The organism is Catellatospora sp. NPDC049133 (assembly GCF_040648455.1).
GTDB lineage: Bacteria > Actinomycetota > Actinomycetes > Mycobacteriales > Micromonosporaceae > Catellatospora > Catellatospora aurea.
This window is the reverse complement of the sequence record NZ_JBEZDT010000001.1, coordinates 297,044-354,235: the sequence shown is the minus strand read 5'-3', so window position 1 is coordinate 354,235 and position 57,192 is coordinate 297,044. Positions and strand designations below refer to the sequence as shown.

Genomic DNA, 57,192 nt, shown 5'->3' with positions numbered 1-57,192 from the left:
GTGACCGAGGCGATCGACGCGCTGGAACTGGCCGAGGCCACGGCGACCGGCGAGGCCGTGTACACCTCGCTGGACGCGATCAAGGCCGTCCCCGGGGCCGGGGCCGAGGGCCCGCCACCGGCCCGCATCGTGCTGCTGTCCGACGGTTACCGCACCTACGGCCGGGCGATCGAGGACGCGGCCGCCGCGGCGGTCGAGGCGAACGTGCCGGTGACCACGATCGCCTTCGGCACGGACGCCGGCATGGTGGACATCGCCGGGCAGCTGCAGCGGGTCCCGGTGGACCGGCAGGCGCTGGCGGAGCTGGCCGAGACGACCGGAGGCTTCTTCTACGAGGCGGCGTCGGCGGCCGAGCTGACCCAGGTGTACCAGGACATGGGTTCGTCGATCGGCCACAAGACGGTGCCCAAGGAGGTCTCGCAGTGGTTCGCGGCCGCGGCGCTGCTGCTGGGTCTGGGCGCGGGGGCGCTCAGCCTGCTGTGGACCTCACGCCTGCCCTGACGGCGGCTTTGCTCTGCACCCATTTGCTTGCTCTGCACCCGTCCGCGCAACCATCGTGGTGTTGCGCGGGCGGGTGCAGAGCGGAGCCGGTGGGTACGGCGCGCCGGCGGCGTCGCGGGCGCGGGCCGGTGGCGCTCAGCGGGCGCCGACCAGCACGAAGATGGCCACCACCCAGGTCGCGGCGAGGGTGAAGCCCAGCGGGGCGAGGTAACGGTTCATGACGTACTCCGGTGACTGTGTTGTGCACGCAACTACAGGGACACGCGGGTGTGAGTCATGACCAGGTCACGGCGCAGGCCTCCCAGCCGGAGGCAGAACGCACCGGCTCGGTTTCGACGGGAGGACGCGCGGGGATGCGAGAGCTCTGGCGCGGTCAGCGCACTGCGGCTCGCAGGACCCGGCCATGACTCGGAGGATCGCTATCTCGCATAGCGATCACCTCCTTAGGCCGAAATCCAGCTCGCAAACGTCGTGATCATACCGTATGGGCGATCGTGATCCGCATCAGCCGTACCGGCAGGGTTTCCGTGTCCACCCGGACGGAGCAGTCTGTGGGAATCCCACAAAGATTATAGTCGGATTTAGTCACGGCCCCGTACCAGCCGCGTTCCGCGCAGCGTCCTAGGCTCAGGCGGAACAACCTGATCGCGAAGGAGTAACCGTGTCTCGTACCGTCCTCGTCACCGGCGGCAACCGCGGTATCGGCCTGGCGATCGCGCAGGCGTTCGCCAAGCAGGGCGACCGTGTGGCGATCACCCACCGGGGCACCTTCGACCAGTCGCTGGCGCCGGAGATCCTGGGCGTCACCTGCGACGTCACCGACCCCGCGGCGGTCGACGCGGCGTTCACCACCGTGGAGAACGAGCTGGGCCCGGTCGAGGTGCTGGTCGCCAACGCCGGCATCACCGACGACACGCTGCTGATGCGCATGTCGGAGGAGCAGTTCGGCCGGGTGCTGGACACCAACCTGAGCGGCGCGTGGCGTTGTGCCCGCCGCGCCTCCACCAAGATGGTCCGCGGACGCTGGGGCCGCATGATCTTCATTTCCTCGGTGGTCGGCCTGTACGGCGGCGCGGGGCAGGTCAACTACGCGGCCAGCAAGGCCGGCCTGGTCGGCATGGCCCGCTCCATCACCCGCGAACTGGGCACCCGCAACATCACGGCGAACGTGGTGGCGCCCGGCTTCATCGAGACCGACATGACCGACAAGCTCACCGACGAGCGCAAGGCCGAGATCCGCAAGGCCATCCCGGCCGGCCGCATCGCCGCGGTCGACGAGATCGCGGGCGTGGTCACCTGGCTCGCCGGCGACACCGCCGGCTACATCTCCGGCGCGGTCATCCCCGTCGACGGCGGCCTCGGCATGGGCCACTGACCCCCCTCCCGGGGTGATCATGAACCTAAGTGCGTGTTCGGCGGCGTGTCGCCACCCTGACACCGTGCTCAACAAGATTTCGAATGAGGAGTAGACGTGCTGCTCGAAGGTAAGCGCATCCTGGTCACCGGTGTGATCACGGAGCAGTCGATCGCGTTCAACGTCGCGAAGATCGCCCAGGAGCAGGGCGCCACCGTGGTGCTGACCGGCTATGGCCGCCTGTCGCTGGTGGAGCGGATCGCCAAGCGGCTGCCCGTCACCGCGCCGGTCATCGAGCTGGACGCGACGAACCCCGAGCAGCTCGCGGCCCTGGCCGACAACGTGCGCGGGTACGTCGACGGGCTCGACGGCGTGGTCCACTCGATCGGCTTCGCGCCGTCCACCGCGCTCGGCGGCACGTTCCTGCAGACGCCGTGGGAGGACGTGGCCACCGCGGTGCACGTGTCCACGTACTCGTACAAGGCGCTGGCGATGGCCACCCTTCCGCTCATGCCGAACGGCGGGTCGATCGTCGGCCTGACCTTCGACGCCACCGTCGCCTGGCCGGTGTACGACTGGATGGGCGTGGCCAAGGCCGGCCTGGAGTCCGCCTCCCGCTACCTCGCCAACTACCTCGGCGACCAGGGCATCCGCAGCAATCTGGTGTCGGCCGGCCCGCTGCGCACCATGGCCGCCAAGTCGATCCCGGGCTTCGAGAAGTTCGAGGAGTCCTGGACCGAGCGCGCCCCGCTGGGCTGGAACCTCACCGACACCGTGCCCACCGCCAAGGCCGTCTGCGCCCTGCTGTCCGACTGGTTCCCCGCCACCACCGGCGAGATCATCCACGTCGACGGCGGCTACCACGCTCTCGGCGCGTAACCCGCGCCGGCGCGACTCTTGAGGAGTTGAGCCCCCCGACGTCACCCAGGCCGCAGCTCTTTCAGAGTTGCGGCCTGGGCCGCCTTGGCGTCGGCCCAGGCCCGGCGTGGGGCGGGGTTTGTGACGTGCGTGGGATGGCGGGTGGGTGATGTGTGGGCGGTCCGGGTGGGGTTCTAGCCTTTTACACATGTACGACGCCTTCCTGCTGTTGTCGTTCGGCGGTCCGGAACACCCCGACGAGGTGCTGCCGTTCCTGCACAACGTGACGCGGGGCCGGGGCGTGCCCCCGGAACGCCTGGCCGAGGTCGCCGAGCACTACCTGCGCTTCGGCGGGGTGTCGCCGATCAACGAGCAGTGCCGGGAGCTGGTCGCCGCGATCCGGGCCGACTTCGCGGCCAACGCGGTGGACCTGCCGGTGTACTGGGGCAACCGGAACTGGCGGCCGATGCTCGCCGACACCCTGGCGCAGATGCGCGACCACGGCATCGGCCACGCGGTGGCGCTGGCGACCAGCGCGTACGGGTCGTACTCGTCGTGCCGGCAGTACCTGCAGGACATCGCGTCGGCGCGGGCCGCGGTCGGGCCGCGCGCCCCGGTCGTGGACAAGCTGCGCCACTTCCACGACCACCCGGGCTTCGTCGAGCCGTTCGCCGACGCGGTCGCCGCGGCGCTGTCGACGCTGGACGTGACCCAGCACGCGACCACCCGGCTGGTGTTCACGGCGCACTCCATCCCGGTGTCCATGGCGGAGTCCAGCGGCCCGACCGGCGGGCGCTACGAAGCCCAGCTGCGCGAGACCGCCCGGCTGGTCGCCGAGCGGGGCGCGCCGGGCCTGTCCTGGGACCTGGTGTGGCAGAGCCGCTCGGGTGCGCCGCACATCCCGTGGCTGGAACCGGACGTCAACGACCATCTGGAGGCGCTGGCCAAGGAGGGCGTGACCCAGGTGGTGGTGAGCCCGATCGGGTTCGTCTCCGACCACCTGGAGGTGCTGTGGGACCTCGACGAGGAGGCCGCGGCGACAGCGCGCCGGCTGGGCCTGGGCTTCGCGCGGGCGGGCACCCCCGGCGCGGATCCGCGCTTCGTGGCGATGGTGCGCGACCTCGTGCTGGAGCGGATGGCGCCGCCGGGGGACCGCACCCGGGCCGCGCTCGGTAGGCTCGGGCACTGGGATGTCTGTGCGAGCAACTGCTGCCCGCCGCCGGTGCGCAGCAACAGAGAGGGAACCCGATGACCGACCGCAAGCCGATCGCCGCCTGGTTGACCGACATGGACGGCGTACTGGTCCACGAGGGTGAGCCGGTGCCGGGCGCGCCGGAGTTCATCGGCCGGCTGCGGGCCTCGGGCGTGCCTTTCCTGGTGCTCACCAACAACTCCATCTACACCCCGCGCGACCTGCACGCCCGCCTCACCCGGCTGGGCTTCGACCTGCCGGAGTCGGCGATCTGGACGTCGGCGCTGGCCACCGCCCAGTTCCTGGCCGACCAGCGGCCGGGCGGCACGGCGTACGTCATCGGCGAGGCGGGCCTGACCACGGCCCTGCACGCGGCGGGCTACATCATGACCGACTACGAGCCCGACTACGTGGTGCTGGGCGAGACCCGCAACTACAGCTTCGAGGCGATCACGACGGCGATCCGACTGATCAACAAGGGTGCCCGGTTCATCTGCACCAACCCGGACGCGACCGGACCGTCAAACGAGGGCGCGCTGCCCGCCGCGGGTTCCGTCGCCGCGCTGATCACCAAGGCCACCGGCATCGAGCCGTACTTCGTGGGCAAGCCGAACCCGATGATGATGCGCTCGGCGCTCAACAAGATCGGCGCGCACTCGGTGCAGGCCGCGATGATCGGCGACCGGATGGACACCGACGTGCTCTGCGGCCTGGAGGCCGGTCTGCACACCATCCTCGTGCTCACCGGCATCGCCACCAAGGCCGATGTGGAGCGCCACCCGTACCGCCCGTCGCGGGTCATCAACTCCGTCGCCGACCTGATCGACGAGGTCCAGCCGCTGAAGGCCGAGGCGGAGGCCGCCTAGCTCTCGAACGGGGCGTTGCAGGCGGCGACGAGGGCGGCACGGCAGGCGGCGGCGAGCGGGCGCAGGGCCTCGTCGCGCTGCTGGGCCTCGAAGCTGTTCAGCGCCCCGCCCGGGGCGGCCTGGCCGGCCAGGGTGAGCACCCGGTCCAGCACGCAGGCGCGGGCGTAGAGCCGGCGGGCACGCGGGTCGTAGCCCGGGGGCAGGTCGGTCTCGGCGTCGGGCTTGCGCAGCGCCTGGAGCGCCCCGGCCAGTTCAGGCCGCCACTGCGCCACGTCCAGGCGTACCAGCCGGGTGGTGGTCTCGGTCAGCGCCTGGCTCAGGGCGCCGTCGGCCTCGCGCACCCCCGGCAGGTGCGTGCTCGGGGCCTCCGGCAGCTCGAACGCGCGCCACAGCACGGTGGTGAAGGTGACGCCCGACCCGGACGTGTGCTGCCGTGCCTCGGGCACCAGGCCGAGCCGGCTGGCGATGACCCCCTCGCCGTTGACCAGCGCGTGGCTGGTGAACGGGCCGGGACCGGGCAGCCCGCGCGGGTCGCCGGGCGCCGGCAGCACCAGCCGGATCTCGTCGGGGTGCAGCTTGGCCAGCGCGGGCAGGGCCTCGCGCAGCTCGACCTCCTCGCGCCACTGGCCGGGCAGGTCGCGCACGTGCTGCTCCTCCTCGGCGGTCAGGTCGTCGAGGATCTCGTCGAAGGACACCAGTCCGGCGCGCCAGGCCCGGGTCCACGCGACGAAGCGGGCGGACCGGCGCGTGGTCAGGGTCACCTGCGCTGCGGGGGACATGCCGACCAGGGTACGTGCTGTTCCTGGGGTTTGTCCCGGACCGGCGCGTCATTGAGCGCGCGACGCCCGCGGGGACTAGGGTGCCGTCGCATGCGCTACAGCGATGATGTGCTCGATTCCTTCGACCGCCGCAAGCCCCGCCGGGTGACCCCCGAACGTGACGCTGAGCTGGGCATGGTCGTCGAGGATGCGGGCAGCGGGTTCTGCGGGGAGATCGTGGGTTTCGAGTACGGCGCGGTGACCCTGGAGGACCGCCACGGCCGCCGCAGGCACTTCCCACTGGACCCTGCCGCCTTCCTATTGGATGGGACGGTGGTCACGCTGCGCCGCCCGCAGGCCTCCGCCGCGCCCGCGCAGCCGCGGCGCACCGCGTCCGGTTCGGTCGCCGCCGCGCCGGGCCGCGCCCAGGTGGCCCGCGCCGGGCGGATCTGGGTCGAGGGCCTGCACGACGCCGAGCTGCTGGAACGCATCTGGGGCGACGACCTGCGCGCCGAGGCGGTCGTGGTGGAGCCGCTGCACGGCGTCGACGACCTGCCCGCCGCCGTGCGCGAGTTCGCGCCCGGCCCGGGGCGGCGGCTCGGCGTTCTGGTGGACCACCTGGTCACCGGCACCAAGGAGGCCCGGCTCGCGCGGGCCGTGGACAGCCCGCACTGCCTGATCGCCGGACACCCGTACGTGGACGTGTGGCAGGCGGTGAAGCCGTCCCGGCTGGGCATGGAGGAGTGGCCGGTGGTGCCGTACGGGCACCCGTGGAAGGAGGGCATCTGCGCCGCGCTCGGCGTCAAGGAGCCCGCGCTGTTCTGGCGGCGGCTGCTGTCGCGCGTGGACAGCTACCACGACCTGGAGACGCCCCTGGTCAACTCGGTGGAGCGCCTCATCGACTTCGTGACCGCGCCGTCGGAGTAGCCGCCGTCTCAGGGCTGCCGGGTGTGCAGGAACGTGGCGATGTCCAGCTCCACCGGGGTGCGCTCGGCGTCGCGGCGGACCCGCATCACCTCGCCGTCGTTGCTGCCGCTGTGGCAGCGCCACACGTCCGCGCCCTCCGTGGTGAACCGCCACGGGGTGCCCGGCACGGTGACCGGGGTGAAGACCAGCTCGCCCGCGTCGGCGTCGAAGCGGGCGGCGAACTCCCGGCCCATCCACCACCACGTGCCCTCCAGCTCGTGCGGCTGTCCGGCGGGTTGCGGCTGCCACGGCGCGGGGCGCTCCGGCTCGGCGTCGAGCACCTCGGTCAGCAGCTGCCGGCTCAGGTCGGCCATCCGCCGTCCGTGCAGGGTGTACGCGTTGGCGAAGGCGACCACGCCGGTCCGGCTGGGCCGGTGCGTCCACAGGTGTGCCAGGTAGCCGGGCATCGAGCCGCCGTGCCCGGCGAAGATGCGCTCGCCGCTGCGGATCAACTCCAGGCCGAGGCCGTGGCCGGTGGTCCACGCGTCCAGGTCGGTCATCACGACGGGGGCGCACATCTCGGCCAGCGTCGCCGGGGCGAGCACCGCCGGGTCCGGCTCGGCCAGGAACGCGGCCCACTTGAGCAGGTCGTCGGCGGTGGACCAGAGCTGCCCGGCGGGGGCCATGGCGCCGGCGTCGGTGCGCGGCTCCTCGTTCAGCGTGCCGTGCCAGGGGTGCACCACGTAGCCGCGGGCGAACGGCTCGACCTCGGTGTAGCTGGTGCGGGTCATGCCCAGCGGCTCCAGCAGGCGTTTGGTGACCAGCTCCGTCCAGTGCAGACCGGTCAGCCGGTGGGCGACCGCGCCGAGCAGCCCGTACGCCAGGTTGGAGTAGTGGTAGGCGCGGTGCGGCGGGTAGGCGAGCTTGTCCGGCGTCAGCGCGGCCAGGAAGGTGTCCAGGTCGGGGCCGTCGTGCCGCTCCCACCACAGGCCGTCGGGTTCGCGCTGCAGGCCGGAGATGTGCCCCAGGAGCTGGCGGATGGTGATGGCACTGCCGACCGGGGTGCCGGGCAGGTGCCGGTATAGCAGGTCGTCCAGGGCGAGCGCACCCTCGTCGCGCAGCTGCATCATCAGCACGGCGGTCAGCGTCTTGCTGATCGAGCCGATGCGGAACTGGGTGTCGCCGGTCGGCGCGGCCCCGGTCGCCGGGTCGGCGCCGGCCACGGCCAGGTGGGCCGCCCGCCCGTCGCGCACCACGGCCGCCACCAGACAGGGGGTACGCCCCTGCGCCTGCGCGCCCGCCACCAGCTCGTCGAAGCGTGCCGCGGTCTGCGTGTTCAGCGTCATTGTCACTCCACCCTGTGCGCCGGCGGCATTCGTGCGCCGCCGACTGCGCTGGACAACCTATGCGGACAACGGCGTCCGGGCCAAGGCGTTACCCCGGCTGGCTGGGCGTACCTCCTGATCTGTCCGAACGGACGAGGAGATCCACACCCCCCAACACTGGCGTGCGCGTGACACGATCAGCACGTGGAAGATTGGATGTGGTGGCTACTCCTCGCAGCGGTGGCGGTGATCGCGGAGCTCTTCACCGGCACGTTCGTGCTGCTGATGCTGGGCGCCGGCGCGCTGGTCGCCTCGCTGGTGGGTCTGGGCGGAGCACCCGGCTGGATCCAGGGCATCGTGTTCATCGGGGTGTCGGTCCTCTCGTTGGCGGTGGTGCGCCCCTGGATGAAGCACCGCTGGTTCCGGCAGGATGCCGATGCCGCCTCGATGGGACTCGCGGTCACCGAGGGCGCGGACGCGCTCGTGGTGGAGCGGGTCGACGCCGACAACGGCCTGGTCAAGATCGGCGGCGAGCTCTGGCGGGCTCGGCCGTACGACGCCACGAAGACGTATGTCCCGGGTGACCGGGTCCGGGTAGTGAAAGTGGACGGCGCGACGGCGCTGGTCTGGAGGGATTGATGGAGACTTTTATCACCGCGCTGGTGGCCATCATCGCGCTGATCGTCCTGATCACGCTGATCAAGATGGTCAAGATCGTGCCGCAGCAGCGCAACGACGTGGTCGAGCGCCTCGGCAAGTACAACCGCACGCTGACCCCCGGTCTGAACATCCTGGTGCCGTTCATCGACGCCGTGCGGACCAAGGTCGACCTGCGCGAGCAGGTGGTCAGCTTCCCGCCGCAGCCGGTGATCACGTCGGACAACCTGGTGGTGTCGATCGACACCGTGCTGTACTTCAAGGTCATCGACCCGGTGCGGGCCACCTACGAGATCGCCAACTTCCTGCAGGCGATCGAGCAGCTGACCGTCACCACCCTGCGTAACGTCATCGGCTCGATGGACCTGGAGCGCTCGCTGACCAGCCGCGAGGAGGTCAACCGGCAGCTGTCGGCGGTGCTCGACGAGAACACCGGCCGCTGGGGCGTCAAGGTGACCCGCGTCGAGATCAAGGCGATCGAGCCGCCGCCGAGCATCCGCGACTCCATGGAGAAGCAGATGCGCGCCGAGCGTGACCGCCGTGCCGCGATCCTCAACGCCGAAGGTGTCAAGCAGTCCCAGATCCTCACGGCCGAGGGTGACAAGCAGGCGGCGGTGCTGCGCGCCGACGGTGACCGGCAGGCCCGCATCCTGCAGGCCGAGGGCCAGGCCAAGGCGATCAAGCTGGTCGTCGACGCCATCCACGTGTCCTCGCCGGACAACAAGGTGATGGCCTGGCAGTACCTGCAGGCCCTCCCGCAGATCGCGGCCGGCGCGTCGAACAAGTTGTGGATCGTCCCGGTCGAGCTGACCAAGGCGCTGGACGGCATCGCGTCGACCTTCGGCGGCCTGCGCAGCGACCCGGAGGCCGCCGAGGCCGCCCGCGAGTCGGGTGCCGAGGCCGAAGCCGAGGCGCACCGCGTCGCGGCCGAGGCCGCCGCGGCCGTCAAGGAGATCGAAATCGAAACCAGCCGCCTCCCCAAGGAGTGACGGCCGCCCCCACCCCGGGCGACGATCTTGCGCGAACTGTGGGTATGACCCGGGTGAACCGGACAAACTCACAGCAGTTCGCGCAAGATCGTCAGGATCTCGGCGGTACGCGGAAGGGCCGGCAGCCGTGGCTGCCGGCCCTTCCGGGTTGACGGGTCAGCGCGGGTCGCGGCCCATGAGCAGCTTCCAGGGGACGAGGGCGGATTCGATCTGGACGCCGAGGCTCATCTTGGAGACGCCTTCCTCACGCTCCTCGAAGCGGATCGGGACCTCGGCGATGCGCAGGCCCTGGCGTACCACGCGGTGGTTCATCTCGACCTGGAAGGCGTAGCCGTTGCTCTGGACCGAGGCGACGTCGATCGCGCGCAGGGTGGCCGCGCGCCAGGCCTTGAAGCCAGCGGTGGCGTCCTTGACGCGCAGTCGCAGGATGGCGTTGACATAGAAGTTGGCCCAGGCCGACAGCGCCTTGCGGTGCCACGGCCAGTCGCTGGCGACCGCGCCGCCGGCGACGTAGCGCGAGCCCAGCACGACGGCCGCGTCGGTGTCCGCCAGCGTCTCCAGCATGGCGGGGATCGCGGTGGTCGGGTGGGACAGGTCGGCGTCCATCTGGATCACGATGTCCGCGCCCTCGTCCAGCGCCTGGGTCATGCCCGCCACGTAGGCCCGGCCGAGCCCGTCCTTGGCCGTGCGGTGCAGCACCGTGACCGGGACGGGCCCGTCGACGGCCAGCTTGTCGGCGACCTCGCCCGTGCCGTCCGGCGAGTTGTCGTCGACCACCAGCACGTGCAGGTTCGCCACCGGCAGGGCCGCCAGCAGGTCGACCAGCTTCGGCAGGTTGTCGCGCTCGTTGTACGTGGGCACGACCACGGTGATCTTCGGAGCGGTGCTCTTCATCGATACCTCAGGATTGGGGACGTCCGACCGGCTGAGCGGGTCAGGGCAGACGGCCGATGGACGGGCGGCGGTGGCCGATCCTACCTTCCGGCGGGGCCGATCGCCCCAAGCGCGGTGTCGCCGCCGGGCCGTGCCGCCCCGGACGGCAGAATCGGGACGTGGAACTGATCACCGATCCGGGCGACGAACGCATCGCGGACTACCGGGCGCTGACCGACGTCGAGCTGCGTACCCGCTGGGAGCCGCCGCACGGGCTGTTCATCGCCGAGGGAGAGCTGGTGCTGCGCCGCGCGCTGCGGGCAGGCTACCGGCCGCGCTCGTTCCTGGTCGAGGCCAAGCGCGCCGGTCAGGTCGCCGACCTCGACGGCGCGCCGGTGTACGGAGCCGAGCCGGAGGTGCTGGAGCAGGTCACCGGGTTCCACGTGCACCGGGGTGTGCTGGCGAGTTTTCACCGGCAGCCGGCGCTGGCGGCCTCGGAGGTGCTGGCCGCGGCCCGGCGCGTGGTGATCTTGGAAGACATCAACAACCACACGAACATCGGGGCGATCTTCAGGGGTGTGGCGGCGCTGGGCGTGGACGCGGTGCTGCTGTCGCCGACCTGCGCGGATCCGCTCTACCGGCGCAGCGTGCGGGTGAGCATGGGCGAGGTGTTCGCGATCCCGTACGCGAAGCTCGATCCGTGGCCGCAGGCGCTGTCGGAGGTGCGGGACGCGGGGTACACGATCCTGGCGATGACCCCGGCCGCCGACGCGGTGCCGATGCAGCAGCTCACGGATACCCAGCGGCTGCGTCCGGCGTTGCTGCTGGGGGCGGAGGGGCCGGGCCTGTCCCGGCACGCCCTGGAGGCCAGCGACGTGCGGGTGCGGCTGCCCATGCGCCGGGGCGTCGACTCCCTCAACGTCGCCGCGGCGACGGCGGTCGCCTGCTGGGAGCTCACCCGCGACGACCCGGCCTGACCGGGTCCGCAGCGGTTGCAAGATCGCCGAGCGGCCGGGTCTGCGCCGGATGGCGGGCGGTGCCTACACTGCGCGCCATGATTCTGCGAGGCGGGGCGACGCCGTGCTGACCAGGCTCGGGCGGCGTATCGGCTGGTGGGCGGTGCCGGTGGAAGTGCTAGCCCTGGTCGGGCTGATCCAGTTGTCGCTCGTGGTGCTTATCGCTCTCTTCGGCTCGGAGCCGGGCCCCTTCAGCTGGCGGATGTTCCTCTTCACCTGGATCTTCTTCGGGGCGGTCGGGACGGCATTGGCCTGGTGGGATCGGCGCCGTGCGGACCCGGCGGACGAGCCGGCGTGGCGTGCTCGGGCACCGCGCCGGCTGCCGGTGGCCATCGTGGTCGCCGACGTGTGGTGGTCGGCGACCGTCATCGCATCGAGCATGTCGGTGTATCAGGGCGGCCTGGGGCTGTGGTACTGCGCTCTGCTGAACGTGCTGGGGGTGTTCCCGCTGGTGCTGCTGCGTCATCTGGCCGACCGCCACGAGCGGGCGGAGACCGCCGCGTCGTGACCGGCTGGTCGGCGCGGCGCGGCGGCCTGGTTAGGCTGAACGCACCATAGGGCTGTCGAGGTCGGGGAATGGCCAGCTGTTGCAGACGTGCCGGGCGTGACGCCGTGGCGGGACCGCGGTGACCGCGGTGTTCCCGACGGTGCGTGAGGTGATCGCGCTCGACCCCGTGCGGATCGGCGCGCCGCGCCTGGTCGCGGGGGAGTCGGGGCTCGACCGGCCGGTGCGCTGGGTGCACTCGGCGGAGGTGCCCGACATCGCGACCCTGCTGCGCGGCGGCGAGCTGGTGCTCACCACCGGCATCGGCCTGCCCGCCGACGACGCGGGCGTGCGCGCGTTCGTCAACGACCTGGCCGAGGTCGGCGTGTCCGGGCTGATCGTGGAGCTGGGGCGGCGGTACACGGCGAGCGTGCCCCGGGTGATGGCGGCCGCCGCGCAGAAGGCCGGCCTGCCGCTCGTCGAGCTGCGCCGGCCGACCCCGTTCGTGCAGATCACCGAGGCGGTGCACGCGCTGATCGTGGACGCCCAGCTGGCTGAGCTGCGCGCCACCGAGCAGATTCACCAGCGTTTCACCGAGCTGAGCGTGGACGGCGCGGAGCCGGCCGAGGTGGTGCACCAGGCGGCGCAGCTCGCCGGCTGCCCTGTGGTGCTGGAGAACCTGGCCAGGCAGGTGCTGGCCTACGACGCGGCCGGAGACCGCGCGGAGATGCTCCTGGACGGCTGGGAGCAGCATTCCCGCCGGATCAAGGCGCAGCCGTCTGGCAGCGGCCGGACCGGCTACGACCCGGACACGGGCTGGCTGGTGACCCCGGTCGGCGCGCGCGGCCAGGACTGGGGTCGGCTACTGCTGCGCTGGCCCGCCTCGGGCACCGCGCGGGGTTTCGCGATCTCGGGCGACCGGGCGCCCGCCGACACCGCTCCGGGTGCCGCTGAGCGCGCGGCAGGTGCGGGCAAGGCCAGGCACCCGCAGGCGGGGCCCGCGACGGCCGCCGACCGGCCGGGGCTGGACCGGGACGGGGCATGGGAGGAGCCTGACGCGGGCCTGGCCGCGCCGTCGGCCACGCCGCCTACCCGGCTCACGATCCTGCTGGAGCGGGCCGCGTCGACCCTGGCGCTGGGCCGGCTCATCCGGCGGGACGCCGAGGGGCTGGAGCGGCAGCTGCACGGCACCCTGCTGTCGGCGCTGCTGGACCACAGCCTGCCGGTGTCGGAGGTGGCGCTGCGGGCCGCCGCGCTGGGCATCCAGCTGGAGCGCCGCCGCCTGGTCGGGGTGGTGGTGCGGCACCGGGACGAGTCGCTGGCGGCGGGCACCGAGGCGGGCCAGGCCGCGCTGCGCGACCTGGCCGACGCCGTTTCGCAGGCGCTGCGCGAGGCCAAGCAGACCGGTCTGACCAGCGCCGTCGACGACCGGGCGGTGGGCGCGCTGCTGGCGGTACGCGGGGAGGAGGAGCCCGCGCTGGAGTCCTTCGCCGCCGCGCTGCGCCGGGGTCGGGCCGGCACCTTGCTGATCGCGGCCGGCTCGGGCGTGGACAGCCTGCGCGAGGCCCGGCGCTCGCTGGTGGAGGCGCGGCAGGTCGCCGAGGCCGCCCGGCACGACCCGGCCGGCCCGGACGTGCACCGGCTGCCCAACGTGGGCCTGCCGGGGCTGCTGCACCTGCTGCGGGACGAGCCGCGGCTGCAGACGTTCGTGGAGCGCCAGCTCGGGGCGCTGCTGGCGTACGACGCCGAGCATCCGAGGGACGCGCTCCTGCCCACGCTGCGGGTGTTCCTGGAGCAGGGGCGCAACAAGTCGATCGCCGCTAGCGCGGCGCACCTGTCCCGGCCCGCTTTCTACGAGCGGCTGGCCCGGATCGAGCGCATTCTGGGAGTGGACCTGGACTCGGTGCAGGTGTGCCTGTCGCTGCACGTGGCGCTGCTGGCGAGGGACGTGTTGCGGGGCTGACGCGAAACCTTCGATTCTTCGGTGAGAAGCGCGGCGCGTACCCCTCCGGCTTGACGATGTGTCAGGTGGACACGGCGGCGGCTGGCACGATGTAGCTTGCCCGGGGCTCCCGGAGCTGGGAGCGTCCAGGGTGATCCGAACCACAGCCGTCACCGCCCGCCGAAGGACGTGTTAGCCCATGAGCACCGACGAACTGCTCAACCGCCACCGCGCCGTCATGCCCAACTGGATCAATCCGCTGTACGCCGACCCGATCGAGCTGGTCTCCGGCTCCGGCTGCCGGGTCACCGACGCGTCGGGGCGCACGTACCTTGATTTCTTCGGCGGCGTGCTCACCACGATGATCGGGTACGACATCCCGGAGGTCTCCGACGCGGTGCGCCGGCAGCTCGACAAGGGCATCGCGCACTCCTCGACGCTGTACCTGATCCGCAAGCAGGTCGAGCTGGCCGAGAAGATCGCCAAGGTGTCGGGCATCCCGAACCCGAAGGTGTTCCTGGCAAACTCCGGCACCGAGGCCAACGACACGGCCCTGCTGCTGGCCACCCAGTACCGGCGCAGCAACCAGATCCTCGCGGTGCGCAACAGCTACCACGGCCGCAGCTTCGCGGCGCTCGCCGTCACGGGCCAGCGCAGCTGGTCGGCGACCTCGCTGTCCCCGGTGAACGTCAGCTACCTGCACTCCGGCGACCGGCTGCGCGGCGTGTTCGCGGGCCTGTCCGACGCCGAGTACATCGAGCGCTCCGTGGCCGATCTGCGCGAGGTGCTGGCCACCACGACCGCGGGCGACGTGGCGTGCCTGATCGCCGAGCCGATCCAGGGCGTCGGCGGCTTCGTCGCGCCGCCCGACGGCTACTTCAAGGCGGTCAAGGAGGTGCTCGACGAGCACGGCATCCTGTGGGTCTCCGACGAGGTGCAGACCGGCTGGGGCCGCACCGGCGAGCACTTCTGGGGCTACCAGGCCCACGACGCGGTGCCGGACATGCTGACCTTCGCCAAGGGCATCGGCAACGGTTTCACCCTGGGCGGTGTGGTGGCCCGAGGCGAGATCATGGACTGCTTGAACGCGGTCTCGTTCAACACGTTCGGCGGCAACCCGATCAGCGCCTCGGCGGGCCAGGCGGTGCTCGACTACGTGCTCTCCCACGACCTGCAGTCCAACGCGGCCCGGGTGGGCGAGGTGCTGCACGCGGGCGTACGCGGGCTGAACTCCCCGATCGTGGCGGAGGTGCGCGGCAAGGGCCTGATGCTGGCGTTCGAGCTGGTCCGGCCCGGCACCCTGGACCCGGCGCCCGAGCTGGCGCTGCGGGTGCTGGAGGAGACCAAGGCCAACGGGCTGCTGGTCGGCAAGGGCGGCCTCTACGGCAACGTGATCCGCATGGGCCCGCCGCTGACCCTGACCGAGGCCGAGGCCAAGGAGGGCTTGGACATCCTGGCCGCCGCTCTGGCGGCAGCACATCGACAGGCGGTAGCAGCATGACTGGATATATCACCCATTTCGTCGACGGCAAGCCGTGGGAGCACGGCGCGACCCGCCAGGGCGAGGTGTACGACCCGGCGACCGGCGCGGTGGCCGCGATGGTCGACTTCGCGTCGGCGGCCGAGGTCGGCGCGGTGGTCGGCGTGGCCGACCGGGCGGCGCGGGCCTGGCGGGACGCGTCATTGGCCAAGAGGACCGCGGTGCTGTTCGCGTTCCGGCAGCTCATCCACGAGCGGCGGGACGAGCTGGCGGCGGCGATCACGGCCGAGCACGGCAAGGTGCTCTCCGACGCGGCGGGGGAGGTGCAGCGCGGCCTGGAGGTGGTCGAGTTCGCCTGCGGAATCCCGTCGGCGCAGCGCGGCTCGTTCAGCGAGAACGTCTCGACGGAGGTGGACTCGTACTCGATCCGGCAGCCGCTGGGCGTGGTCGCGGTGATCACGCCGTTCAACTTCCCGGCGATGGTGCCGCTGTGGTTCGCGCCGATCGCGATCGCCTGCGGCAACGCGGTGGTGCTCAAGCCGAGCGAGAAGGACCCGAGCGCGTCGGTGCTGCTGGCGTCGTGGTTCGCCGAGGCGGGCCTGCCCGACGGAGTCTTCAACGTGGTGCACGGCGACAAGGAGGCCGTGGACGCGCTGCTGACCCACCCGCAGGTGAAGGCGGTGTCGTTCGTCGGCTCGACGCCGATCGCGCGGTACGTGTACGAGACGGGCACCGCGCACGGCAAGCGGGTGCAGGCGCTGGGCGGGGCGAAGAACCACATGGTGGTGCTGCCCGACGCCGACCTCGACCTGGCCGCCGACGCGGCGGTCAACGCGGGCTTCGGCTCGGCGGGCGAGCGCTGCATGGCGATCTCGGTCGTGGTCGCGGTCGACCCGGTCGGCGACGAGCTGGTCGGCAAGATCTCCGAGCGGGTGGCGGGCATCCGCACCGGCGACGGCCGCCGGGGCTGCGACATGGGCCCGCTGGTGACGAAGGTGCACCGGGACAAGGTCGCCTCGTACGTCGACGCGGGCGAGCGGGCCGGCGCGAAGCTGGTCGTGGACGGCCGGACCGTCCGGCCGGACGCGGACGGGTCCGGGTTCTTCCTCGGCCCGACGCTGTTCGACCAGGTCACACCGCAGATGTCGATCTACACGGACGAGATCTTCGGGCCGGTGCTCAGCGTGGTCCGGGTCGGCTCGTACGACGAGGCGCTGGCGCTGGTCAACGGCAACCCGTACGGCAACGGCACGGCGATCTTCACCAACGACGGCGGGGCCGCCCGGCGCTTCCAGCACGAGGTGGAGGTCGGCATGATCGGCGTGAACGTGCCGATCCCGGTGCCGATGGCGTACTACTCCTTCGGCGGCTGGAAGGCCTCGCTGTTCGGCGACACCCACGCGCACGGCGCGGAGGGCGTGCACTTCTTCACCCGGGGCAAGGTGGTCACCAGCCGCTGGCTCGACCCGCGCCACGGCGGGATCAACCTGGGCTTCCCGACTCAGCACTGACCCTCGACCGGACCCCGTCCATGCGGCTTGAGCTGCATGGACGGGGTTTCGTCTTTGTGAGAGGATCGCCGCGCACTGCTCTGATCTTGCTGCTCAGGCACATGATCGGAGCTTCTGTCATGTCCGCGCGGGGGAGTTGGTGAAAACTTTCACCGCCGCGGGTAGGGGATCATGCGGGTTCGTGAACAGGCGGTCACCTGGTCATGAACGCCTGGGGGCGAATTATGGGGGTTCTGTAGAAAGTCTGCGTAACGTTTCTGCGGCGACATCTTGCCTAGTGACGACGGCGGCCGTAAGAATCCTTCAGAACACGGCCGAAACTTGTAGGGAAATACCAGACCGTCTCTGGCAAGGAGTGGGAATGGCACAGTCCGACCTGACCCGGCGTACGGTGCTGCGGCGTGCTGCCGCGGCGGGCGTCCTCGCCGGTCCGGCCGCGGGGCTGCTCAGCAGCTGCGCGCTCGGCGACGACACCTCCGGCGACACGTCCGGCAAATACGAGGGCACCAAGAGCGACAAGAACCCGCTGGGCGTGAAGGAAGACGCCCCGCTCGACGTCGTCATCTTCAACGGCGGCTTCGGCGAGGACTACGCCAAGGCGCACGAGGCGATGTACAAGGAGACCTACCCCAAGGCCGAGGTCAAGCACTCGGCCGTGGTGGAGATCAACAAGGAGCTGCAGCCGCGCTTCGTCGACGGCACCCCGCCGGACTTCGTGAACAACTCCGGCGCGGGCCAGATCGACCTCGGCGGCCTGGTCGCCCAGGGCGCGCTCGCCGACCTCACCCCGCTGCTGGACGCGCCGAGCCTGGACGTGCCCGGCAAGAAGGTGCGCGAGACCCTGCTGCCCGGCACGGTCGAGAGCGGCAGCTTCGACGGCAAGACGTACGTCCTGAACTACGCGTACACCGTCTACGGCATCTGGTACTCCAGCAAGCTCTTCACCGAGAAGGGCTGGGAGTACGCCAAGACCTGGGACGAGCACATCGCCCTGTGCAAGAAGATCAAGGCCGCCGGCATCGCGCCGTGGACCTACCAGGGCAAGCACCCGCGCTACATGTCCTGGCCGGTGATCTCCACGGCGATCAAGTTCGGCGGGCCGCAGGTCGCCATGGCGATCGACAACCTGGAGCCGGGCGCGTGGACCTCCGACGCGATGAAGGCCGCCGCCGAGGCGTGGCACCAGATCGTCAAGGACAAGTACATCCTCGAAGGCTCCCCGGGCCTGGACCACAAGCAGTCCCAGACCGAGTGGTGCAAGGGCAACGCCGCGTTCATCTCCTGCGGTTCCTGGCTGGAGAGCGAGCAGAAGGCGGTCACCCCCGAGGGCTTCAACATGGCCGTCGCCCCGACCCCGAGCCTCGGCTCGGGTGACAAGCTGCCGTTCGCCGCCATCCGCGGCACCGCCGGCGAGCCGTTCGTGGTGCCCGCCAAGGCGAAGAACGAGCGCGGCGGCATGGAGCTCATGCGGCACATGCTGTCGATGAAGGGCGCGAAGGACTTCACGGGCAAGGTGTCCAGCCTGTCCGTGGTGGCCGGCGCGGCCGAGGGGGCCACCCTGCCGTACGGCCTGACCACCGCGGTCAAGGCGCTGGCCGACTCGGGCAGCAACGGCTTCAACTGGGTCTACAACGTGTACTACCGCAAGCTGGAGCGCGAGCTGGTCGACGCGGCGTGCGGCGAGTTCTTCTCCGGGCGCACCACGCCCGCGGAGTTCCTCGCGGCCTGCCAGAAGGGCGCGGACCTGATCGCGGCCGACACCACCTTCAAGAAGTACAAGCGCAGCGCCTGACGCGCTGACCCCGGCGCCCGCCACGCCTGATGTGGCGGGCGCCGGTCCGCACTCGACGAGGAGGGCACGACGTGAGACACGGGAAGTATCCGCTGCTGGCAGCGTTCCTTTTGCCGCCGTTGGCGCTGTACGGCTACTTCGTGGTGTCCCCGTACGCCCAGTCGTTCCTGATCGCGATGACGAACTGGCAGGGGCTGTCGCCGGCGTACGAGTTCGTCGGCTTCGACAACTTCAAGCGCATGATGGGCGACGAGTACGTCTGGAACGCCCTGCTCAACAACCTGTGGCTGCTGGTGCTGCTGCCGCTGCTGACCATCGCGCTCGGCCTGTTCCTGGCGACCATGCTCAACGTGGGCGGCCGGGGCGGGCGCAGCACGGTCACCGGCGTGCGCGGCTCGGGGCTCTACAAGGTCATCTACTTCGCGCCGCAGATGCTGTCGGTGTCGATCGTCGGCGTGCTCTGGGCCGAGGTCTACAACCCGCGCAGCGGCCTGGTCAACTCCGCGCTGCGCGCCGTCGGCCTGGACGGGCTGGCCAAGGTCTGGCTCGGCGACCCCGCGTACGCCTTCTGGGCCGTGCTCGCGGTCATGGTCTGGGCCAACGTCGGCTTCTACGTGGTGCTGTTCGGCGCGGCCATGCAGTCCGTGCCGCGCGACATCTACGAGGCCGCGGCCCTGGACGGGTCGAGCCGGCTCAACACCCTGGTGCGGATCACCATTCCGCTGCTCTGGGACACCATCCAGGTCGCCTGGGTCTACCTGGCCATCCTGGCCTTGGACGGCTTCGCGCTGATCCACGTGATGACCCGCGGCGGCCCGAACTTCTCCACCGACGTGGTCGGCCTGCGGCTCTACACCGAGGCGTTCGGCGACTACAAGTGGGGCTACGCGTCGGCCATCGGCGTCGTGATGTTCTTCGTGACCCTCAGTGTCACCGTGCTGTCCCTGCGCCTGACCCGCCGCGAGAGGATCGAGCTTTCATGAGCGAGCAGACGATGGATGCCCCGGTTGTCGAACGCGGCCTGAAGGCCGCCGAGGCGGACCGCCCGGTCAAGACCGTCACCGGGGAGCCCGGACGGGGCCGCAAGGCCGTCGACGGCACGCTCAACGTGTTCTCGCACGCCTTCCTGGTGCTGTGGGGCCTGCTGACGGCGCTGCCGCTGCTGTGGGTGGTGCTCAGCTCGTTCAAGGACGACGCCGAGATCCTCGGCGACCCGTGGGGGCTGCCCAGCGCGCTGCGCTTCGACAACTTCGCCCGCGCCTGGACGCACGGCCACATCGGGCAGTACTTCGTCAACACCGGCATCGTGCTGGTCGGTTCGCTGACGCTGACCATGCTGCTCGGCGCGACCGCCGCGTACGCCCTGGCCCGCTACAAGTTCCTGGGCAGCCGGCTGGTGTACTTCGTCTTCGTCGGCGGCATGATGTTCCCCGTCGTGCTGGCCTTCGTGCCGCTGTTCAAGATCGTCGGCGGGGTCGGGCTGCGCGACACCCTGCCCGGCCTGATGCTGATCTACACGGCGTACTCGCTGCCGTTCACGGTCTTCTTCCTCACCGCGTTCTTCCGCACCCTGCCCGACGCGGTCGCCGAGGCGGCCTACATCGACGGGTGCGGGCCGTTCCGGACCTTCTTCCGGGTCATGCTGCCGATGGCCAAACCCGGCCTGATCAGCGTCGGCATCTTCAACTTCCTCGGCCACTGGAACCAGTACCTGCTGCCGGTCGTCCTGATCACCTCGGACGAGAAGCAGGTGCTCGCCCAGGGCCTGGCCAACCTCGCCATCAGCGAGGGCTACCGCGGCGACTACTCCCGGCTGTTCGCCGGCCTCACCCTGGCGATGCTGCCGGTGCTGGTGGTGTACGCGGTCTTCCAGCGCCAGGTGCAGTCGGGCCTGACCGCCGGCCAGATGAAGTAAGTGAGTCCTAGCACAGCCGCGCCATAGGGGACGCCCGTACGGGCCACGACCAGCGTGAATCCATCTGCGGACCGAGGGCGGGGGTGACCCCGCCCTCTACCGTCGAAGACAGCCGCGGCGAACACGCCGCACCGCTCTTCGGGGAGTTGACCAAGATGGCCTCAACGGCTCGGCGGCTGTACCGGCCGCGCCACGGACGCTGGATCGCGGGTGTCTGCGCCGGACTGGCGCAACGCTTCAACCTGCCGGCCTGGCTGGTCCGACTGCTGTTCCTGCTGTCGTGCCTGCTGCCGGGACCCCAGTTCATCGTCTACATCGCCATGTGGGTGATCGTTCCCGAGGAGTGAGCGCGGGGCGTCCGTAGATCAACGAGGGCGGTGCCGGGGGCCTCCGGCACGGCCCTCGTGCCGTGTCAGGCGTCGGCTTCGGACGCGCCGAGCGCGCGTACCGCGTCCAGGGTGTCGGCCTCGGCCGCGCTCTTGTCCTCGCGGTAGCCCAGCACGCGCGCGAAGCGCAGGGTCACCCCGCCCGGGTAGCGGGTGCTCCGCTGCACCCCGTCGAACGCGATCTCCACGACCAGCTCCGGGCGCACCGTGACCTGGAAGTCGTTGCGCTCGACCGCCAGCCCCAGCAGCCGCTCGGTCTGCCAGGCCAGCATCGCGTCGGTCAGGCCCTTGAACGTCTTGCCCAGCATCACGAAGCCGCCCTGCGGATCCCGGGCCCCGAGGTGCAGGTTGGACAGCCAGCCGCGCCGCCGCCCGTTGCCCCACTCGGCGGCGAGGATCACCAAATCGAGCGTGTGCCGCGGCTTCACCTTCACCCAGCCCGCGCCGCGCCGCCCCACCTCGTACGCCGCCTGCGCCGCCTTCACCACCACCCCTTCGTGCCCGGCCGCCAGCGCCGACGCGAACGCCTGCTGCGCCTGCTCGGGGGTCTCGGCGAGGGTGCGTTCCACCCGCATCGCGGCGGGCAGCATCGCGTCGAGCGCGGCCCAGCGCGCCGTGCCCGGCTCGTCGATCCAGTCCGTGCCGTCCAGGTGCAGCAGATCGAAGAAGTACGAGGTCAGTGCGCCGGACGCGCGCTGCGCCGCCCGGCCGGACGTCTCCTGGAACGGGCGCGGCCGCCCGCGCTCGTCGACCGCGATCGCCTCGCCGTCCAGCACGACCGAGCGCACCGGCAGCGCGCGCACCGCGGCCACGATCTCGGGCACCCGTGCGGTGATGTCGTCCAGGCTGCGGCTGAACACGGCGACCTCGGCACCGTCGCGGTGCGCCTGGATGCGGATGCCGTCCAGCTTCGCGTCCACGGCCGCCGGGACGCCGGTCGCCACCAGGGCCTGCTCCGGGTCGGGCGCGGACTGCGCCAGCATCGGGGCGAGCGCGGTGCCGACCGACAGCCGGAGCGCCGACAGCCCCGCCTCGCCCTCGGTCAGCGCCGTCGCGGCCACCGCCTTCAGGTCCCCGGACAGCAGCAGCGCGCGGCGAACCACCGCCGCGGGCACCCCCGCGGCCAGCGCGACGGCGTCTGCCAGTAGCCCGGCCTGCGCGCCCTGGCGCAGCTCGCCGCCGATGAGCGCGGTCAGCAGGCGCTGCTCGTCGGCGGTGGCCGCGCCGAACAGCGCCCCGACCGCCGTGCGTCGCCGGGCCTGCGAACCCTGGCCGCTGATCAGGCCCATCGACTCCAGCGCCGCGTCGACGGCGCGCACGTCGAGGGTCGCCGACTCGGCGGGCGGGGGCAGGTCGCGCAGCCCGGCCCAGCCCACGCCGATCTGCCGCTGCCGCAGCTCACCGCTCAGGTAGGCGGCCCCGGCCGCGATCTCGACCGGGTCGCCGCCCGCGGCCAGCTCCCGCAACGCGGCGGCCAGTAGTTCGACCTTCGCCTTGCGGCCCGAGGTGGCGGTCACGGCGGCCGACGTCGCGGCGATCCCGGCGAACAGCATGTACCCATCCTGGCAGGCCACCCCGACACGGAGGGGTCAGAAGATCTCCAAGGCGTGGGGGGCGCGGGTCCAGGTGAAGGCCGGGGCGGTGGTGGCGACGCCGCCGGGGCGCAGCTCCTCGACGCGGCCGGCGGCGGCCAGCGAGCCGAGGCTGTTGCCGCCGAGGTAGACGGCGGCCAGGGTGGACGTGTCCAGGCGCAGGTCGGCGGCGTCGGTGGTCGGCTCGCAGGTGGCGTGGTCAGGGCCGCCGCGCAGCCGGAACACGCCGCCGCAGCCGGGCAGCAGCTCGTCGACGACCTCCAGCACCACGTCGACCTCGGCGGCGTACCGGCGGCCGCCCAGTGCGGCGGGCACGTCGAGCAGGCGGGCCCACAAGCCGTCGCCCATGCCCATGCCCAGCCGGCGCACGTCGTTGACGAGGTACTGCAGGGGCTCGTCGATCGCGCCGAGCCACATTCCCACGGTGCGGGTCAGGTCGACGTTGAGCAGGAAGTCCCAGAGCATGGTGTACGCCGCCGGGGTCGCCGCGACCGTCTCCATGACGCCGACCTCGCCGTTCGGCCCGCTGTCGTTCCAGTTGGACCGGAAGCGGTAGAGGGCGTACCCGACCGGGGTGTCGCCGTCGAAGCAGACGACGGCCTGCAGCGGGCCGGCCCCGCCCCGGTGCCAGGCCTGGTCGGCGAGGCGGTAGTCCCACCAGCGGTCGTCGCGGCTCGCGAAGCCGGGACGTGACGGGCGCACCCGCTCGTAGACCTCGGCGACCTGGGCGCGGTGCACGGCGGCGGGTGCGGCCCGCAGGCGCAGCCCGTCCAGGCGGGACTTGTCGAACCGGGAGCCGTCGATGCGCACCTCGCGGCGGTCGATCTCGAACCTGAGGCGGCGGCTGGCCAGGCCGTAGCCGTACCGGCCGTAGATGCCCGCCTCGCTGGCCCAGAGCAGCGCCAGGGCCTCGCCGCGGTCGCGGATCTCGCGGAGCTGGCGGGTGAGCATCGCCGAGGCCAGGCCGCGGCGGCGGTGCGTGCCGGCCACGGCGACGACGGTGACGAACCCGGCCGCCAGCACGCCGCCGGGCACGGTCAGGTCCCGGGTGAACGTGCCGACGTGGCCGACGACCTGGTCGCCGTCCACGGCCAGGACGGACCGGTCGGGCTCGAACAGGGCCCGTTCCTCGGCCCACTCCCGCCCTTCCGTGTCATTGAGGAAGGCGCGCTGGACCAGTTGGTTGACCTCGTCGTAGTCGCCCTCGACGCCGGTTCGGAATGTCACCATGGGAGGTTCATAACCCGCGGCCGCGTCCGCGGCAACCGTATTCACCGGCGTGGCGTCGCGGGGCGGTCAGCCCGCTCGGCCGGCCCACCAGGCCTCGACGTCGGCGGCCAGTGAGCCGTCCCGGTCGGCCCGCTCGGTGAGCGCCTCCAGCCAGCGTCCGACCAGCTCGGAGACCTGGTGCAGGTCCTCGGGGCGCACCTGCGGGTGCTCGGCGAAGTACGCCAGCAGGCCCTGGGTCTCGGGGCGGCCGGCGTCGCATCGCGGACAGAGCCCGACGGTGCGGGTGCGGCTGGAGCGGGGCAGCGGCACCTGGGCGGTCAGGTACAGCGCCTCGGCGCAGCTGCCGCAGCGGGTGCCGCCGGCGGCCCGGACCTTCACGTCCGTCATCGCGACGCCTCGGGAGCTAACTGGCAGACCTGCACCGGTGCAGGTTACCGGGCGCGGCCGCCCGCGCCCCGCCAGCCCCACGCCGTCCCGCGTCCGCGCCGCCCGCGTACACCCGTCCGAGCCGCGCGCCGCGCCCATGATCGCTCGACTTGCCCGGCACCTGTGCGTATCTTGACGCGCCTTTCGCCCGCCTGCCTGGCAAGTCGGACGATCATGCGGCGCGGCGCGCGGCCCGGTCTGGTGTACGCGGGCGGGTCGGTCAGGCCGGGACGAGCAGGCGGGTGTGCAGGGCGACCGGGTCGGGGGCGGTGGGCAGGGCGGCGAGCCAGGCGGCTGCCGCGGCGGCGTCGCCGGCCGGGCGCAGTGCCGTGTCCGGCCAGCTCACGGCGATCGCGGCGGCCAGTTCGGCGGCGAGCGGGGTGTCGTTGGTGAGCAGACCGCCGCCGCGTACCAGGACGGTCGTCTCGCCGGGGGCGCGCACCATGGCCACGGTGTCGGCCAGGTGGGCCGCGCCGCGCTGGACGACGTCCACGGCGGCCGGGTCGTCGGCGTCGTAGTAGCTCAGCACCATGGGGGCGAGCCGGGCCAGCGCGATCGGGGACTCGGCCACGACGGCCTGGACCAGGTCGGCGGCGGTGTCGCGGCGGCGGGGCGCGATGGTGTCGGTGCCGAGCAGCTCGGTCAGCACACCCGCGGCCAGCGCGCCCAGCGGGCGTTCCTTGTCCAGGTCGCGCAGGGCGCCGCGGACGGCCTCGCGGCCCAGCCAGTAGCCCGAGCCCAGGTCGCCGAGCAGCCAGCCGTGGCCGTCGGCGACGTGGTCGAGCCGGTGGCCGCGGACCCGGGCGGCGATCGCGCCGGTGCCGGCGACGATGACGGTGCCGTCGGGGTCGGGGGTGCCCGCGGCGTACGCCGCCAGCACGTCGCTGACCAGCTGGGGTTCGCAGCGCAGGCCCAGACCGGTCCAGGCCTGGTCGAACGCGGCCCGCAGCGCGGGGGAGGCGCCGAGCTTGGTGTACCCGGCCATGCCGAGCACCGCCCCGGCGACGGACTCGGGCGCGGTGTCGCCGAGCGCGGCGCGGATGGCGCCGGTCAGCTCGGTCAGCGCGGCGGCCCCGTGGGTGGTGGGGTTGCCGCCGCCGGCCCGGCCGAAGCCGAGCCGCTGCCCGTCGGGCGTGGCCAGCACGGCCCTGGTGCTCGTCCCGCCGACGTCGAGCCCTAATACCAGCTTGTCCGACATGTCACCTCTTACCTCGTCCAAACGGTCAACGCTGGTCTGGCCTATGCGGCATTCATGCTCCCCAAAGTGGCCGCCCGGAGCAAGGCCGAGGCAGCATCGCCAGGTAACAGCTTTAAAAAGTTTGCCCGTGGACTTGACAAGAGGGGGTCGTCAGTAAGAACTTTTACCACTAACAGTTAACTTCCTTTCGGTTAACTGTTCGGGACCCGGTCAGTAGGAGAAGTCAGTGGTGGAGCGCGTGGAACCGGTCGCGGCGGCACAGTCCGCCCCGCTGGAGATCCCGCACGCCCGGCTCGGCCTGGACCGGCCGGACAGTGTGCTGGTACGCGTACGAGCGCAGCTGCCCGAGTTCACCGGAGCCCTGCAGCGCGTCGCCGAGCAGGTGCTGACCGACCCCGCGGGCGCCGCCCGCGCCACCATCGTCGAGCTGGCCGAGCGCTCGGGCACCTCGCCCGCCTCGATCACCCGCTTCTGCCGCGCGCTGGGCTTCGAGGGCTACGCCGATCTGCGCCTGGCCATCGCCGGCGAGACCGGCCGCGCCGCCCGCTCCGCGGGCTGGGCCGAGGACATCGGCCGGGCCATCGAGCCGGGCGACCCGCTGGAGCGCGTACTCGCGCAGATCATGGCGGCCGACACCCAGGCCATGCGCGACACCGCCGCGATGCTCGACCTCGCCGAGGTCGAGCGGGCCGCGGCCGCGATCTCCTCGGCCAACCGCGTCGACATCTACGGCGCGTCCGGCTCCGCCCTGGTCGGCGCGGAGATGCAGTTCTCGCTGCACCGCATCGGCATCGCCGCGTGGACCTGGCCGGACGTGCACAACGGCCTGGCCAGCGCAGCGCTGCTGCGCGAGGGCGACGTCGCGCTGGGCATCTCGCACACCGGGCAGACCCGCGAGACCGTGGAGATGCTGGCCGAGGCCGGCTCGCACGGCGCGGTCACCATCGCGCTGACCGGCTTCCCGCGCTCGCCGCTGGCCGAGCTTGCCGACATCGTGCTGCTCACCGCGAGCCAGGCCACCTCGTTCCGCCCGGACGCGCTGTCGGCGCGCCACCCGCAGCTGGTGGTGCTCGACCTGCTCTACATCGCGGTCGCCCAGCGCACCCACGACCGCTCCCACGCCGCGTTCCAGCGCACCGCCCGCGCGGTGGACGCGCACCGTTTCAGCAACGGCCAGAGCAAGGAGGGCGAGCTGTGACCGCCCCCGCCTGCGCCGTGCTGCCACTGACCGTGCTCGACCCGATCGAGCACTGGGCCGACACCACATCGAGCAATGACGCTCGGTGTGGTGCCGCACTGATCCCCGGTGCGGCCGGGTCCGCCGCGGAAGCGGGTTCGCCCGTGACCGCGACCGCTACAGGCACCGCCTCACCACACCCTCGAGTCACTATCTCAGCGACCCGAATCTGAGGAGACAATGATGTCCAACCACACCGACAGCCCGTCGGAGCTGAGCCGTCGCAGCGTGCTGCGCCGGACTGCGGCCGTCGGCCTGCTGGCCACCCCCGCCGCCGGTCTGCTCTCCGCCTGCGTCGGCGGCGGCACCGACGAGCCCAACGCCTCGGCGACCGGCGACAAGAGCGCCGAGAACCCCCTGGGTGTCGCGACCGAGACCCCGGTCGAGGTTGTGATCTTCGATGGCGGTCTGGGCACCAAGTACGCCACGGACGTGCACATCCCGTCGTACAAGGCGAAGTTCCCGAAGTCGGAGGTGAAGTACTCCTCGACGCAGGAGGTCTCCACCACCCTGCAGCCGCGCTTCGCGAGCAACACCCCGCCGGACATGGTGAACAACGCCGGCTCGAAGCTGATGGACCAGGGCAAGCTCGTCGAGGCCGGCCAGGTCGCCGACCTGAGCGACCTGTTCGCCGCCCCCTCGCTGGACATCACCGGCAAGACCGTCGGTGAGACCCTGATCCCGGGCACCATCGAGCAGGGCACCTTCAACGGCAAGCCGTACGTGCTGAACTACGCCTACACCGTGTTCGGCCTGTGGTACTCCGGCAAGCTGTTCAAGGACAACGGCTGGACCGCGCCGACCACCTGGGCCGACTTCACCGCGCTGCTGGAGAAGATGAAGGCCAAGGGCATCACCCCGTACTCGTACGCGGGCGCCAACGCGGCCTACTACCAGTACCTGGTCATCCTGACCACCGCCGCCAAGATCGGCGGCGCGGACGTGCTCAAGGCGATCGACAACCTCGAGCCGAACGCGTGGAAGAACGACGCCGTCAAGCAGGCCGCCACCCTGTGGGGCGAGATCGGCGCCAAGTACGGCAACAAGGCGCACCTGGGCCTGAAGCACACCGAGGTTCAGCTGCAGCAGAACCAGTACAAGGTGGGCTTCTACCCGTCGGGTTCCTGGCTGGAGAACGAGCAGTCCAAGGACACCCCGGCCGGCTTCGACTACCAGGTCGCCGCCATCCCGGCCGCGACCGCGTCGGACAAGCTCCCGGCCACGGGCCTCTACGCCGCCGCGGGCGAGATGTACTTCGTCGCCAGCAAGGGCAAGAACGTCCAGGGTGGCAAGGAGTACCTGCGCCACATGCTGTCCAAGGCCGGCGCGAAGGGCTTCACCGAGCTCACCAAGTCGCTGACCGTCGTCACCGGCGCGGCCGAGGGCCTGACCCTCTCGCCCGGTCTGACCTCGGCCAACGCGGCGCTGACCGCGGCCGGTGCGGCCAACTTCAGCTTCCGCTGGGACGCCTGGTACAAGAACCTGGACGACGAGTGCCGCGCCGCCACCAACGAGCTGATGTTCCAGGGTGGCACCGCCGACAAGTTCTGCGACCGTATGCAGGCTGCGGCTGACAAGACCGAGAAGAAGTTCTCCCGCTAATCCCCCCGAAGCCGGAGTAGTTGATCATGCGGCAAGGTAAATACCCGTTCGTCATCGGGTTCCTGATCGCCCCACTCGCCCTGTACGGCATGTTCGTCCTGCGCCCGATCGCCGCGGCGGTCCAGGTGTCCATGACGAACTGGAGCGGTCTGTCCCCGGATTTCGATTTCGTCGGCCTGGAGAACTTCCAGAAGCTCCTCGACGACGACAAGGTATGGCTGGCGGCGAAGCACCACGTCTTCCTGTTGGTCACCTTGCCGGTGATCACGATCGCCCTCGCCCTGTTCTTCGCGTTCCTGTTGAACATGGGCGGGGGCACCCGCGGCGGCGTCATGACCGGGGTCTGGGGGTCGAAGTTCTACCGCGTGGTGTTCTTCCTCCCCCAGGTCCTGGCCGTGGTCATCGTCGGCGTCATCTTCGGCCGGGTGTACGCCCCCGACGGCAGCGGCATCCTGAACCGCTTCCTCGAACTGTTCGGCATCGACGCGGTGCAGTTCATGGCCGAGTACGGCCTCTGGTCGATCCTCGGCGTGCTGGTCTGGCAGGCGGTCGGCTTCTACGTGGTGCTGTTCGCCGCGGGCATGTCCAGCATCCCGGCTGAGATCTACGAGGCTGCCGTGATGGACGGCGCGAGCCGGGTCACCATCTTCTTCCGGGTCACCATCCCGCTGCTGATGGAGACCGTGAAGGTCGCCTGGGTTTACCTGGGCATCCTGGCCATGGACGCGTTCGCCCTGGTGATGGTGCTCTCCATCGACGAGGGCGGCCCGGACGGGGCCACCACCGTGCTGCCGGTGCAGATCTACAAGTCGGGCATCCGGGAGTCGGACTACGGCTACGCGTCGGCGCTCGGCGTGGCGCTGGCCGTCTTCACCATCATCTTCGCGGTGCTGTCCCTGCGGGGCGGCAAGCGCAACGCGGTCGAGCACTGAGCGGGGTCTGTCGTGGCAAACAAGTCTGAGAAGCGCTCCAGCGCCGGCGTCCTGAACAAGCTTTCCCACGTCGCGCTGGCCGTCTGGGCGATCCTGATCATCTACCCGCTGATCTTCACGTTCCTGGCCGCGTTCAAGTCCAACACCGAGATCTTCATCGGCAACCCGTTCGCGCTGCCGAGCCACTGGGACTTCAACTCGTTCGCCCGCGCCTGGACCGAGGCGAAGGTCGGCACGTACTTCCTGAACAGCCTGTTCGTGGTGTCGGTCTCGACCTTCGGCACCATGGTGCTGGGCGCGATGGCCGCGTACGTGCTGGCCCGCTACGAGTTCATCGGGAACCGGTTCATCTACTTCCTGTTCATCGCGGGCCTGGCCTTCCCGGTCTACCTGGCGCTCACCCCGCTCTACATCGTGGTGCAGGAGCTGGGCCTGCTCGGCACGCACACCGGCCTGATCCTGGTGTACATCGCCTACTCACTGCCCTTCACCGTCTTCTTCCTGGCCGCGTTCTTCAAGACCCTCCCGAACGCGGTCGCCGAAGCGGCGATGATCGACGGCGCCTCACACACGAAGCTGTTCTTCCGGGTCATGATGCCCATGGCCAAGCCAGGCCTGATCAGCATCACGATCTTCAACATCATCGGCCAGTGGAACCAGTACGTCCTGCCGGTCTCCCTGCTCCCCGGCGGTGCCGAGGGCCAGGAGAAGTGGCTGCTCACCCAGGGCATCGCCAACATCTCCACGGCGGCGGGCTACCAGGCCGACTGGCCCGCCCTCTTCGCCGCCCTCTCCATCGCGATCATCCCCATGATCATCGTCTACACCATCTTCCAGCGCCAGATCCAATCCGGCCTCACCGCCGGCGCCGTGAAGTAACCCCACCCCACCCCTTCGCTCCAAGATCGCGACGATCTTGCGCGAGTGGCCCCTGATGCGTCCGTCATAGGCGTGTCGTGGGGGTCACCCACGCAAGATCGTCGCTTTTCAGTATGGGCGGGCGACGGTGCAGTAGGCGTAGAGGTGGGTTTGGGGTTGGGCGTCCACGGTGGGGAGGGCGGGTTCCCAGAGGTCGGTGACCAGGTCTTCGACGGTGAAACCGTGGCGGTTGAGGAGATGTTTCAGGTCTTCGCGGGGGTAGGCGGTGAGGGGGACCCGGGTGCCGAGGAAGTCGCGCATGAGGTGGTCGGAGTCGCCTTCGACCATGCCGACGGCGAAGTAGCCCGTGTGGTCGAGGACGTGGTGGATGTCCTCCAGGGCCTTGTCAATGTCGGCGCGGGAGAGCATGAGCAGGGAGAAGAAGGCGACGACGGCGTCGAAGCGCTGCTGGGTGGGGTGCAGGCCGTCGAGGTCGAAGAGGTCGCGTTCGACGAAGATCGCCTCGGGGACGGTGTGGCGGGCGAGTTCGAGCATGACCGGGGAGGTGTCGATGCCGACGACGTGGCAGCCGCCGTCGATGAGTTGGCGGGCGGTGGGGGTGCCTGAGCCGCAGCCGACGTCCAGGACGAGCGGGTGTTCGCGGTCGGCGAGGCGGTCGAGCAGCCAGCGGCCTGCGGCGAGCTGGCCGGGGCGGTCCGCGAAGGCTTCGCTGTAGGTCGCGCCGATCCGGTCGAACACGGGCTCCGATGCGGTCATATGTCCTATATATCTGCGCTGAGCCGTGGCCGGGGCCGAATCTCCGGTCCCGGGGCGCTGAAGGCCTTCCGCCCGCCGCGCAGCCCGGTCTGCCGGGCTGCCCCGCCCGCCGCGCTGTCCCGCCGCCGGGCTGCGCCGCAAGCCCGTGTTGACCAGCATGCCGGGCTGTGCGCCGCAACCCGCGCCGCTTCGCTCGGTGGGTCCGCCGGGACCGGGCGTGGGCTGTGACGGGGCCATGATCGCTGTTTCCGGTCATGATCTGCGGTCGGACGCCAGATCATGACCGGAAACAGCGATCTTCACGGTGCGGCCGGGGCTGCGTCGGCGAGGCGCGATGGGAAGGGCACCTTCCACAACCCATGGCGATGTGAAGGTGCCCTTCCTTCGCTCGGGATGTCGGGTGGGGGCAGCAGAATGGCGGCGTGGCGGTGATCGCGGTGGTGGCGGACGGCGGCGGCGGAGGGCTGCTGCGGTCGCTGGACGCCGCGGGGGAGCCGGTCGGGGCCGTCGAGGCGGTGGGTGATCTGGCCGCGGCCGTCGCCGACCGGGAGCGGGTGAGCGGGCCGCGGTGGCTGTGGGGGTCGACGGAGCAGGTGTACGGGCCGCTGCTGGAGGCGGGGGTCCGGGTCCGGCGGTGCCATGACGTCGAGCTGGCCGAGACGCTGCTGCTGGGGTACGCGGGGCGGTACGGCGAGCCGCGGTCGGCGGCGGCGGCGTACGCGCGGCTGGTCGGGGCGCCGGTGCCCGCCGATCAGGCGGCCCGCCCGGCCCAGCCGCCCGGGGATCTGCAGGGCACCCTGTTCGGGGACGCGCCTGCCCCGGTGGCCGTGCCGAACGGCGTGGACCCGCTGGACGCGCTGGCGGCGGTGTACCGCGACCAGCTCGCCCGGATCGCGGCCGTCGAGCACTCGGCGCGGATGCGGCTGCTCGTGGCGGCCGAGTCGGCGAGCGCGCTGATCGCGGTCGAGATGGGGCACGTCGGTCTGCCCTGGCAGGCCCGTGCCCACGACGAGATCCTGGTCGGGCTGCTGGGGGAGCCGTCGCCGGTGGGCGGGCCGCCGCGGCGGCTGGCCGAGCTGTCGGGGCGGATCGCCGAACTGCTGAACGCCCCCGGCCTGCACCCGGACTCGCCCGCCGAGCTGCGCAAGGCGCTGCGCCGGGCCGGGATCGAGGTGCCGAACACCCGGTCCTGGGTGCTGAAGGCGGTCGACCACCCGGTCATCGAGGTGCTGCTGGAGTACAAGGAGCTCTACCGGATCTGGACCGCGCACGGCTGGAGCTGGCGGGAGCAGTGGGTGCGGGAGGGGCGTTTCCGGCCCGCGTACGTGCCGGGCGGGGTGGTCACCGGGCGCTGGGCGACCCGGGGCGGGGGAGCGCTGCAGATCCCCAAGGCGGTGCGCGGCGCGGCCCGCGCCGAACCCGGCCGGCGGCTGGTCGTCGCCGACGCGGGGCAGCTGGAGCCGCGCATCCTCGCCGCGGTGTCCGGTGACGCCGGACTGGCCCGTGCCGCGGCCGCCGGGGACCTCTACGCCGTGCTGGCCGCCGAGGCGTTCAAGGGCGACCGCGCCGCCGCGAAGCTGGCCCTGCTGGGCGCGATGTACGGGCAGACCGGCGGTGCCGCCGCGCCCGCGATCGCGGCGTTGCGCAGCAGCTACCCGAAGGCCTGGGCGTACGTCGAGGCGGCCGCGCGCACCGGCGAGACCGGCGGCCTGGTGCGTTCCTGGCTGGGCCGCACCTGCCCGCCGTCGTCGCTGGAGTCGTCGTGGGCCGACGAGGGCGCGTCGGGCCGCTCGCGGGGCCGCTTCACCCGCAACTTCGTCATCCAGGCCACCGCCGCGGAGTGGGCCGCGTCGCTGCTGGCCACGTTGCGCGCCCGGCTCTGGGACACCCAGGCCGAGCTGGTCTTCTTCCAGCACGACGAGGTCATCGTGCACTGCCTGGAGGGGGAGGCCGACCTGGTCGTGGCCGCGCTGGAGGCCGGTGCCAAAGCGACGGGCGAGCTGCTGTTCGGCAGCTCGCCCGTGCGGTTCCCGCTCACCGTCGCCGTGGTCGATTCCTACGGCGACGCGAAGTGAGGTTCAGATCTCGATGTCGAAGCGCTTGAGCAGCGCGGGGGCCAGCAGGCCGGCACCGGCGACCAGCGAGACCACCGTGAAGACGGTGCGCAGCACGGTGGTCTCCACCTTGCTGCCGGCCTCGATCGCGAAGGTGTCCGGCAGGCCGATCATGCGCCACATGCGCCGACCGGTCGGGATCGGCCACAGGATCGGCACCCCGGCCCGGGTCACGATGTCGCCCATCAGGTGCACGATGCAGCCGACCCCCACCGCCAGGCCGATCATCGGGTACCCGCGGTTCTCGCTGGGCAGGAAGTTGAACGCGAAGTAGGCCGCGGCTCCCGAGGTGATCGTCACGATGACCCAGCCGGCCCGGTCGGCCCACTTGTCGAACAGGCCGCGCAGCGCGAAGCCGAACATGAAGAACAGGATGCCGATCACGGCCCACCGGCCGTACCGGGTGCACAGCCAGATCGAGCCGAAGCCCATCAGCGCCGCGAACGGCAGCGTGTGGGTCAGCGTGCGGTGGCCGTTGTGGCGGTCGGGATCTTTGCTCAACTTGGTGGCCGTGTACACGCCGACCGAGATCTTCTCGATGACCTCGGCGACGAACAGCGAGGCCACGCCGAAGCTGCGGGAGACGGTCGAGCCGCCCTGGCCCTTGGTCACCTTGCCGGACATGTCCAGATCGGGCAGCAGCGCCCCACCCGCGCACACCGCGGCGCCGACGGCGATCGTGGTGGCCGACTGGGGGTAGTCGAAGAACTGCGCGGCCACCCAGGACCCGGCCAGCCACGTGGCCGCGCCGGACAGCGCGTGCTGTGGACCCATCATGATTACTGTTCCTCCCCTGACCACCACAACGTCGCGTTGCGATCAACGCGCGCACACTGTGTCAAACTATGGCGTCCGGATGCAATCGGCTGGACCTCCATAGCAGACGGTGGCGGCGAGGTCACGCAGGGCGGCGTGGCGTGCCGTATGTCTGCCTGGCGGATACGCCCAGCTCATCGCGCAGCGCGTTCTCGGTCAGCGGGTACGGATGAAACGGGTCCAGCCGTTCGGGTGTTGTCGGATCCCCGTCATCGTCGATCGGCAGGCCGACGGCCGCCCGTTCCCGGTCGGGCACCGGCACCCAGCCAGAGCCGTTCCACATCACGTCATCGCGCGAGCCCGCCCCGGTGCGCTGGCGGCCGGCCACGTCGTCCCAGACGTGCGCCAGCTCGTGATACAGCACCACGACCGGCGGCGCGTCGCCGGGCAGCCCCTGGAAACCCGGCTCGTATCCGATGACGTGCCGGTCGGTGTCGCCGGGCACGACGCCCGCGAAGCCGTTGGCCGTGCCGAACGGCAGCTCCCTGACCTCCAGGGTGTCCGGCCCGTCGCCGGGCAGCCAGCCGTCGCCGGCCGCCAGGGCCGTGTCCAGCTCGGCCAGCATGCGACGGCCGGTCGGTGAGGCGCGCAGCAGGTCCAGATCGGATTCGATCCGCTCGGCGAACTCGGGCGTTCCGATGGCCGTGATCCCGCCGCCGGGCGTCACCTGTGGCGCGACGTGCGAGAACTCGGCGTCGCCCGCCGGGTCGGCCAGGTCGCGGTAGGCGCGGTCTACCCCGGCCGCGCCGTCGAGCCGGTCCCCGCCCTCGCCGCCGACCAGCACGTCATCGCCGTCGCCGCCGGTGACCAGGTCGTCGCCGCGCCCGGCGGACAGGTGGTCCCGGCCCGTGCCGCCGCGCAGCGTGTCGTCGCCGCTCAGGCCGTACACGGTGTCGTCGCCGCGCCCGCCGTCGGCCGTGTCGGCTCCCGCCCCGGCGTCGAGGTAGTCCCGGCCGTCGCCGCCCAGCAGCAGGTCGTCGCCGTCACGGCCGAGCAGGGTGTCCGCGCCGCCCGCGCCGTGCAGCAGGTCCCCGCCGTCGACGAGGTCGTCGCCCGCCCCGGCGAGCACCGTCACCACCGCCGCGACCGCGGGCTCGACCCGCACCCGGTCGTCTCCGGCACCGGTGCGCAGCACCAGCCGCCCGTCCGGCACCGCGGCCACCGTCACGCCGCCGACCAGCACCAGCGGCTGCCCGAAGGCATCGACGGTGACCACGACATCGTCGTCGTTCGCGCCGGTGTTCACCAGCGTCACCCCGTCGGCGCGCACCACGACCGCCTCCGACGGCTCCGGCGTCGGCTGCGCGGCGACGGGCGGGAACATCGTGGCCAGCCGTTGCCAGCCCGCCGTGGCGGCGGCCAGCGCGGTTTCGGCCTGCCGGGTCGCTGACGTCAGGTCCCCGCGCAGCTCGGCTGCCTCGCCCGCGGCCGCGTGGACCCGAGCGGCGTGCGCCGGCCCGCTCGCGAAGAACACGACCCGGCCCTCCTCGCCCCGGCACGGCACCGCGGCCGCGACCCGGGCCAGTGACTCGTCCAGGTGCCGCTGTACCGACGACAGCCGCCCGGCCAGCGCCTCCAGCGCGGTGGCCGACCCCAGGGCCAGCTCAGCCGCGAGCGTGGCTCCGGTGACCAGACGCCTGCGGCGCTCCTCGAACGCCGCCGCGTCGGCGCCGGTCCATCCGGCTCTGGCGGCCGTGGCTTCAGCGAGCCCGTCGGCGGTCTGCCCGGCCGCGCGGGCGCAGGAGCGCCAGCCCATCGCGGCGGCCAGCAGCGGCGTCTCCTGCACGGGCAGCGACCACAGCGGCGGTAGGGCCATGACCAGCACCGCCGGCGCTTCCGCCGACGCGTCCGGCTTCACCGGCCACCCCACCGCAGTGCCGGATCTGCGTTCTCCGCCGGCACCACCACGGTGTGCGGCCGCGGCAGGGCCCGCTGTTCGCCCACCCGCCTGATCAGCGCGCGGGCCGGGGCGGGACGCGGCGCACGGCCCGCACCTCGCGGGCAGGCTCCGCGCCCGGCGAACCCGGGACATCGTCCCTGGCGCGACGGCGCGTGGCGGGTCACCAGATGCCCCTCAGGTGGGCGGGTTCGCGCAGGCGGTCGAGGTTTGCGGCGGACTGCTCCTCGGCGCGCCGGTGGGTGGCCGCGACGAGCAGCAGCCGGTCGGCGTCCGTGAGCAGGCCGTCGGCGAGCGCCGTGAGCGCGTCGGCCGCCGCCCGCACCGTGGCCAGATGGGCCGTCGCGACCGCGAAGTCCATTCCGGACGGACGTTCCGGCGGCGGCGTTTGCGTCCGGTGCAGGGCCGTGGCCAGGGATTCCAGGTCCGCCGCGAGCCGCAGGGTCCGCGCGGGATCACTCGTCAGCTGTGTCACGCCATCGAGAGTGGCAGCGCGTGAGGGGCGGCACAACGCCCCTCACGCGATCTGTGGATAACTCTGCCTCAGGCGACCCCGGCCGGGGTGAAGATGCCGGTCACCAGCTCGGTGAGCAGCTCAGGACCGTGCTCGGTGAGCACCGACTCGGGGTGGAACTGCACCCCGGCGAAGCCCGGCCCGCGCAGCGCGTGCACGAATCCGGTGCCGTCCTCGATGGACAGTTGCAGGTCGCCGTACGCCGTCGGCAGGGTGGCGGCCGGGGCGACCGCGGTGAAGGTGGAGTAGAAGCCCACCCGGCGGGTCACCCCGAACAGGTCGATGTCGCACGGCAGGCCCTGGTAGGGCACGTCGCGGCGGTGCATCGGCAGGCCGAGGCGGCGGCTGAGCACCTGGTGGCCCAGGCACACGCCGAGCAGCGGCGCGCGGCGGGACAGCCGCTCCTCCACGACCCGGCCCAGCGTCGCCACGCGCGGGTCGCTGTCGTCGGCCGGGTCGCCGGGGCCCGGCCCGGCCACCACCAGGTCGTACGCGCTGAGCCCGCCCAGGGCCGTGGTGGGCTGGACGGTGACCCGCATCCCCAGCGAGCGCAGCACGTGCCCGAGCATGCCGGTGAAGGTGTCCTCCGCGTCGACGATCAGCGCGGTGCGGCCCACCAGCGGCCCGGTCACCGGCTCGGGGGCGCGTTCGGCCAGCCAGAACCGGGACAGCCGCTCGTTGCGGGCCAGCAGCGTGGCGCGTACCGCCGGGTCGGCGGCCAGGTCCTTGATGTCGGCGTCGGAGTGCACGGCCGGCGCGGTGCGCAGGCCGAGCGCGGTGAGCACGCCGCCCGCCTTGGCGTGGGTCTCGGCGACCTCGCCGTCCGGGGTGGAGTCGCGCACCAGCGTCGCTCCCGCCTTGACGGCGATGGTCCCGTCGGCGGCGATGTCGGCGCAGCGGAACAGGATCGGCGCGTCCAGGGTCTGCTTGCCGTCGGCGTCGCGGCCGAGCAGCGCCAGCACCCCGGCGTAGTAGGCGCGGCCGGTGGTCTCGTAGCGGGCGATGACGCGGGCGGCGTTCTCGATCGGGCTGCCGGTCAGCGTCGGGGCGAACATCGTCTCCCGCAGCACGTCGCGCACGTCCAGGTCGGTGCGGCCGGCCAGCAGGTACTCGGTGTGGGTGAGGTGCGTCATGTGCTTGAGGTAGGGCCCGAGCACCTGGCCGCCCCGCTGGGCGACCACGGCCATCATCTTGAGCTCCTCGTCGAGCACCATGGACAGCTCGTTGATCTCCTTGCGGTCGCTGAGGAAGTTCAGCAGCGTCTCGCGTCCGTCCAGGCCGGGCGCGAGGTCGCGGTGGCGCAGCGTGCCGGAGATCGGGTTCATCATCACCAGGCCGTCGTCGACGCTGACGTGCCGTTCCGGTGACGCGCCGACCAGCGTGCGGCCCTGCTCGCCGGGGATGTGCACCAGGAACGACCAGTACACGCCGCGTTCGCCGGAGATCAGGCGGCGCAGCGCACCCCCGGCGAGCAGCCGCGGGTCGGCGTCGGTGCGGGCGCGGGCGGTGCGGTGGATGACGAAGTTCGACCCGGCTCCGTGGCCGATCTCGTCGCGCAGCACCGCGGCGACCAGTTCCCGGTAGGCGGCGTCGTCGATGTCGAAGCCGAGGTCGGTGACGTCCGGCACGGTGTCCGGCAGCGCGGCGAGGGCCTCGTCGAGCGGGATGCGGTCGTACGACTCGACGGTCAGGCAGGCCAGCGGGGTGCCGTCGTCGATGCGGTCGAAGCCGCGTTCGGCGAGCTGCCGGTAGGGCACCAGGGCGAGGGTGCGCGGACCGGCCTCGTCGCCGTCCGCGTGCTCGGGCAGGGGGATGTCGGCCAGCCGTGCCACGGTGGACAGCGGACCTCGCAGCACCTCGAGGTGCTCGGAACCTTCGCGTCGGAGCAGCGCGAACGGGCCCGGGTCGGGCGCGCCGAGCAGATCGTGGAGCAGGTTCATCGATGGTCTCCCGGTTCGGGTGGCCGTGCGCCGGGCGACCGATAAAGCAAAGGCCGCCTCGTCGAGGCGGCCGCGGTGTGGGTTTGCCTACCCGCGTGTGTCGATGGCCGCCGGTCGGGCGCGCCACCACAGGTTGCGGTTGGAAGTCATGGCGGTAACCGTACCGGCGTCGCGCGCGACTGTCCAGAAGCCCCACCGGCCCGGGTGTCACATTCGCGCTCACCTATCCACTTTTCATTGTGTGACGGGTAACATACCGCGAGTCACCAATGGTGGCGGTGGTTCAGCCGAGGCAGGGGAGGGGCCGGTGGCGGACGACACGCGCGGGCGGCGGGTGGGATCCCGTCTCGCGACCGCCGTCACCCTTCCGCCGGTCGCCTTCGCGGTGCTGGCCTGCGTGCTGCTGGGCTGGGCCGTCGCCGACGCCCTGGCGCTGCGGGAGTCGGCGGCGCTCGGGATCGACGGGGCCGCGCACGCCGCGGACGTCGCCTGGGTGTGGGTGGCCGTGATCGCGATCGGCTCGGCACTGACCATGGCCGTGCTGGTCCGCGTCGTCCTCGCCGCGCGCCGGGACCTGCTGGCCGCCGCCGAGGCGCTGCGCCACGACGCGCAGGCCCTGGCCGACGACGTTCCGGCCACCTTCGAGCGGTTGCGGACCGGCGACGGCGAACCCGCCGCCGAGGAGCCGGCCGCGCCTGCGGGCGGCACCGCCTCCGGGATCGAGGAGTTCGCCGCGATCGGCGGAGCGCTGGCGGCGGTCCGCGGCAGCGTCGTCGCGCTCGCGCTGCGGCAGGCCCGCTCGCGGCGAACCGTCAACGGGATCTTCACGAACCTGGCCCGGCGCTCGCAGATCCTGGTGGAGCGGCAGTTGCGCCTGCTCGACGAGATGGAGCGCGACGAGCGCGACCCCGACCGGCTGGCGGCGCTGTTCAAACTGGACCACCTGGCCGCCCGGCTGCGCCGCAACGACGAGAACCTGCTGGTGCTCGCCGGGGCCGAGCCGCGCCGGCGGTGGCGCGAGGGCGTGCCGCTCGCGGCGCTGGTGCTGGCCGCGCTCTCCGAGATCGAGCAGTACGAGCGGGTCCGCGCCGACGTCGACGACTCGCTGCACATCGCCGGGCACGCCGCCGCCGACATCGGCCACCTGATCGCCGAGCTGCTGGACAACGCCGCCGCCTTCTCCGCCCCGCACACGGCGGTGCGGGTGAGCGCGCAGGCCCGGCCGGACGGGGCCCTGGTGGAGGTCGTCGACGAGGGCATCGGCCTCAGCGAGCGGGCGCTGGCCGAGGCGAACGCGTTGCTGGCCGTGCCCGCCGAGGTCGACGTGGCGGTCAGCGAGCGGATGGGCCTGGTGGTGGTGAGCCATCTCGCGGCCCGGCACGGGGTGCGGGTGGGCCTGTCGCTGTGCCCGGGTGGCGGCGTGCGCGCGGCCGTCGAGCTGCCGACCGCACTGCTCGCCGAGCCCGCGGCCTCGCCGGAGCCGCCCGCCGCGGCACCGCAGCGCCCGGCCCCCGTTGAAGCGCCGCGCGTTCCGCAGCGCCGGCGCGAGCCCGACCCGGCGGCCACGGCCGCCACGCTGACCCGGCTGTACGAGGGAGTACGGCGAGGCCAGGCCGGAGACGGCGCGGCGGCGCCACCGGACGACATCAAGGGGGAGCCATGACCACTGCGACGCTCAGCAAACCGGCCCAGGATCTCAACTGGCTGGTCGCCGGATTCGCCGACCGCGTGCCGGGGGCCCGCCACGCCGTCGTCGCGTCCTCGGACGGACTGGTGGTCGCGGTCTCCGCGGACCTCGACCGGGCCACCGCCGACCAGCTGGCCGCGGTCACCTCCGGGCTGATCGGCATCGCCGGGTGCGTGGCGCAGCTGTCCGACGGCGACGAGGTGCGCCAGACGGTCATCGAGATGGGGCGGGGCTACTACCTCACCATGGCGATCCGGGACGGCTCGGTGCTGGCGGTGGTCGCCGACGGCGACGCCGACCTGGGCGTGGTCGGCTTCGAGATGGCGCGGCTGGCCAAGCAGACCGGGGAGATCCTCACCCCGGCGCTGCGGGCCGAACTGCAGCGCGCGCTGCCCCGCTGAGCCGGGACGGGCCGCCCGCCTCAGCTGTTGCGCTTGGCGAGCTCTTCCAGCTCGTCGAGCAGCTTCTGCACCGGTTCGTACGCCTCCTTGGCGTCGTCCTCGGCGTCGGCGGCCCAGCCCTCGACCTTCTTCTGCAGGTTCTCGGCCCGCTTGCGCGCCTCTGCCCAGTCGCCCTGGAGCATCTTCGTGGAGATGTTCTTGAGTCCGTTCGTCAGCTCCGTCCGCTGCTTCGGGGTGATCACCTCGGTGTCGCGCAGCTTCTGCACGGCGTCGTTGAGGTCCGACAGCAGCTGCACCGCCTGGAACGGGCCGCCCCGCTCCGGGGTCGGGCTGGGCTTGGGGGCCGCCGTGGTCCGGGCGGGCCGGTTCGGCGACCTGGTCGGGGTGGCGGTCGCGTCGAGCGGCTCGCGCAGCGCCGACATGATCATGAGTACGCCGCTGACCAGGATGATCGCCATCACCAGCATCACGGCGAGCAGCGGTTTGCGGCTGCGCTTGACCCGGACCGGGGGCGTGGGCCGGGCCTTCGGCGCAGCCTGCACCCGGGTCGCCGGAGCGGGCACCCGGGCCGCGCCGGCGATCGCGCCGCCGGTGGGCGCGAGCAGCGTCGGGCTGGGCCCGGCGACGGCCGTCGGGGCGGACCCGGTCGTCGGGGCGGACGCGGTCGGCGCCGACAGGCCACCCAGGGCGTGGGCCAGGTCTGCGGCGCGCGGGCGGCGTGCGGGGGAGGGATCCACGGCGGCGGCGATCAGCGCGGTGATCGCCGCAGGCACCCCGGGCAGGGCGGGCAGCGGCCGGGGACGGGCGTGCTCGGCCTCGAACTGCTCCCAGGACTCGATACCGTTGCGGCGGCGGCCGGTCACCATCTCGATGAGCAGGACCCCGAGGGCGTACACGTCGGCGGCCGGGTCGGCGGCCTTCTGGCGCAGCCGCTCCGGGGCCGCGTACGCGGGGGTGCCGATGACCAGCACGCCGGTCGCGTCGGGCAGGCCGGTCATCGCCGCGATGCCGAAGTCGAGCACCTTCGCGCCGGTCGCGGTGATCATGATGTTGCCCGGCTTGACGTCGCGGTGCACCACGTCCCGGGCGTGCGCGGCGGCCAGCGCCCCGGCGACCTGTGCGCCGATCGTGGCTGCCCGCGCCCAGCCCAGCGGCCCGCGGGCCATCAGCTCGGCCAGCGACTCGCCGGTGAGCAGCTCCATGACCAGATACGGCTCGACGTGGCCGTCGGGGAAGGTGACCTCGCCGAAGTCGTGCACGGCGGTGATGTGCGGGTGGGTGAGCTGCGCCGCCGAGCGGGCCTCGCGCAGCGCTCCGGCGCGCAGGGCCGGGTCGGCGGCGGTCGGGCCGGCGAGCACCTTCACCGCCACCGGGCGGCCCAGCACGAGGTCGTGGGCCTGCCAGACCTCCGCCATGCCGCCGCTGCCGATGCGGCGGTCGAGCAGGTAGCGGTCGTGCAGCTTCAGACCGGGGGTGAAGGCGGACATGGTGGACAACCGTACCGTGTCTCAGCCACCGGTGACACCGAACGCAGGGCACCGTGAGTTCCGTCGCCCGCGACTACTATTCCTGCCTATGTCTGACTCCCCCGGACCTGGGCTCGTCCCGGTGCGCCGCCGCCCCGCGGACGCGCCAGGCGACACGGCTCTCCCTGCCGACGATCTGACCGATTCGCCTGTTTCGCTACCGGATGAGGCGGACGCGGTGGAGCCGTCGGGCCGCCGGGCGGCCTGGCTGCGGTGGCGGCCCTCGGTGGTCACCGGGTTCACGACCTGGGCCGCCGGGCTGCTGGCGTACTTCCTGGTCACCGCCGTGGCCTGGCTGCCGACCGAGGGGCTGGAGAGCAAGGCCGGGCCGGTCCCGTCGACGTTCGGTCAGCTGCTCCAGTCGTGGAACCACTGGGACACCGTCTGGTACGTGATCATCGCGGACTCCGGGTACGAGGCGGACTCGCGCAGCACCGCGTTCTTCCCGCTGTTCCCGATGGCGATGCGGGCGGCGAACCCGCTGCTGCCGGGCGGCGCGTTCGAGGCGGGCATCATCGTCAGCGCGCTGGCCTGCCTGGTCGCGCTGATCCTGGTGCACCGGCTGGCCACCGAGATGATCGGGGCCGCCGACGCCCGGCGCACCACGGTCTACCTGCTCGCCTTCCCGACCGCGTTCTACCTGGTGGCCGCGTACAACGAGTCGCTGTTCGTGGCGCTGGCGCTGGCGTCGCTGTACAACATGCGCCGCGGGCGCTGGTGGTGGGCGGCGATGTTCGCCGGGTACGCCAGCGCCACCCGGATGGCGGGCGTCATGCTCGGCGCGGCGTTCGTCTACGAGTATCTGCGCCAGCGTGGCTTCTCGTTCCGGTCGCAGCGGCGTTACGGGCGGATCCTGCCGTGGCCGGTCGGCTTCGGGCTCGATCGCAACGCCTTGGCCGTGCTCCTCATCCCGGCGGGGTTGGGCGCGTACATGCTGTACTGCCGGCAGACCTTCGGCAACGCGCTGCAGTTCCTGGACGCGCAGAAGGCCTGGTTCCGGGAGGGGTTCACCCCGCCGTGGACCGTCATCGGCGACGTCGTCGCGCTGATCAGCAGCAGCGACTCGATCTACCACCCCGACGCGGTCCGCAACATCGTCAACCTGACCACGGCCCTGGCCGTGCTCGTGCTGCTGGTGCTGGCCCTGGTCGGCCCGTGGAAGCTCGGCGCGGACCACGCGTACCTGGTGGTCTTCGGGGCGATCATCATCCTGATGCCGCTGTCGAACCCCATCCACATGCACTACCCGCTCAGCTCGACCTGGCGCTACGCGCTGGAGTGCACGGTGGCCTTCATGGTGCTGGCCAGGATGGGCCGCAACGTACATTTCGACCGCGTGTACACCACCGTGATGTTGGCACTGCAAGGTGCGATGGTCATCGTCTTCGTCCAGAACAACTTCGTTGCTTAGGTTCCGGTGGGACGGGGTTGTGGGGGTGCGGGAGGCGGTTGAACCGGGCTGTAGGGTCCAGCCGTGATCGAATCGGTGGATCTTGTCATTTTCGACTGCGACGGCGTGCTGGTGGACTCCGAGACCATCGCCATCCGGGTGGCGTCGCAGATGCTGGCCGAACTGGGCTGGCCGCTGACCGACGACGAGATCCTGGAGCACTTCGTGGGCCGCTCGGCGGCCTCGATGGTGCCGGTGATCGAGCAGAAGCTGGGTCGGCCGCTGCCGCAGTGGCCGGAGATGTTCGTCGCCCGCCAGCTCGCCGCGCACGAGGCGGGCCTGGTGCCGGTGCCCGGCATCGTCGAGGCCCTCAACGCGATCACGCTGCCGACCTGCGTGGCCTCCAGCGGCCGGCACGACAAGATGCGCAACACGCTCGGCATCACCGGCCTCTACGAGCGCTTCGAGGGCCGCATCTTCTCGGCCACCGAGGTCGCCAACGGCAAGCCCGCGCCCGACCTGTTCCTGCACGCCGCGGCGCGCATGGGCGCGGACCCGGCGCGCTGCGTGGTCGTCGAGGACAGCCGCCCCGGCGTGCAGGCCGCGCGGGCGGCGGGCATGCGGGTGCTGGCGTACGCCGGGGGAGTGACGCCGGCCGATTGGCTCATCGGTCCGGGCACCGTGGTGTTCCACGACATGCGCAAGCTTCCCGACCTGCTCAGGGTCCGGTAGTCGCGCTCACCGTCACCGCACCGCCCGCCCAGGCCGCCGCGCTCAGCCCGAAGGTGCTCGTGGTCGGCATGGACGGGCTGAACTGGGCCAAGGTCGTCGACGCCAACGCGCCGACGCTCGACGCGCTGGCCGCCGGCGGCACGCTCGGCGAGAGCCTGCTCTACTGCAATCCGGTGGCGAACTCGTCCAGCGGGCCCGGCTGGTCCACCATCGCCACCGGCGTCATGCCCGACAAGCACGGCGTCAAGGACAACACCTTCAGTGGCAAGCAGTACGGCACGTACCGTTCCTATGGACTGTGCATGTGTTGTTCATGCGCAGTCGCGTGCTCCGGACGGTGTTGGGCACGCTGGTCGCCCGCTTTCGCGGCGGTGTGCGGCGGCGCGCATCGTGTGCGCGGTCCGGGTACACCGGGGCGGGGTCCCTCACGCCCTAAGGGACCGGGTGAGGCCTGGGCGCTCCGATGCCCGCGACGATCGCTCTGGTCGTCGCGGGGCGGTGGCGTCCGTCGCCTGATCCGGTGTCCGAGGGCGCGTCTGGCTATCGCGATGGCGGCGCCATCGTGACGGGTCGGTTTGCGGTGGGGCGATGTCATCGGCTTCTGCCAGTGCTGCGCCCCCCATTTCGAGGTGTAGGCCGGGTCGACAGGCACGACCGCCAGCCCCAGGGCTGCGGCCATCGACAGTAGGCGGGCTTTGAGCCGGCCGGTGGGGATTCCGGAGATCAGTTGCCGGAACCGTTTGCGGCGGCCGTGCTTCTCCCGGGTCTTCTGCTCGGTGAAGTCGAGGTTCTCCACCGCGATCGCGGTCACCCCGGCGCGTTTGGCGTAGTGCAGCAGCCCGGTGATGGCGTGGCGGAGTTGAGCGTCGCGGTGGGCGGCGTCACCGGACAGGTCGTAGCCGAACCGGCGCGGGTCACCGACAGGGTTGCCGTGGACGTCCAGGAGCCACGCGGCCAGGTGGTCGTCGTTCATGTCGACCCCGACCATCCCCGCCGCTTGCGCCGCCTCCAGCGGGATCACCTGGACCGTGGGTTGCTGCCAGGACGCGGTCAGATACCAGCGGCCACGGTCGGGGTCGTGGTGGATGCGGTACGCCACGGCCAGATCGGCTTCGACACGGTCGCGCCAGGCCTGCCCGCGGTGGGCGAACCCGACTCGGCTGGTCAGGGTGTAGCGGCCGTGGGCGGTGTTGGCCAAGTGCGCCAGCGGCACCGGCAGCTTGATGCTGACCTGGCCGTCGGGCGTGACCCGGACCGTCTCGTTGCCGTACCGTTTGCCGGTCTCCCCGTCGGCGGACAGGAACCACCGCGCAGCCTGCCACCGCTGCTGCCACTGGGCCTCGGTGATCCCAGCCTGGTCGAGGTGGTGGCGGGTGTTGGCCAACCGCCACCACCTCGCACCACCCGCACCCGACCGTCCTGCCAGTCCCGCATCGCCGCGGCGTGCCGATCCCGAAGCACGCCCAGACGGCGGCGCTTGCCGAACCACTCTGCACGAGAGCGGTACCCGCCCGGAGCACGCCGGGTGCCGGGCTGGCCGATCGGCTGGGCAAGGCGGTAGGCCAGCATCGCGATCCCGGCCTCCAGGCCACGGATATGCGCGTCCAGACTACGCCGGGACAGTGCCCACTGATCGTGGCTGACCCGGGTGATCGAACCAGCCCACCGCGACGACGACACAACGGTCAGCGATCGTTTCCGCTCCGCCCACCGGCCGGCGTCGTGACCGAGACCGTCGCGGCAACGGGCCTTCAGATCCCCCGACGCCAGCCCACCCAGATGCCGCCCGACCAGAACCAACACCCGCTCATCGGCTGGCGTGAGGTGTTTGAGCCGGTCACGGACCGACACACCCGAAGGCCCCGCCGCCACGAACGGTGCGGCAACCGCACGCAACACCCGCCCCCGCCCGCTCAACCCCGACCACCGCCAGCAGCCGACACGGGACCGCCCTGCGCGAACAGCGCCCACAGCTGGCTCGGGCCACAACGACCCGACCGCATCGCTCCAGAGCAGCTATCCACATCAGACATGGTGATGATCCTAGGCTCCGTGTACGACACTTCCGCACGAGGTGAACCCGTGCGGCGATGCCGCCCGGTGGGGTCAACGAGTGGCGCGGCTGGTCATTTGCCGACGAGGAGTTTGGGGCCGCACCCAGTCGAGCCGGAACCGCGCGTAAGCCAGTCAAGCGCTGCCACACCGACGCTCGGGCCAGGGCTGAGACGCCGACCGTCACCGTGCCCGCCTCCGCCACTACAACGCGAGCAACAACTGGTACTGGGTGATCGACGACCTGCGGGTCAGCTGACCGTCGCGGCGTCCCGGTCCGGCGGTGCGGTCGCCGGTCCGGGACGCCGCCGTGCACGTGTCCCAAGGTCGATTGAGTCGTTCCTCCTGGCAGGCGCCGCACGGGGGCGGCGTCTCGCGGGGTGCCCGACGCTCCGCCGCAGCTTCGTGAACGCCGCGCGGGGGCGGCGGAGGGTGTACGACATGGTCGACCGCAGGCGGATTCTTCAGGCGACGGCGGCCGCGGGTGCCGCCACGGTGCTCTCCCAGCGTGCCGGCTGGGCCTGGGCGGTGGGACAGGGCCGGGCGGGCACGCTCGACCCGGCGAAGATCCGCAAGTACGTGACGCCGCTGGCGGTGCCGTCGGTGATGCCGCCGGCACACCGCGAGGAGGGCGGGGTGGCCCGCTACCTGATCGGGGTGCGCCAGTTCCGGCAGCAGATCCTGCCGTCGAACCTGCCGCAGACCACAGTCTGGGGCTACGGCGACGTGTCGAAGCCGCGCAGCTTCCGCAGCCCGTCGGACACCATCGAGGCCCGGGTGGACCGGCCGGTGCGGGTGACCTGGGTCAACGACCTGGTCGACTCCTACGGCGACTTCCGCCCGCACCTGCTGCCGGTGGACCCGACGCTGCACTGGGCGAACCCGCCGGGCGGCGACGCCGGACGCGACACCCGGCCCACGTTCACCTCGACGCCGGGGCCGTACCGGGGGCCGGTGCCGATCGTCACCCACCTGCACGGCGGCCACTCCCACGAGGAGAGCGACGGCTACCCGGAGGCGTGGTACCTGCCGAAGGCGCGCAACATCCCGGCCGGGTACGCGACCGTCGGCACGTTCTACGACGAGTTCGGGGAGGAGTTCGAGCGGCGCTACGGGGCGGCGGCCTGGAAGCCGGGCACGGCGACCTTCCAGTACACCAACGACCAGCGCGCCTCGACCCTGTGGTACCACGACCACACGCTCGGCGTGACCCGCGTCAACGTGTACGCCGGACTCGCGGGCTTCTACCTGTTGCGCGGCGGCAAGGGTGATCTGCCCAAGGGAGTGCTGCCCGGCCCGGCGCCGCAGCTCGGCGACAAGCCCGGCACGCGTTACTACGAGATCCCGGTGGTGGTGCAGGACCGCTCGTTCAACGCCGACGGCTCGCTGTTCTACCCGGCCAGCCGCGCGTTCGCCGACGACGCGGGCCCGTACATCCCGGAGGGGCCGTTCCCGCCGATCTGGAACCCGGAGTTCTTCGCCAACACCATCATGGTCAACGGCAACACCTGGCCGGAGCTGGAGGTCGAGCCGCGCCGCTACCGGCTGCGCTTCCTCAACGGCTGCAACGGCCGCGTGCTGATCATGAAGGTGACCACGGACCCGCTCGCGCCGCGCCCGGCCCCGGTCGCCCTGCCGATCTGGCAGATCGGCAACGACGGCGGTTTCCTGCCCAAGCCGGCCAAGCTCCAGCAGCTGCTGATGGGCCCGGCCGAGCGCGCCGACGTCATCCTCGACTTCACCGGCCAGCGTGCGGGCACCGAGTTCTACCTCATCAACGAAGGGCCGGACGAGCCCTACAACGGCACCTTCAACCCGTCCGACCCGGCCACCACCGGCCAGGTCATGCGCTTCACCGTCGGGCGGCTCACCGGCAAGGACCGCAGCACCCCGCCCGAGGACCTCGACCTGCCCTGGATCAAGCCGATCGGCCGGGCCGACAACACCCGGCAGCTGTCGCTGGACGAGGAACTGGGCCACGACCAGTCCATCGAGCTGATGCTCGGCACGGTCGGCCCCGACGGCCACGCCATGCCGATGCACTGGGACCACCCGATCACCGAGGACCCGAAGCTCAACGCCACCGAGATCTGGGAGCTGCACAACTTCAGCCAGGACGCCCACCCGATCCACCTGCACCTGGTGCAGTTCGAGATCCTCGGCCGGGGCGTGGACGGCAAGCAGCCGCCGGAGCCGGGCGAGCGCGGCACCAAGGACACCGTGATCGCGCTGCCCGGCGAGATCACCCGGATCAAGGCCACGTTCGACCTGGCCGGCCAGTACGTGTGGCACTGCCACCTGCTGGAGCACGAGGACAACGAGATGATGCGGCCCTACCGGGTCGGCTGAGCGGGTTTGCCGGGGCGGTGCGTGTTCGCGCCGCCCCGAGGCGGGTCACAGCCAGCCGGAGCGGCGGAAGGCGCGGTACATCGCGGACGCGACGACGAACATCAGCGCGAGCACGATCACGTAGCCGTACTTCCAGTGCAGTTCGGGCATGTAGTCGAAGTTCATGCCGTAGATGCCGGCGATCGCGGTCTGCGCGGCCGCGATGGCGGCCCAGGCGGCGATCTTGCGCATGTCGTTGTTCTGGTCGACGGACAGCTGCGCCAGGCGCGCCTGCAGGATCGAGTTGAGCAGGTCGTCGTAGGTGACGATGCGCTCCACCGTCCGCAGCAGATGGTCGTTGACGTCGCGGAAGTAGCGCCGGATCTCCTTGGGCAGCCCTTCCTTGTCGTCGATCAGTGCCGCCAGCGGGTGCTGCAGCGGGGCGACCGCCCGCTTGAACTCCATCAGCTCCCGCTTGAGCTGGTAGATCTGCGCCGCCCGGTTCTGCGACTGGGGCGCGAAGACGTGGTCCTCCAGCTCGTCGATGTCGTTCTCGAACGCCACCGCGACCTCGAGGTACGAGTCGACCATGCGGTCGGCCACGGCGTGCGCCACCGCCCACGGGCCCTGCGCCATACGATCCGGACGCCGCTCCAGGTCGGCGCGCACCGGCCCGAGCGGCCCCGCGGGACCGTGCCGCACCGTGATCACGTAGCCGTCGCCGATGAACAGCACGACCGAGCCGGTCTCCACCACCTCGCAGGTCTCGGTCAGCGTCGAGTGCTCCACGTACCGGGTGGTGCGCATCACGAACAGGGTCACGTCCGCGAAGTGCTCGATCTTGGGGCGCTGGCGGCGCGTGGTCGCCGCCTCCACCGCCAGCTCGTCCAGGCCGAACCGCTTGGCGATGGGGGCGAAGTCGGCCTCGCTCGGCTCGTGCAGGCCCAGCCAGAGGAAGGAGCCGGGGGTCTGCCGCACGGTCGCCAGACCGTCGTAGTCGCACGCACCCGGTCGGCGACGGCCGTCCACGTACACCGCGCAGTCGATGACGGAGCCGCGCGCCGCGTCGTCATCGTCGTCGGCGATGCCGGCTGGGCCGGTCGGGCGGATCCGGGAGGCGGCCTTGCGCAGCGGCGCGGTCCATGCCCAGGCGACGCCTGCCTGCTGCTCGTCGCTCACGGTCACCTCCGGTCCGGTCCTCGTGGCGATCTTAGTCGGCTACAGCCGGAGGAACGGTTCCGCGTAGGTGAACACTCCCCGCACCGCCGGGTCGTACCCGGTCAGCGGCCGGGCCTGGAAGTGCACGCCCCACTCGGCCTCGGGGGCGAGCACGCCGAACTGCTCGGCCTGCCGGAAGCCGAACCGGCTGTAGTAGCCGGGATCGCCGAGCAGCGCCACCAGCGGCTCGCCGAGGGCGTCGGCCGCGCCCAGCACCGCGTGCATCAGCGCGCTGCCGACCCCGGACCGCTGGTGGCCGGGCCGCACGCTGAGCGGGCCCAGGCCCAGGGCCGGGGTGTCGCCGACGCGGCCCCGGGTGCACACCACGTGCCCGACGACCTCGCCGTCGACCTCGGCGACCAGCGACAGTTGGGGCAGCCAGCCGGCGTCGGCGCGCAGCTGGTCGACCAGCCCCGGCTCGGGGGCCGGGCCGGGCGCGTACAACGGCCCGAACGCGGCCTCGGTGACCGAGCGGATGGCGTCGACGTCGGCGGGTGTCTCGCGGCGGATCAGCACGCCGCTCATGGTGCCGTATGCGACGGCGGCGCGCCGGCGGGCCCGTCGACCTCGGCGCTGCCGCGCACCTGGAGCTTGCGCCGGGCCCGCTCGTAGAACGTGGTCAGCCCGAGCCGCACCACCCGGGCGGCGTCGGCGATCGCGGTGATCGCCAGCCGGTCGCCCGCCTCCACGTGGCCGTCGACGCGGCCGTCGACCTCCACCGCGAGCCGGCCGCTGTTCTCCAGCACCTGCAGCGCGAGCGCCTCGTCGGCGGAGAGCACCAGCGCGCGGTTGAAGCTGGAGTGCGCCGCGGCGGCCGTCACCAGCACGGCGCGCACGGTGGGGGAGACGATCGGGCCGCCGCTGGAGAAGGCGTACGCCGTCGAGCCGGTGGGCGTGGCCACGATGACCGCGTCGGCGGCATAGCGTACGAACGCGTGCCCCTCGACGGTGATGGCGACCCCGGCCAGGCCGTCACCGGGGATGCGGCACAGCGCGATGTCGTTGAACGCGGTGACCTCGTGGCCGCCGGGCAGCGTGGTGCGCACCGCCAGCCGTGACTCCACCGAGTAGTGCTGGTTGTCGATCGCGGACAGCGCCGCGGGCAGCCCGTCCACGTCGATCTCCGGCAGGAAGCCGAGCCGGCCGAGGTTGACCCCGAGCACGGGCGTGGTCCGGCCCGCGCCCAGCCGCATGGTGCGCAGCATGGTGCCGTCGCCGCCCAGGCTCACCAGCAGGCTGGACCGCTCCGCCAGCTCCCGCGGGTCGACGGCGACCGCGCCGCAGAAGATCCGGTCCACCTCGTCGGGCAGCCCGAGCACGGTGACGTCGCGGCGGCGGGCCCACGCCATGATGGTGTCGATCGCGGGCACGGAGTCACGCTGCGGATGCAGCACCAGACCCACCGTGTGTACGAGGCCCACGCAGCCACTCTACGGTCCAACCCGCGCTCCCCAGGCCACATCGCCTCGCGCCGCCCCGCCTCGATCGCGACGATCTTGCGCGAACTGTTGCCGGTTCGCCCGAAAGCTGCGTGTCGTACCCACCGCTCAAGCAAGATCGTCGCGATCAAGGGCGGCTGACCGGGTCAGGGGTTGCGGGGTTGCAGCCGGCGGGTCGGTTCGGCGGTGGTCGGGTCCTCCGGCCACGGGTGGCGCGGGTAGCGGCCGCGCAGCTCGGCGCGGACCTGGGGGTAGCCGTTGCGCCAGAAGGAGACCAGGTCGCCGGTCACCGCGGCGGGGCGGCCGGCGGGGGACAGCAGGTGCAGCACGACGGGCACGCGGCCACCGGCCAGCCGGGGGGTCTGCGTCCAGCCGAACGCCTCCTGCACCTTCACCGCCAGCACCGGCGCGGCGGGGTCGGTGTAGTCGATGCGGATCCGGGATCCGCTGGGCACCTCCAGGCGTTCCGGGGCGAGCTGGTCGAGCTGCGCCGCCTGCGCCCAGGGCAGCAGGGTGCGCAGCGCGGCGGCGACGTCGACGCGCTGCAGGTCGTCGCGGCGGCGAGCGGTGTGCAGCGCCCCGCCCAGCCACTGGCCGGCGTCGGCCAGCAGGGACGCGTCGTCGACCGCGGGCCACGGCTCGCCGAGCGCGTGCGCCAGGAACGCCAGCCGCTCGCGCAACGCGGTCGCCTCCGGGGTCCAGCGCAGCAGCCGCAGACCCTCCCGGCGCAGGCCCTCGGCCAGCGCCTGCGCCACGAGTTCCCGGTCGGGCCGGTCGAGCGGGCGCTCCGCCAGCACGATCGCGCCCAGCCTGGTCACCTGCCGGGCCACCACGTCCCCGTCGGACCAGGCGATCTCCTCGCCCGTGACCAGCAGCGGGGCAGCGGCCTGGCGTGCGGTCGCCTCGTCGGTCGCGGCGGCCAGCCGGATCCGGGCCGAGCTGCTGCCCGGCTGCCGGTCCGCGGCGGCCACCGCCAGCCAGGGCACCCCGGTCAGCGGCGAGCCCGGCGGCAGCTCGGCGGCGGTGCCTCCGGCCATCAGATAAGCCCGGCTGCCCGCACCCCGGACCCGCGCGACCCGTTCCGGGAAGGCCAGCCCGACCACCAGCGCACCGGCCAGGTCGTCGGTCAGACGTGCGGTGCCTGTCCGCTGAGACTCGCCCGCCCGGCCCGACTCGGCGGCGCGGCCTGAGACTCCGGCCCGTCCGGAATCCGCTGCCCGGCTACGGGCTCCGCGGGACGCGGCGACAGGGTCGGCGGAGACGCTGTCGCCGCCGCGCAGGCTGCCGGTCAGGCGGCGGACCTCGGTGCGCCAGGCGGCGCTCGCGGCCGCGTCGGCACCGTCGCGCAGTCGCCGCCAGGCGGCGGCCAGGTCGTCGGTGCTGATCGGGGTGTCCGCGCCGAGGAGGGCGACGACCTCGGCGGCGCGGTGCGGGCCGAGTTCGGCGGCGGCGTCGAGCAGCGCGCGGGCCAGGCGCGGGTGCGCGCCGACGCCCGCGATCGCCCGGCCGCGCGCGGTGACGCGGCCGTCACCGTCGAGCGCGCCGAGCGCGGTCAGCGTCTCGCGGGCGACCGTCGCGGCGGCCGCGGGCGGCTGGTCGAGCAGGGCCAGGCCCGCGCCGTCCGCACTGGACCAGCAGGCCAGTTGCAGCACGAACGAGGTCAGGTCGGCCGTGGGCGATCTCGGGGTCGGGGTGCTCGGGCAGCCGCTCGTGCTCGGCCTGCGACCAGCACCGGTAGACGACACCGGGCCCCTCGCGCCCGGCCCGCCCGGCCCGCTGGTGTGCCGAGGCCCGCGAGGCCCGGACCGTGACCAGCGAACCCAGCCCGCGGCCCAGGTCGGTACGCGGCACCCGGGCCAGGCCCGCGTCGACGACCACGCGCACCCCCGGCACGGTCAGGCTGCTCTCGGCGACCGCGGTCGCCAGCACCACGCGGCGGCGGGGTCCCGGCCGCAGCGCGGCGTCCTGGGTGCCCGCGGCCTGGCGGCCGTGCAGGGTGAGCAGGTCCACCTCGGCGCGCAGGCCGGCCAGCCGCCCGGCGACGCCGTCGATCTCGCCCGCGCCGGGCAGGAACACCAGCAGGTCGCCGTCGGCCCCGCGCAGGGCTTCCCGGATCACGGCCGCGACGTGGTCGAGCAGGCGCGGGTCGACGCGCAGCCCGTAGGGCGCGTCCACCGGGCCGGTCGGCGGACGCCAGCGGACCTCGATCGGGTGCGGCGTGCCCGAGGCGGTGACCACCGGGGTGCCCGTGCCCAGCGCCGTGGCCAGGCGTTCGGCCTGCGCGGTCGCCGAAGCGGCCACCAACCGCAGGTCGGGGCGCAGCGCGGCGCGCACGTCGGTGGTGAAGGCCAGCGCCAGATCGGAGTCGAGCTGGCGCTCGTGCACCTCGTCGAGCAGGATCGCGCCGACCCCGGCCAGCTCCGGGTCGTGCTGCAGCCGCTGCACCAGCAGGCCGGTGGTGACGACCTCGACCCTGGTCGCGGCGCTGGTGCGGCTGTCGCCGCGGACGCTGTACCCGACGGGCCCGCCCAGCGGCGTGCCGGTCAGTTCGGCCATCCGGCGGGCGGCGGCGCGGGCGGCGACCCGGCGCGGCTCGGCGACGACCACCCGGCCGGTGACCGCGCCCGCCATCGCCAGCGGCGCGAGCGTGGTCTTGCCCGATCCCGGCGGCGCGACCAGCACCGCCGCGCCGTTCCCGGACAGGGCCGCCAGTAGCGTGGGCAGCGCCTCCCGTACGGGCAGGTCGGTTTCGGCCGCGTCAGACAACACCCGCCCAGTCTGCCGGACGGCCCGGCCGGGAAAGCCCGGCGGTGCCGCAACCTGGCGCGGGCCCGGCCCGTGTTCCAGAGGTGACAGTGTCAGATTTCGAGGCGTTCTACCGCGGCACCGCCCCGCGGCTGATGCGCTTCGCGTACGGCCTCACGGGTGGCCTGGCCGAGGCGCAGGACTTCACCCAGGAGGCGTACGCCCGTGCCTGGCAGCGCTGGGCGTCCCTGCAGCGCTACGACAACCCCGAGGCGTGGCTGCGGCTGGTGGTGACCCGGCTGGCCACCGACTGGTGGCGGCGGCTGACCGTGCGGCGCTCCACCGGCCTGCCCGACCCCCCGAACGTGCCGCCCCCCGACGAGGAGCTGATGACCGTCGTCGCGGCCCTCAAGACGCTGCCCATCGACCAGCGCCGGGTGCTGGCGATGCACTACCTGCTCGACCAGCCCGTGGCGGAGATAGCCGTGGAGCTGTCGGTGCCGGTCAACACCGTCAAGTCCTGGCTCGCCCGCGGGCGGGCCGGGCTCGCCACCGCCCTGGGGGAGCGCAGCCATGTCAACTGAGCTGGAACGCTTCTACGCGAGGCTGGCCGACCGGGTGGACGCGGTGCCGCCACCGGAGCTGTCCGCGGTGCGCGCCCGAGCGGCCCAGCGCCGCCGCCGCTCCTTCGGCGGCCTGCTCGCCGCCGGGGCCGCCGTGGTCGCCGCGCTGTTCGGCGCGCAGGCCGTGCTGGCTCCGGCCGCCACGCCGGTGCGCCCGGTGCTGCCCGCGCTGCCCGCCGCGACGGACTTCGTCCCGTTCGACGGCTCCGCCGCGCCGGTCATCCGATTCACGGGGCCGGTGCGCTTCGGCATGACCTCGACCGCAGGCGAGCGCTCGTACGCGATGTGGATGGCCGAGGACGGCACGGAGTGGGTCGGCGCGGTCGACCTGACCACGGGCAAGGCGCTGTGGCCCGCGCTGTCGCTGGGCAAGTTCGGCGACACCAACGGCTTCGAGGTGTCCGCCGGGGCGATCCTGCTGCTCACCGAGCAGGGCTTCGACAACCCGCTGATCAAGGACGGCAGTGACACGATCATCGCGGTCGACCCGGCCACCGGGAAGATCATGTGGACGCTGCCGTACTCCTTCAACGACACCGACCGGGTCCTCTACGACGACACGCTCGTGATCACCTGGGTCCAGCGCGGCGTGACCGAGGCGCTCGACCTGCGTACCGGCAAGGCGCGGTGGACGGTCACCGACCGGGTGGCCCAGTCGGGCACCAACGCCATGCGCACCCTGGCCGAGTCTTACGTCGTCGGCGGCCTCACCGCACGGGTGCCCGCGGACCGGCGCGTGGTCCTGCACCTGGCCGACGGGCGGGTGCAGGTGCGTGACGTGGTCAGCGGCAAGGTCGAGCGGGAACTCGCCGCGCCGGTGCTGTCGGCCGGACCGGACCTGCTGCGCCAGGAGACGGTGGTCGACGGGACGCTGTACCAGTTCGCCGGGGCCAAGGTCGGCACGCTGCGACTCGACGGGTCCGCCGCCGCGAGCGAGGCCACCCTCCAGGCGACACTGGCCGGGTCCTGGCCGTCGCCGTGCGCCGCCGGCGGCGTGTTCTGCGCCGTCACCGACGACACCGGTGACAGCGCCAAGCTGACGGCCGTCGACGCGCACTCGGGCGCGACGGTCTGGCAGCGCGACCTCAAGGGCATGGTGCGCGGGGTGCTCCCGTCGGGGGTGGGGCTGCTCGCCATGGGGGAGCCGTCGGCGGTGCTCGCGGTCGACGGAACTCCACTGGCCGAGCTGGACGGCTCGGCGATGTGGATCGAGCCGGGCAACCTGCTGGTCATCGGCCAGTCGGGAGTCTCCGGCCATCAACTGGCCACCGGCGACGACGTCGCCCTCGGGCAGCTGGCCGTCACCGGCTACTGCTCGGCGAACGCGACCATGCTGACCTGCCCGACCAAGGACGGGATCGGCGTCTACCGGTACGCCCGCTGATACGGCGCTGCGCCCCTGTCCGGACAGGACAGGGGCGCAGCATCGGGCCTGATCAGGGGCGGATGAACGCGATCATCGGCGTGGTGGTCGCGACCTGCAGCATCAGCGCCGCCGTGACCACGGCGAACGGCCACACCCGGGGCGAGCGGGCGCACACCCAGGCCACCGGGATCATCAGGAACACCGCGAGGAAGATCCAGAGCCGGGTGGTCTCGCCGCGGTTGATGCCGACCAGGTCGAGGAAGGCCAGCACGGCCAGCCCGGACAGGGTCAGCGCGGCGATCGGGCGGGCCACGCCGCGGCGCACCGCGTCCCAGGCGGCGTACCCGACCAGCACGGCCGCCGCGATCCCGGCGCAGAGCGCGAAGTCGCCGAGGTTGCGCACCACCCAGACGTCGTACGGCCGATGCGCGCGCTCGTTGAAGTCGGTGGCGTCGGCCAGCACCTCGGCCAGGTTGACGAACAGGTCGTAGCCGAACAGCAGTTTCGTGCCGAGGTACGCCCCGGCGAAGGCGGCCAGCGTCAGCGATACCAGCTTGAGCAGGGCCACCCAGTCCAGCCGCCGCCGGTGGAGCGCCAGGGCGGCCAGCGCGGCGAAGGTCAGCCCCATCACCAGCGGCAGCGGTTCGAAGAAGAACACCAGGTAGAGCGAGCTGCCCAGCGCCACCGCCCAGGCCCAGTGCGTGTGGCGCAGGTAGCGCGTGAACAGCCACAGCGACAACAGGATCGGCACCGGGGAGACGGCGTTGAGGATGGGCAGGAAGTACAGCCGGCCCGGCACCAGCAGGCACAGGATCAGCGCGAACAGCGCGACGCGGCGGTCGTCGAGCACTTCGCGCACCAGCAGGTACACCAGCAGCGCGGCCAGGCTGGACACCGCGGTGATGGCGATGCCGAGCGCGGCCGGGTTGGTGGTGAGCGTGCCGAGCAGATGGTAGAGCAGCGTCTTGCCGGGCATGTTCGAGCGGGCGTGCTGCGGCAGCGCGTGCACGATCTCCTCGAAGCGCGTCAGGTACTCGTACGCGGTGAAGCGCAGCGACGGCGTGTAGAACGAGTTCGCCCGGTCGCTGGCGACGACCGCGCCCAGCGACACCTCGTCGGCGGCGCGCACGACCAGTTGCAGCGGCACGGCGGCGGCCAGCCACATGCCCACGACCAGCCGCTCCCGGCGCTGTCCGAGCCGGTGGGTCAGCCACAGCAGCGCCAGCACCGCGGCCAGGCCGCCCGCGAACGGCAGCAGCATCTCCCAGGAGAACCAGCCGACGTACCGGTAACGCCAGGCTCCCGCCCGCGAGCCCGCGGGCAGTATTCGCATCGCGGCCAGCACCGCGGCGGCGACGGTCAGCCCCGCCCCGGCGAGCACGGCGATCGCGACCGGGCGCGGCGTCCGGCCCGCGACGGGAACCGGCCCGGGTGCCGGCACGGCCGGGCGGGTCCGTTCGGCGGTGAGCAGCGAGCCGTCGTGCACGATCGATCCCTTCGGCGGCGGTCAGGTGTCCCGGCCCGGAGCACGCGGGGGTCGGCGGTCCGGGTCAATCATCAAGAACGGTCCTTCCGCGAGCGGGATACGGCGGCGTACGCCCCACGGTCAGTGCGTGCGGCCCGGCGGTCCCGCCGTCCGGTGCGCGGATCGATCGCGGGTTAGGGTGTTCGGCGGAGATGGTCGGCGACCCCGGAGGCATGGATGAGCGCGGTACGCGAGGCATACCTGCGGGCCGCCGCGTCGGCC

At 72.3% G+C, this 57,192-nt stretch carries 48 protein-coding genes and 2 pseudogenes (2 of these 50 only partly in view); 31 read left to right on the top strand and 19 right to left on the bottom strand.

Annotated features, from left to right (window positions below):
- The 5 genes from AB0B35_RS01625 to AB0B35_RS01605 all read left to right on the top strand — a co-directional run.
- Positions 1 to 501 carry the 3' portion of a VWA domain-containing protein gene (locus tag AB0B35_RS01625; protein ID WP_361039400.1) on the top strand. 459 nt of this gene lie to the left of the window's left edge, so only the last 501 of its 960 coding nucleotides appear in the window; its start codon lies off the left edge, out of view; its stop codon occupies positions 499 to 501.
- 661 nt (positions 502 to 1,162) lie between these two features.
- A complete protein-coding gene (gene fabG / locus AB0B35_RS01620) occupies positions 1,163 to 1,876 on the top strand; it encodes a 3-oxoacyl-ACP reductase FabG (protein WP_120315934.1) in 714 nt (237 codons plus the stop codon).
- Between the two features lie 96 nt (positions 1,877 to 1,972).
- The gene (gene fabI, locus AB0B35_RS01615; protein WP_360529048.1) at positions 1,973 to 2,734 is read left to right on the top strand and encodes an enoyl-ACP reductase FabI; all 762 of its coding nucleotides are present in this window, start codon (positions 1,973 to 1,975) and stop codon (positions 2,732 to 2,734) included.
- 187 nt (positions 2,735 to 2,921) lie between these two features.
- Positions 2,922 to 3,965 (top strand): ferrochelatase, encoded by a 1,044-nt coding sequence (locus tag AB0B35_RS01610; protein WP_361039397.1) that lies wholly within the window; start codon positions 2,922 to 2,924, stop codon positions 3,963 to 3,965.
- Positions 3,962 to 4,771 (top strand): HAD-IIA family hydrolase, encoded by an 810-nt coding sequence (locus AB0B35_RS01605; protein ID WP_361039394.1) that lies wholly within the window; start codon positions 3,962 to 3,964, stop codon positions 4,769 to 4,771. Before AB0B35_RS01610 ends, AB0B35_RS01605 begins: the two co-directional genes overlap by 4 nt.
- On the opposite strand, the gene AB0B35_RS01600 is transcribed toward AB0B35_RS01605, so the two are convergent.
- Positions 4,768 to 5,550, bottom strand: a complete 783-nt coding sequence (locus tag AB0B35_RS01600; protein ID WP_361039391.1) for a hypothetical protein — start codon at positions 5,548 to 5,550, stop codon at positions 4,768 to 4,770. The genes AB0B35_RS01605 and AB0B35_RS01600 overlap by 4 nt on opposite strands.
- Before the next feature lie 90 nt (positions 5,551 to 5,640).
- On the opposite strand from AB0B35_RS01600, the gene AB0B35_RS01595 reads away from it, so the two are divergent.
- Positions 5,641 to 6,456 carry a DUF3097 domain-containing protein gene (locus tag AB0B35_RS01595; protein WP_361039389.1) on the top strand — a complete coding sequence of 272 codons (816 nt, stop codon included), beginning with the start codon at positions 5,641 to 5,643 and terminating at the stop codon, positions 6,454 to 6,456.
- 8 nt (positions 6,457 to 6,464) lie between these two features.
- Here the strand turns inward: AB0B35_RS01595 and AB0B35_RS01590 are convergent, their stop codons facing one another.
- Positions 6,465 to 7,781 carry a serine hydrolase domain-containing protein gene (locus AB0B35_RS01590; protein WP_361039387.1) on the bottom strand — a complete coding sequence of 439 codons (1,317 nt, stop codon included), beginning with the start codon at positions 7,779 to 7,781 and terminating at the stop codon, positions 6,465 to 6,467.
- Positions 7,782 to 7,964: 183 nt separating this feature from the next.
- Here AB0B35_RS01590 and AB0B35_RS01585 point away from each other — a divergent pair, with 183 nt between their 5' ends.
- Together AB0B35_RS01585 and AB0B35_RS01580 are read left to right on the top strand one after the other, a co-directional pair.
- Positions 7,965 to 8,399: an NfeD family protein gene (locus tag AB0B35_RS01585; RefSeq protein ID WP_239167619.1), complete on the top strand. Its 435-nt coding sequence runs from the start codon at positions 7,965 to 7,967 to the stop codon at positions 8,397 to 8,399.
- Complete coding sequence (locus tag AB0B35_RS01580) at positions 8,399 to 9,406, top strand: SPFH domain-containing protein (RefSeq protein WP_361039384.1); 1,008 nt, start codon at positions 8,399 to 8,401, stop codon at positions 9,404 to 9,406. Before AB0B35_RS01585 ends, AB0B35_RS01580 begins: the two co-directional genes overlap by 1 nt.
- A 156-nt stretch (positions 9,407 to 9,562) precedes the next feature.
- Here AB0B35_RS01580 and AB0B35_RS01575 read toward each other — a convergent pair whose 3' ends face one another.
- The gene (locus tag AB0B35_RS01575) at positions 9,563 to 10,300 is read right to left on the bottom strand and encodes a polyprenol monophosphomannose synthase (protein ID WP_361039381.1); all 738 of its coding nucleotides are present in this window, start codon (positions 10,298 to 10,300) and stop codon (positions 9,563 to 9,565) included.
- A gap of 158 nt (positions 10,301 to 10,458) precedes the next feature.
- Between AB0B35_RS01575 and AB0B35_RS01570 the strand changes: the two genes are divergently transcribed.
- From AB0B35_RS01570 to AB0B35_RS01530, 9 genes are all read left to right on the top strand, one after another.
- Positions 10,459 to 11,256 carry an RNA methyltransferase gene (locus tag AB0B35_RS01570; protein WP_360529021.1) on the top strand — a complete coding sequence of 266 codons (798 nt, stop codon included), beginning with the start codon at positions 10,459 to 10,461 and terminating at the stop codon, positions 11,254 to 11,256.
- Positions 11,257 to 11,359: 103 nt separating this feature from the next.
- Positions 11,360 to 11,803 carry a hypothetical protein gene (locus AB0B35_RS01565; RefSeq protein WP_361039378.1) on the top strand — a complete coding sequence of 148 codons (444 nt, stop codon included), beginning with the start codon at positions 11,360 to 11,362 and terminating at the stop codon, positions 11,801 to 11,803.
- A gap of 118 nt (positions 11,804 to 11,921) precedes the next feature.
- The gene (locus AB0B35_RS01560; protein WP_361039375.1) at positions 11,922 to 13,742 is read left to right on the top strand and encodes a PucR family transcriptional regulator ligand-binding domain-containing protein; all 1,821 of its coding nucleotides are present in this window, start codon (positions 11,922 to 11,924) and stop codon (positions 13,740 to 13,742) included.
- Between the two features lie 178 nt (positions 13,743 to 13,920).
- A complete protein-coding gene (locus tag AB0B35_RS01555) occupies positions 13,921 to 15,222 on the top strand; it encodes an aspartate aminotransferase family protein (protein ID WP_361039372.1) in 1,302 nt (433 codons plus the stop codon).
- A complete protein-coding gene (locus AB0B35_RS01550; protein ID WP_361039369.1) occupies positions 15,219 to 16,712 on the top strand; it encodes a CoA-acylating methylmalonate-semialdehyde dehydrogenase in 1,494 nt (497 codons plus the stop codon). Before AB0B35_RS01555 ends, AB0B35_RS01550 begins: the two co-directional genes overlap by 4 nt.
- A 361-nt stretch (positions 16,713 to 17,073) precedes the next feature.
- Positions 17,074 to 18,504, top strand: a complete 1,431-nt coding sequence (ngcE, locus tag AB0B35_RS01545; protein ID WP_360529009.1) for an N-acetylglucosamine/diacetylchitobiose ABC transporter substrate-binding protein — start codon at positions 17,074 to 17,076, stop codon at positions 18,502 to 18,504.
- Positions 18,505 to 18,575: 71 nt separating this feature from the next.
- Positions 18,576 to 19,487 carry a sugar ABC transporter permease gene (locus AB0B35_RS01540; protein WP_361039366.1) on the top strand — a complete coding sequence of 304 codons (912 nt, stop codon included), beginning with the start codon at positions 18,576 to 18,578 and terminating at the stop codon, positions 19,485 to 19,487.
- Positions 19,484 to 20,419 carry a carbohydrate ABC transporter permease gene (locus tag AB0B35_RS01535; RefSeq protein ID WP_361039364.1) on the top strand — a complete coding sequence of 312 codons (936 nt, stop codon included), beginning with the start codon at positions 19,484 to 19,486 and terminating at the stop codon, positions 20,417 to 20,419. The genes AB0B35_RS01540 and AB0B35_RS01535 overlap by 4 nt, the downstream gene beginning before the upstream one ends.
- Before the next feature lie 155 nt (positions 20,420 to 20,574).
- Entirely contained in the window at positions 20,575 to 20,766 is a 192-nt protein-coding gene (locus AB0B35_RS01530) for a PspC domain-containing protein (protein ID WP_360529000.1), read from the top strand.
- A 65-nt stretch (positions 20,767 to 20,831) separates the two neighbouring features.
- Here AB0B35_RS01530 and AB0B35_RS01525 read toward each other — a convergent pair whose 3' ends face one another.
- The 4 genes from AB0B35_RS01525 to AB0B35_RS01510 all read right to left on the bottom strand — a co-directional run bounded on the left by AB0B35_RS01525 (position 20,832) and on the right by AB0B35_RS01510 (position 25,251).
- Complete coding sequence (locus AB0B35_RS01525; protein WP_361039360.1) at positions 20,832 to 22,358, bottom strand: ATP-dependent DNA ligase; 1,527 nt, start codon at positions 22,356 to 22,358, stop codon at positions 20,832 to 20,834.
- 36 nt (positions 22,359 to 22,394) lie between these two features.
- Positions 22,395 to 23,627, bottom strand: coding sequence for a GNAT family N-acetyltransferase (locus AB0B35_RS01520; RefSeq protein WP_361039357.1), 1,233 nt, complete (start codon positions 23,625 to 23,627; stop codon positions 22,395 to 22,397).
- A 66-nt stretch (positions 23,628 to 23,693) separates the two neighbouring features.
- The gene (locus AB0B35_RS01515) at positions 23,694 to 24,014 is read right to left on the bottom strand and encodes a DUF6300 family protein (RefSeq protein ID WP_360535859.1); all 321 of its coding nucleotides are present in this window, start codon (positions 24,012 to 24,014) and stop codon (positions 23,694 to 23,696) included.
- Positions 24,015 to 24,273: 259 nt separating this feature from the next.
- On the bottom strand, positions 24,274 to 25,251 hold the full coding sequence (locus AB0B35_RS01510) for a BadF/BadG/BcrA/BcrD ATPase family protein (protein ID WP_361039354.1): 978 nt from the start codon (positions 25,249 to 25,251) through the stop codon (positions 24,274 to 24,276).
- 271 nt (positions 25,252 to 25,522) lie between these two features.
- Between AB0B35_RS01510 and AB0B35_RS01505 the strand changes: the two genes are divergently transcribed.
- The 4 genes from AB0B35_RS01505 to AB0B35_RS01490 all read left to right on the top strand — a co-directional run bounded on the left by AB0B35_RS01505 (position 25,523) and on the right by AB0B35_RS01490 (position 29,901).
- Positions 25,523 to 26,449 carry a MurR/RpiR family transcriptional regulator gene (locus AB0B35_RS01505; protein WP_239167626.1) on the top strand — a complete coding sequence of 309 codons (927 nt, stop codon included), beginning with the start codon at positions 25,523 to 25,525 and terminating at the stop codon, positions 26,447 to 26,449.
- A gap of 222 nt (positions 26,450 to 26,671) precedes the next feature.
- The gene (ngcE, locus tag AB0B35_RS01500; RefSeq protein ID WP_360535863.1) at positions 26,672 to 28,090 is read left to right on the top strand and encodes an N-acetylglucosamine/diacetylchitobiose ABC transporter substrate-binding protein; all 1,419 of its coding nucleotides are present in this window, start codon (positions 26,672 to 26,674) and stop codon (positions 28,088 to 28,090) included.
- Positions 28,091 to 28,116: 26 nt separating this feature from the next.
- Complete coding sequence (locus AB0B35_RS01495) at positions 28,117 to 29,022, top strand: sugar ABC transporter permease (protein ID WP_361039351.1); 906 nt, start codon at positions 28,117 to 28,119, stop codon at positions 29,020 to 29,022.
- 12 nt (positions 29,023 to 29,034) lie between these two features.
- Entirely contained in the window at positions 29,035 to 29,901 is an 867-nt protein-coding gene (locus tag AB0B35_RS01490) for a carbohydrate ABC transporter permease (protein ID WP_361039348.1), read from the top strand.
- Positions 29,902 to 30,009: 108 nt separating this feature from the next.
- Here AB0B35_RS01490 and AB0B35_RS01485 read toward each other — a convergent pair whose 3' ends face one another.
- Positions 30,010 to 30,657: a class I SAM-dependent methyltransferase gene (locus AB0B35_RS01485; protein ID WP_361039346.1), complete on the bottom strand. Its 648-nt coding sequence runs from the start codon at positions 30,655 to 30,657 to the stop codon at positions 30,010 to 30,012.
- A gap of 422 nt (positions 30,658 to 31,079) precedes the next feature.
- On the opposite strand from AB0B35_RS01485, the gene AB0B35_RS01480 reads away from it, so the two are divergent.
- A complete protein-coding gene (locus AB0B35_RS01480; protein WP_361039343.1) occupies positions 31,080 to 32,732 on the top strand; it encodes a bifunctional 3'-5' exonuclease/DNA polymerase in 1,653 nt (550 codons plus the stop codon).
- Positions 32,733 to 32,735: 3 nt separating this feature from the next.
- Here the strand turns inward: AB0B35_RS01480 and AB0B35_RS01475 are convergent, their stop codons facing one another.
- The 4 genes from AB0B35_RS01475 to AB0B35_RS01460 all read right to left on the bottom strand — a co-directional run bounded on the left by AB0B35_RS01475 (position 32,736) and on the right by AB0B35_RS01460 (position 37,938).
- The gene (locus AB0B35_RS01475) at positions 32,736 to 33,548 is read right to left on the bottom strand and encodes a metal-dependent hydrolase (RefSeq protein WP_203694519.1); all 813 of its coding nucleotides are present in this window, start codon (positions 33,546 to 33,548) and stop codon (positions 32,736 to 32,738) included.
- 121 nt (positions 33,549 to 33,669) lie between these two features.
- Positions 33,670 to 35,445 carry a M91 family zinc metallopeptidase gene (locus AB0B35_RS01470; protein ID WP_361039340.1) on the bottom strand — a complete coding sequence of 592 codons (1,776 nt, stop codon included), beginning with the start codon at positions 35,443 to 35,445 and terminating at the stop codon, positions 33,670 to 33,672.
- Positions 35,446 to 35,647: 202 nt separating this feature from the next.
- The gene (locus AB0B35_RS01465) at positions 35,648 to 35,959 is read right to left on the bottom strand and encodes a hypothetical protein (RefSeq protein WP_361039338.1); all 312 of its coding nucleotides are present in this window, start codon (positions 35,957 to 35,959) and stop codon (positions 35,648 to 35,650) included.
- Between the two features lie 68 nt (positions 35,960 to 36,027).
- Complete coding sequence (locus tag AB0B35_RS01460) at positions 36,028 to 37,938, bottom strand: anthranilate synthase family protein (RefSeq protein WP_361039335.1); 1,911 nt, start codon at positions 37,936 to 37,938, stop codon at positions 36,028 to 36,030.
- Between the two features lie 307 nt (positions 37,939 to 38,245).
- On the opposite strand from AB0B35_RS01460, the gene AB0B35_RS01455 reads away from it, so the two are divergent.
- Together AB0B35_RS01455 and AB0B35_RS01450 are read left to right on the top strand one after the other, a co-directional pair.
- The gene (locus AB0B35_RS01455) at positions 38,246 to 39,601 is read left to right on the top strand and encodes an ATP-binding protein (protein ID WP_361039333.1); all 1,356 of its coding nucleotides are present in this window, start codon (positions 38,246 to 38,248) and stop codon (positions 39,599 to 39,601) included.
- Positions 39,598 to 40,026, top strand: a complete 429-nt coding sequence (locus AB0B35_RS01450; RefSeq protein ID WP_203694514.1) for a roadblock/LC7 domain-containing protein — start codon at positions 39,598 to 39,600, stop codon at positions 40,024 to 40,026. Before AB0B35_RS01455 ends, AB0B35_RS01450 begins: the two co-directional genes overlap by 4 nt.
- Positions 40,027 to 40,046: 20 nt before the next feature.
- On the opposite strand, the gene AB0B35_RS01445 is transcribed toward AB0B35_RS01450, so the two are convergent.
- Entirely contained in the window at positions 40,047 to 41,513 is a 1,467-nt protein-coding gene (locus AB0B35_RS01445; RefSeq protein WP_361039330.1) for a protein kinase, read from the bottom strand.
- An 88-nt stretch (positions 41,514 to 41,601) separates the two neighbouring features.
- Here AB0B35_RS01445 and AB0B35_RS01440 point away from each other — a divergent pair, with 88 nt between their 5' ends.
- The 3 genes and pseudogenes from AB0B35_RS01440 to AB0B35_RS01430 all read left to right on the top strand — a co-directional run.
- Positions 41,602 to 42,963 (top strand): mannosyltransferase family protein, encoded by a 1,362-nt coding sequence (locus tag AB0B35_RS01440; RefSeq protein ID WP_361039327.1) that lies wholly within the window; start codon positions 41,602 to 41,604, stop codon positions 42,961 to 42,963.
- Positions 42,964 to 43,026: 63 nt separating this feature from the next.
- Positions 43,027 to 43,674 (top strand): HAD family hydrolase, encoded by a 648-nt coding sequence (locus AB0B35_RS01435; protein ID WP_361039325.1) that lies wholly within the window; start codon positions 43,027 to 43,029, stop codon positions 43,672 to 43,674.
- Positions 43,675 to 43,727: 53 nt separating this feature from the next.
- Positions 43,728 to 43,952, top strand: a pseudogene (locus AB0B35_RS01430) (alkaline phosphatase family protein); the annotation flags it as partial.
- 11 nt (positions 43,953 to 43,963) lie between these two features.
- On the opposite strand, the gene AB0B35_RS01425 reads toward AB0B35_RS01430, so the two are convergent.
- Positions 43,964 to 45,058, bottom strand: a complete 1,095-nt coding sequence (locus tag AB0B35_RS01425; RefSeq protein WP_361039681.1) for a hypothetical protein — start codon at positions 45,056 to 45,058, stop codon at positions 43,964 to 43,966.
- 1,109 nt (positions 45,059 to 46,167) lie between these two features.
- On the opposite strand from AB0B35_RS01425, the gene AB0B35_RS01420 reads away from it, so the two are divergent.
- The gene (locus AB0B35_RS01420) at positions 46,168 to 48,075 is read left to right on the top strand and encodes a multicopper oxidase (protein WP_361039322.1); all 1,908 of its coding nucleotides are present in this window, start codon (positions 46,168 to 46,170) and stop codon (positions 48,073 to 48,075) included.
- A gap of 45 nt (positions 48,076 to 48,120) precedes the next feature.
- On the opposite strand, the gene corA is transcribed toward AB0B35_RS01420, so the two are convergent.
- The 4 genes and pseudogenes from corA to hrpB all read right to left on the bottom strand — a co-directional run bounded on the left by corA (position 48,121) and on the right by hrpB (position 53,480).
- Positions 48,121 to 49,233, bottom strand: a complete 1,113-nt coding sequence (gene corA, locus AB0B35_RS01415) for a magnesium/cobalt transporter CorA (protein WP_361039319.1) — start codon at positions 49,231 to 49,233, stop codon at positions 48,121 to 48,123.
- Between the two features lie 39 nt (positions 49,234 to 49,272).
- Complete coding sequence (locus AB0B35_RS01410) at positions 49,273 to 49,797, bottom strand: N-acetyltransferase (protein ID WP_361039317.1); 525 nt, start codon at positions 49,795 to 49,797, stop codon at positions 49,273 to 49,275.
- Positions 49,794 to 50,693: an NAD(+)/NADH kinase gene (locus AB0B35_RS01405; RefSeq protein ID WP_361039315.1), complete on the bottom strand. Its 900-nt coding sequence runs from the start codon at positions 50,691 to 50,693 to the stop codon at positions 49,794 to 49,796. The genes AB0B35_RS01410 and AB0B35_RS01405 overlap by 4 nt, the downstream gene beginning before the upstream one ends.
- 164 nt (positions 50,694 to 50,857) lie before the next feature.
- Positions 50,858 to 53,480: pseudogene (gene hrpB / locus AB0B35_RS01400) on the bottom strand (ATP-dependent helicase HrpB).
- Positions 53,481 to 53,560: 80 nt separating this feature from the next.
- Here hrpB and AB0B35_RS01395 point away from each other — a divergent pair.
- Positions 53,561 to 54,040: a SigE family RNA polymerase sigma factor gene (locus AB0B35_RS01395; protein WP_360535899.1), complete on the top strand. Its 480-nt coding sequence runs from the start codon at positions 53,561 to 53,563 to the stop codon at positions 54,038 to 54,040.
- Entirely contained in the window at positions 54,030 to 55,463 is a 1,434-nt protein-coding gene (locus AB0B35_RS01390; RefSeq protein WP_361039313.1) for a PQQ-binding-like beta-propeller repeat protein, read from the top strand. The genes AB0B35_RS01395 and AB0B35_RS01390 overlap by 11 nt, the downstream gene beginning before the upstream one ends.
- Positions 55,464 to 55,515: 52 nt before the next feature.
- Here AB0B35_RS01390 and AB0B35_RS01385 read toward each other — a convergent pair whose 3' ends face one another.
- Positions 55,516 to 56,931 carry a hypothetical protein gene (locus AB0B35_RS01385; protein ID WP_361039310.1) on the bottom strand — a complete coding sequence of 472 codons (1,416 nt, stop codon included), beginning with the start codon at positions 56,929 to 56,931 and terminating at the stop codon, positions 55,516 to 55,518.
- A 216-nt stretch (positions 56,932 to 57,147) separates the two neighbouring features.
- Between AB0B35_RS01385 and AB0B35_RS01380 the strand changes: the two genes are divergently transcribed.
- Positions 57,148 to 57,192, top strand: partial view of a maleylpyruvate isomerase N-terminal domain-containing protein gene (locus AB0B35_RS01380; protein WP_361039307.1) — the 5' end (the start) only. The gene runs 594 nt beyond the window's last position; the window shows 45 of its 639 coding nt (coding positions 1-45); the start codon lies at positions 57,148 to 57,150; its stop codon lies beyond the right edge, outside the window.

Coding starts and splice junctions, on each gene's coding strand:
- AB0B35_RS01610 (WP_361039397.1), top strand. CDS start 2,922: ATGTACGACGCCTTCCTGCTGTTGTCGTTCGGCGGTCCGGAACACCCC.
- AB0B35_RS01605 (WP_361039394.1), top strand. CDS start 3,962: ATGACCGACCGCAAGCCGATCGCCGCCTGGTTGACCGACATGGACGGC.
- AB0B35_RS01600 (WP_361039391.1), bottom strand. CDS start 5,550: ATGTCCCCCGCAGCGCAGGTGACCCTGACCACGCGCCGGTCCGCCCGC.
- AB0B35_RS01595 (WP_361039389.1), top strand. CDS start 5,641: ATGCGCTACAGCGATGATGTGCTCGATTCCTTCGACCGCCGCAAGCCC.
- AB0B35_RS01590 (WP_361039387.1), bottom strand. CDS start 7,781: ATGACGCTGAACACGCAGACCGCGGCACGCTTCGACGAGCTGGTGGCG.
- AB0B35_RS01580 (WP_361039384.1), top strand. CDS start 8,399: ATGGAGACTTTTATCACCGCGCTGGTGGCCATCATCGCGCTGATCGTC.
- AB0B35_RS01575 (WP_361039381.1), bottom strand. CDS start 10,300: ATGAAGAGCACCGCTCCGAAGATCACCGTGGTCGTGCCCACGTACAAC.
- AB0B35_RS01555 (WP_361039372.1), top strand. CDS start 13,921: ATGAGCACCGACGAACTGCTCAACCGCCACCGCGCCGTCATGCCCAAC.
- AB0B35_RS01550 (WP_361039369.1), top strand. CDS start 15,219: ATGACTGGATATATCACCCATTTCGTCGACGGCAAGCCGTGGGAGCAC.
- ngcE (WP_360529009.1), top strand. CDS start 17,074: ATGGCACAGTCCGACCTGACCCGGCGTACGGTGCTGCGGCGTGCTGCC.
- AB0B35_RS01535 (WP_361039364.1), top strand. CDS start 19,484: ATGAGCGAGCAGACGATGGATGCCCCGGTTGTCGAACGCGGCCTGAAG.
- AB0B35_RS01530 (WP_360529000.1), top strand. CDS start 20,575: ATGGCCTCAACGGCTCGGCGGCTGTACCGGCCGCGCCACGGACGCTGG.
- AB0B35_RS01525 (WP_361039360.1), bottom strand. CDS start 22,358: ATGCTGTTCGCCGGGATCGCCGCGACGTCGGCCGCCGTGACCGCCACC.
- AB0B35_RS01520 (WP_361039357.1), bottom strand. CDS start 23,627: ATGGTGACATTCCGAACCGGCGTCGAGGGCGACTACGACGAGGTCAAC.
- AB0B35_RS01515 (WP_360535859.1), bottom strand. CDS start 24,014: ATGACGGACGTGAAGGTCCGGGCCGCCGGCGGCACCCGCTGCGGCAGC.
- AB0B35_RS01510 (WP_361039354.1), bottom strand. CDS start 25,251: ATGTCGGACAAGCTGGTATTAGGGCTCGACGTCGGCGGGACGAGCACC.
- ngcE (WP_360535863.1), top strand. CDS start 26,672: ATGTCCAACCACACCGACAGCCCGTCGGAGCTGAGCCGTCGCAGCGTG.
- AB0B35_RS01495 (WP_361039351.1), top strand. CDS start 28,117: ATGCGGCAAGGTAAATACCCGTTCGTCATCGGGTTCCTGATCGCCCCA.
- AB0B35_RS01485 (WP_361039346.1), bottom strand. CDS start 30,657: ATGACCGCATCGGAGCCCGTGTTCGACCGGATCGGCGCGACCTACAGC.
- AB0B35_RS01475 (WP_203694519.1), bottom strand. CDS start 33,548: ATGATGGGTCCACAGCACGCGCTGTCCGGCGCGGCCACGTGGCTGGCC.
- AB0B35_RS01460 (WP_361039335.1), bottom strand. CDS start 37,938: ATGAACCTGCTCCACGATCTGCTCGGCGCGCCCGACCCGGGCCCGTTC.
- AB0B35_RS01450 (WP_203694514.1), top strand. CDS start 39,598: ATGACCACTGCGACGCTCAGCAAACCGGCCCAGGATCTCAACTGGCTG.
- AB0B35_RS01445 (WP_361039330.1), bottom strand. CDS start 41,513: ATGTCCGCCTTCACCCCCGGTCTGAAGCTGCACGACCGCTACCTGCTC.
- AB0B35_RS01440 (WP_361039327.1), top strand. CDS start 41,602: ATGTCTGACTCCCCCGGACCTGGGCTCGTCCCGGTGCGCCGCCGCCCC.
- AB0B35_RS01420 (WP_361039322.1), top strand. CDS start 46,168: ATGGTCGACCGCAGGCGGATTCTTCAGGCGACGGCGGCCGCGGGTGCC.
- AB0B35_RS01410 (WP_361039317.1), bottom strand. CDS start 49,797: ATGAGCGGCGTGCTGATCCGCCGCGAGACACCCGCCGACGTCGACGCC.
- AB0B35_RS01390 (WP_361039313.1), top strand. CDS start 54,030: ATGTCAACTGAGCTGGAACGCTTCTACGCGAGGCTGGCCGACCGGGTG.